The sequence below is a fragment of the Neisseria sp. CP9 genome (genome assembly GCF_047758525.1).
In the GTDB taxonomy this organism is placed as follows: Bacteria; Pseudomonadota; Gammaproteobacteria; order Burkholderiales; family Neisseriaceae; genus Neisseria.
Map to the genome: position 1 here is coordinate 863,822 of NZ_CP180502.1, position 57,671 is coordinate 921,492.

Genomic DNA, 57,671 nt, shown 5'->3' on the forward strand with positions numbered 1-57,671 from the left:
CGGCCGCTGTTTCAGACGACCTTTAATCGTTTTTGTTGGGTTCAGCCCCAACCTACTTTACTAAAATAATTATCATCCGCCGCATCTATCCTCACATGGAATACCATCACCATCACCATCCATTTTGGTATCCGAACAATTCTGTAAAAACCATTCGGCTTCTTCACATGAGGTCATCTGAGAACAATATTGTCTGCCATCGCAACGGTACTTGCCACTATTGGATTTTTTAGTTTTTATCGCAAATGGATCTTTAAAGTTTATCGGTAAATTGACTTGTTTGGAGGCTAATTTTGCTGCTGCAAATTGATATATCTGATAACCAATTAATCCGAGAAGTATCAATCCTACCAATCTCGCCAATACAGAACTAAACCATCCTATTACGGAAGATGATGTCTCCGAGAGAGAAAAAGATTTTTTCTTTGCTGCAGGACGATAGTTATGATGTCGCTCAAAATCTCTTACCTCTCGATTTAAGTAACGAATCCGTTTGGCAGCAACTTTTCCTTTTTCATTGGAAGCTAATTCAAAAGCAACCACCTCATTAATTTCAGGGCGAGGGCTTCTTTGGAAAAAGTCTGAAATATGGCAAAAAATTTCTTTTTTACTGCCTTCTATCCGTATAAAACCATAACCTTTTTCATCATTCCATTTAACAATTATCCCCCTCATTACCACTTCCCTTTTATTTTTGTTTTGAAATCACAATTTAAATTTTTGGAACGACTAATTTAAGTAAGTTTGATTACAAATCCAACTTTTCAGACGACCTTTATTCGTTTTTGTTGGGTCTCGCTTACTTTGCTTAATCCGTCGTCATTCCCGCCTACGCGGGTAGGTCGGATTCTTGAATCCGACATTTTGCCTCTTTATCCACTCTGTCGGATACAAGTATCCGACCTACGTTTAAATCGTCGTTTCAGACGACCTACTCCAACTCCGCCAGTTTCTTCTCAATCGCCTCTTCAGTCATAAAGCTGCACATGCTGTGGTTGTTTACCAGCATAACAGGGGCGTCGCCGCATGCGCCCATGCATTCGCCTTCGACAAGGGTGAATTTGCCGTCGGGCGTGGTTTCGCCATAGCCGATACCGAGTTTTTTCTTCAGATATTCGCCGGTATCCATGCCGCCGCGCAGGGCGCAGGGAAGGTTGGTGCAGACGGTCAGTTTGTATTTGCCGACCGGCTCAAGGTCGTACATATTGTAGAAAGTGGCGACTTCGTATGCCTGCGCCGGCGTGATGCCGATGTAGTCGGCAACAAAGGCGATGGTCTCGGGGGCGAGCCAGCCTTTTTCGGTTTGAGCGATACGCAACGCGCCCATGATGGCGGAACGGCGTTGGTCGGCGGGATATTTCGCCAACTCAATGTCGATTTGTTTTAAGGATTCTGCGGATAACATTATCGGTCAACCTCCCCGAATACGATGTCCTGCGTACCGATAATGGCGACGACGTCGGCGAGCATGTGGCCTTTTGCCATTTCGTCCATGCCTTGCAGGTGGGCGAAGCCCGGTGCGCGGATTTTCAGGCGGTAGGGTTTGTTTGCGCCGTCTGAAATGATATAAACGCCGAACTCGCCTTTCGGGTGTTCGACAGCGGTGTAGGTCTCGCCCTCGGGAACGTGCATACCCTCGGTAAAGAGTTTGAAATGGTGAATCAGGTCTTCCATGCCTGTTTTCATTTCGGTGCGTTTGGGCGGGGCGAATTTGTGGTTTGTGGTGATGACCGGGCCGGGATTGACGCGCAGCCAGTCGGCGCATTGTTTGATGATGCGGACGGATTGACGCATTTCTTCCATACGGCAGAGGTAGCGGTCGTAGCAGTCGCCATTGACGCCGACGGGGATGTCGAAATCCATTTGGTCGTACACTTCATACGGCTGTTTCTTACGCACATCCCACTCCACGCCCGAACCGCGCAGCATCACGCCGGTAAAGCCTTTTTGCATGGCACGTTCGGGGGAGACGACGCCGATGCCGACGGTACGCTGTTTCCAGATGCGGTTGTCGGTCAGAAGGGTTTCGAGTGTGTCGATGTTTTTCGGGAAGCGTTCGCAGAAGGCGTCGATGAAGTCGAGCATGGTGCCTTCGCGGGATTCGTTGAGCTGCTTCAATACTTTGGCGTTGCGGAATTTGCTGCTCTCGTATTTGGGCATGAAGTCGGGCAGGTCGCGGTAAACGCCGCCGGGACGGAAATAGGCGGCGTGCATACGCGCGCCGGAAACGGCTTCGTACAAGTCCATCAGCTCTTCGCGATCGCGGAAGGCGTAGAGGATGGCGGTCATCGCGCCGATGTCGAAGGCGTGCGAACCGATGCCCATCAGGTGATTGAGGATGCGCGTTACTTCGGCGAACATGACGCGGATGTATTGGGCGCGGATAGGCACATCAATTCCGGCGAGTTTTTCTACCGCCAAGCAGTATGCCTGCTCGTTGACCATCATGGAAACGTAATCCAGCCTGTCCATATAAGGCAGGGCTTGCAGGTAGGTTTTGGTTTCCGCCAGTTTCTCTGTACCTCGGTGCAAGAGGCCGATATGCGGGTCGGCACGGACGATTTGTTCGCCGTCCAACTCCAAAATCATGCGCAATACGCCGTGCGCCGCAGGGTGTTGCGGACCGAAGTTGATGGTGTAGTTTCTTAATTTATTGGCCACCGTAGTTCTCCTCACGGACGATACGCGGCGTGATTTCGCGCGGCTCGATGGTAACGGGTTGGTAAATCACGCGTTTTTGCTCTTCGTCGTAACGCATTTCCACATAGCCGGAAATCGGGAAGTCTTTGCGGAACGGATGTCCGACGAAGCCGTAATCGGTCAGGATGCGGCGCAGGTCGGGATGGTTGTTGAACATGATGCCGTACAAATCGAAGGCTTCGCGCTCGTACCAATCCGCGCTGTTGTGAACGGGAACCACGGATTCGACCACGGGGAAATCGTCGTCTGAAACCCAGACGCGCACGCGGATGCGCTGATTGTTTTTAACGGAAAGAAGCTGGCTGACAACGGCGAAGCGTTTGCCCTGCCATGCTTCGTTTTTATAAGTGCTGTAATCGACGCCGCACAAATCGACCAAAAGCTCGAAATGCAGTTCTTCATGGTCGCGCAACGTGGTCATCACTGAAACATAGTGTTCGGGCAGACACTCGACGGTAATCTCGCCCAAAGCGGAAATGACTTTGCTTGCCTGATTGCCCAAAACGCGGCTGACGGTTTCGTATAAGTTTTGAATGCTTGCCATATCGTTTCCTCCCCTACTCGTCCCGCGCGATGGTGGAAGTGCGCTTGATTTTTTGTTGGAGCTGCATCAGGCCGTAAATCAGAGCTTCCGCAGTCGGCGGGCAACCCGGCACATAAACGTCTACCGGCACGACACGGTCGGCACCGCGCACAACGGAATAAGAATAATGATAATAGCCGCCGCCGTTGGCACACGAACCCATAGACAAGACCCAACGCGGCTCGGCGAGCTGGTCGTACACGCGGCGCAGGGCGGGCGCCATTTTATTGGTGAGCGTACCCGCCACAATCATCAGGTCTGCCTGACGGGGAGACGGACGGAAAATAATGCCGAAACGGTCAAGATCGTAACGCGCCATACCCGCGTGCATCATTTCCACGGCGCAGCAGGCCAAACCGAAAGTAACCGGCCACAACGAACCGGTACGCATATAGTTCAGCACCGTATCCGCGCTGGTCGTGATGAAACCTTTTTTCAAAACGCCTTCTATTCCCATTCCAGCGCACCTTTTTTCCATTCGTAAACAAAGCCTACCGTCAGAACGACGATAAACACCAGCATAGACCAGAATCCGTATGCGCCCAAATCTTTGAACACCACCGCCCACGGCAGCATAAACGCAACCTCCAAATCGAAGAGGATGAACAGGATGGCGACGAGATAATAACGCACGTCAAACTTCATCCTGGCGTTTTCAAAGGCTTCGAAACCGCATTCGTAAGCCGCGTCTTTTTCGGCGTAGTGGTTTTTCGGACCTAAAATCGTGCCGAGCAGGATAAACAGCACGCCGGCAGCGAGGCCGACGAGGATGAATACGAGGACGGGAAAGTAACTGGCCAACATGGTTTATGCCTAACTGGTTGACAGACAAATCTTAATATCCTGCTATTTTATCGAATTTCAAAATCCATTTAAAGGTAAATGTCGGTCAACTGTTAAAAAAATCCTAATAAATTCAATAAGTTTATGATAACGATTCTTATTTGTGTTTTATAATATACCAACCTCATTTCCTCTACTCGCGCAATACATCATAAAAAACCTGACACAAAACGTATTGGTCATTACCTTCCTCAATGCAACAATACCTTCAAATAGACCAAATTCGCTTTTCAGACGACCTTTTGTCCGTCTTTATCAACAAGAATCTGCTAAAATCGCCCGTTTCCCACTTCAACCTGACAGCAGCAATACATGAATATCTTTTACGAAGAGTCCGGCCAATTCAAAGTCGCCGCCATCGTCCAAAAAAACGACGCCACCTACCAAGTCGATACCCAACACGGCAAACGCACCAAAGTGAAGGCGAACAACGTCTTTGCCGAGTTCGACGGCGATATGGCGGCGTTTTTGGAAAACGCGCAGGCACAGGCGGCGGACATCGACACCGATTTATTGTGGGAAGTATGCGGCGAAGAAGAATTTTCCGCCGAAGCCATCGCCGAAGAATATTACGGCCATGCGCCGACCAAAACCGAGCTGGCGGCGACCTTGATTGCGCTTTACGCCGCACCGATGTATTTCTACAAAAAAGCCAAAGGCGTGTTCAAAGCCGCGCCCGAAGAAACTTTGAAACAGGCACTTGCCGCCATCGAACGCAAAAAACAGCAAGACGCACAAATCGACGCTTGGGCGGAAGCCTTGAAACGCGGCGAGATGCCGTCTGAAATTGCGGCGGATTTGAAAACCATCCTGCACGCACCCGACAAGCAGTCGCTGACCTACAAAGCCTTTACCAAAGCCGCCGACGCGCTGAAGACCTCCGCCTACGAATTGGCGAAAAAAACAGGCGGCATTACGTCCATTCCCCAATATCTGCAAGACGGCTTTGAAATCAAATACTTCCCCAAAGGAACAGGTTTCCCCGACCTCCCCCTGCCTGAAATGCCCGACTTACCCAAAGCCGACGTTACCGCCTTTTCCATTGACGACGAATCGACCACCGAAGTGGACGACGCTTTAAGCCTGACCGACTTGGGCAACGGCAAGAAGCGCGTCGGCATCCACATCGCCGCGCCGTCGCTTGCCATTAAACCAGGCGACAAAATGGAAAAAAACATCATGGAACGCTTGAGTACGGTCTATTTTCCCGGCGGCAAAATCACCATGCTGCCTGAAAACTGGATTGCCGCGTTCAGCCTTGATGCGGGTGCATACCGCCCTGCCGTCAGCATTTATTTCGATGTGGACAGCGAGTTCAACGTCGGCGAGCCGACCTGCAAAATCGAAGCCGTCAACATCGCCGAAAACCTGCGCATTCAAACCATCGAGCCGCATTTCAACGCCGAAACAGGCTTGGACGAAGCCGGCGAAATGATGTTCGCCCATCATCAAGACCTGATTTGGTTCTACCAATTCGCCGTCGCGCTGCAAAAAGCACGCGGCAAATACGAACCCGACCGCGCGCCGCAATACGATTACAGCATCGAATTGGATGAGGAAGGCAAAGTATCCGTCGTCCTCCGCGAACGCGGTTCGCCCATCGATATGCTGGTCAGCGAAATGATGATTTTGGCTAACAGCACTTGGGCGCAGATGCTCCATGACAACGACCTGCCCGGCCTCTTCCGCGTCCAACCCGCCGGAAAAGTGCGCATGAGCACCAAATCCGAGCCGCACATCGGCATGGGTGTGCAGCATTACGGCTGGTTCACCTCGCCGCTGCGTCGTGCCGCCGACTACATCAACCAAAAACAACTCCTCAGCTTGATAGACGACTCCGCCGAGCCGCTCTTCCAGCAAAGCGATGCCGAACTCTTCGCCGCACTGCGCGATTTCGACACCGCCTACGCCGCCTACGCCGATTTCCAACGGCAGATGGAAGCCTACTGGAGCCTCGTGTACCTGCAACAGCAAGGCACAAGCGAGCTGACCGCGACCATCCTCAAAGAAGACCTCGTCCGCATCGAAGGCCTGCCGCTGGTAACCCGCGCCACCGGCATCCCGTTCGACGCGCTGCCCAAAAGGCAAGTCCTGCTCAAAATCACCGAGCTTGATCCCGAAAAGCAGTTTATCGCGTTGAATTATGTGAAAGCTGTCGCTCCTGCGGTTGCGTAAGTTTGCCGCTATGAAAAAAGGTCGTCTGAAAACCTTGGATATAGGTTTTCAGACGACCTTTTTGAACGTTTTAACAGCCGCTAATGTGTTTCCACCCGCTTAAAATCTCTTGGTCGAAAACCCAACGCGGCCAGCGAAACAAAATATAAACCGCCGCCTATCGCAACCAAGATGCACAACTGACCGGCTTTACGCAAAGCACCGGTGTGTACCCATTCAAAAGGCAGGTAGGTCTGCGCAGCCCACAATCCCCCGCCCATTACAATAAGCGACAGCACTATTTTAATCAGGAAAATTACCCATCCTTTGCTGGGTTGGTAAATGCCGTGTTTGCGCAACAGGTAATACAACAATCCTGCATTGATACACCCGCCCAAACTGACGGCGAGCGAAAGCCCGGCGTGCTTCAAAGGACCGATAAAGGCAAGGTTCATCAACTGTGTGCAGACGAGCGTAAAGATGGCGATTTTGACCGGCGTTTTGATGTTTTGCCGCGCATAGAAACCGGGTGCCAACACTTTGACCATTATGAATCCGAGTATACCGACAGAATTGGCAATCAACGCTTGCTGCGTCATCTGCGCGTCAAACAGTGAAAACTTACTGGACATAAACAGCGTCGCCAACAACGGGAACGACAATACCGCCAACCCGACTGTCGCCGGCAGCGCCAGCAACATACACAGACGCAAACCCCAGTCGAGCAAGCCGGAAAACTGCTCCGAATCCTGATTAGTGGCGTGTTTAGACAAAGTCGGCAGCAAAATCGTACCAAGCGCAGCGCCCAAAACACCGCTGGGCAGCTCCATCAGGCGGTCGGCGAAATAGATCCACGTGATGCTGCCCGATTGCAGATAGGATGCGAAAATCGTGTTGATCACCAAAGAAATCTGCGCCACGCTCACACTCAAAATCGCAGGCGCCATCTGTTTCATCACGCGGTTGACCACGGCATCTTTGAAATTCAACTTAGGTAACTTCAAAAAGCCCAATTTCGCCAACCAAGGGAGCTGAAAGCCAAGCTGCAAAATACCGCCGACAAAGACCGCCCACGCCAACGCGGTCACAGGCGGATCAAAATACGGCACGAAAAACAGTGCGAATACGATAAAAGAGATGTTTAAAAACGTCGGCGTAAACGCAGGAATGCTGAACTTATGATAGGAATTAAGGATTGAGCCGACAAAGGAAGACAGAGAAATAAACAAGATATACGGGAACGTTATCTTCAGCAAATCGATGGAAAGCAAAATCTTTTTCGGCTCTTTAAAGCCGGGCGCGGAAGCCTGAATCACCCAAGGCGCGGCTAGAATGCCCAGCGCGGTAACGATGACCAAGACAAATGACAACATCCCTGCCACATGGCGGATAAACGCCTCCGTCGCTTCTTTCGAACGCGTTTCCTTATATTCCGCCAAAATCGGCACAAAAGCCTGGGCAAACGCCCCTTCCGCAAAGATACGGCGCAGCAGGTTGGGCAGTTTAAATGCCACAAAAAAAGCGTCGGTCGCCATGCTCGCACCAAACGTGCGGGCAATTACCGCATCACGCAAAAAACCAAGTATGCGCGACAGCATTGTTAAGCTACCGACCCTTGCCAAAGCCCCTAACAAGTTCATCCGTTTTATTCCTTCAAAAGTCCAGACGTCGTCTGAAAGACGCGTATTGTACGACAGAATATGCAAATCTAGGCAAATCAGTCTCCAGACGGGCAAATGTAGAGTAGATGCAAAAACTTTGCTTCATTGCCTGATTCTTATGTTGCCCAACCATCCAAAAGGTCGTCTGAAAACCCAGTTTCAGGTTTTCAGACGACCTTTTACCTTATCAAATCACTTCAATACATTACCCGATGGGAATCAGCAGTGAACCAGCGTGCCTTCGTCTTCGCCGGTAATGACGCGTTTGAGCGAGCCTTGTTTGGCGATGCCGAAGACGACGATGTTGAGTTTGCGTTCGCGGCAGAGGGCGAAGGCGGTCGCGTCCATGACTTTGAGGTTTTTGTTCAAAGCTTCGTCAAAGGTGATGGTTTCGTAGCGCGTCGCGGACGGGTCTTTTTTCGGGTCTGCGGTATAAACGCCGTCCACGTTGGTGGCTTTGAGCATGACGTCGCAGTTCATTTCGGCTCCGCGCAGGGCGGCGGCGGTGTCGGTGGTGAAGAACGGGTTGCCGGTACCGGCGGCGAAGATGACGACTTTGCCTTCTTCAAGGTATTGGATGGCTTTGGGGCGGGCGTAGGTTTCGGCGATTTGCTGCATGGAAAGCGCGGATTGTACGCGCGCTTTGATGCCGAGGGTTTCAAATGCGTCTTTGAGTGCCAACGCGTTCATCACGGTCGCCATCATGCCCATGTAGTCGGCGGTGGCGCGGTCCATGCTGCCTGCTTGGGCGGATACGCCGCGGAAGATGTTGCCGCCGCCGACAACGATGCCGACTTGTACGCCCATTTTGACGACTTCGGCGATTTCACCGACGGTTTGGACGATGGTGTCGTGGTTGATGCCGAAAGGATCGGAACCCATCAGGGATTCGCCAGAGAGTTTCAGTAATACGCGTTTGTATTTGATTTGCTGTGTCATGGGATACCTTGCTTTCTTTGGGTGGATAGCGCTGATTATTCAGAACGAACCGACCATTCATTCCAAATGTTCAGTTCATCCTGTGGCGCTGCTTCAATTCGGGGAAAGGGCGTCTGATTTTTCAGACGACCTTTCCGGATGTTTGGCTGACAGGGTAACGCATTTTCCGTGGGTGTATGGGTTTGGATAAATTATTATGTGTTGATTATGATGAAATATTCTATTTCCAACAGTATTCTAAACAGTGTAGCTCTCAAAAAAAAGCACCCTGATTCGTTTGGAATCCAGGTGCTTTCTTTTTCATCTCTGCCTTACACTTTAGCAGCAGCGGCAACTTCGGCTGCGTAGTCGACAACGGCTTTTTCGATACCGTCGCCTACTTTGTAACGTACGAAGCTGATAACTTCGGTACCGTTTTCTTTAGCGAATTGGGCAACGGTTTGGTCAGGGTTCATCACGAATGCTTGACCGTTCAGAGTGATTTCAGCCAAGAATTTGCGGATACGGCCTTCAACCATTTTAGCTGCGATGTCGGCAGGTTTGCCGGAAGCGATGGCTTGCTCGGTGTAGATGTGGCGTTCTTTTTCGATGGTTTCGGCATCTACTTCGGCTTCGGTTACGCATTGCGGCTTAGCGGCAACGATGTGCATACCGATTTTACGCGCTACGTCTTCAGAACCTTTGAACTCAACCAATACGCCTTCGGTAGCCAATGCACCGTGGATGTAGGCAACCAGTTGGTTGGCGGTGTCGATCACTTGGAAGCGGCGGACAGACATGTTCTCGCCCAATTTGGCGATGATGGCTTTGCGTTCTGCTTCAACCAGTTCGCTCAGTTCTTCAACGGTAGCCGGTTTTTTCTCGGCAGCGGTTTTCGCAACGAAGTTGGCGAATTCTACGAAGCCTGCGTCTTTGGCAACGAAGTCGGTTTCGCAGTTTACTTCAACCAATGCACCGACATTGCCGTTGATGGCGTAAGCCAATACGCCTTCGGCAGCGGTACGGCCAGCCAGTTTGCCGGCTTTCGCGCCGGATTTGATGCGCAGGATTTCTTCGGCTTTTTCGAAGTTGCCTTCGGCTTCAACCAAGGCTTTTTTGCATTCCATCATGCCCAGGCCGGTAGCGGCGCGCAGGTCGGCAACCATTTTTGCAGTAATTTCTGCCATTTTGAATCTCCTAGATTTTGGGGAAACACGGGGTATCCGTGTTTGGGAATGGGGTCGTCTGAAAAGGCTTTTCAGAACGGGATTTGAGAAAAGGGGCATAACGCCCCTCTTCGGTTTGCCGGATTACTCGGCGGCAGCTTCTTGGGCAGCAGCTACGGTTTCTTGCAGCGCTTGGTTTTTGCCTTCCAAAACTGCGTCGGCGATGCCGCGGCAGTAGAGGCGGATGGCTTTGGCGGAGTCATCGTTACCGGGGATAACATATTTCACGCCGTCAGGGCTGTTGTTGGTATCGACTACGGCGATAACGGGGATGCCCAGTTTTTCAGCCTCGACCAGAGTACCTTTTTGGTAGCCGGTGTCGATAACGAAAATCGCGTCAGGCAGGCCTTTCATGTTTTTGATACCGCCCAAAGAACGTTCCAGTTTTTCAACGTCGCGTTGCATTTCCAGAATTTCTTTTTTGTTGAAACCGCCTTCGGCAGCGTTTTCCAAAGCAGCGGTTTTTTCTTCCAGGCGTTTGATGGATTGCTTAACGGTTTTGTAGTTGGTCAGCATGCCGCCCAACCAACGGTGATCGACGAAAGGCATACCGGCGCGGGTGGCTTCTTCGCGGATGATTTCGCGCGCCTGGCGTTTGGTGCCGACGAACAGCACGGTGCCTTTGTTGGCAACCAGACGGCGTACGGCTTCCTGCGCTTCCAAGAACATCGGCAGGGTTTTTTCCAGGTTGACGATGTGGATTTTATTGCGCGCACCGAAAATGTATTGTGCCATTTTCGGGTTCCAGAAACGGGTTTGGTGGCCGAAGTGAACGCCGGCTTCAATCATCTGACGCATAGTAATTTGAGACATTTTATTTCCTTGAAAGGGTTAAGAGCACACATTCAATCGCATAGAACTTGATAGGCTGCGCCTATTGTCAAGCACCCTTCGGCGAAAGTGGGCATAAGTTTTAAAAAATAGTGTGTTTCCGAAATGGAAAACTGACGGATTATAGCGGATAAGGGGTCGTCTGAAAAGGGATTTTATGCACTGCCGTCCTGTTTGCCGCCTTCTTGTCCGGCTGTGCGGCGGCTTTGTTCGAATGCTTCCTTTTCCTGCTGCTTCATCAGGCGGTTGCGGCGGCGGATGGTAACGGTGAAAACGGTAAACGCGACGGGCAGAACCGCCCAAAAAACCAAATAAATCAAAGCGCGCGCGATGCTGGGCTGGGCGGCGGAATACATGACGGCGACGAAGAGGTAGCCGATAAGGACGATATGCCACATGGCGGAATCCTGTTTTGATGTTAACGGAGCGTTTATAATCGCCGTATTCTACAACAACACTCAAAAGGTCGTCTGAAATGAGGAATGAGGAAAAACACGCCCTGCGCCGAGAATTGCGCCGCGCCCGCGCGCAGATGGGGCATCAAGGGCGGTTGGCGGCGGGGCAAACGGTTAACCGCCTGCTCAAGCGTTATATCAAGAAGGGGCGGAAGATCGGCGTGTATTGGCCGATGGGCAGCGAGCTGCGGCTGGACGGCTTTGTCCGAGCGGCGCAAAAACGCGGCGCCAAACTCTATCTACCTTATATCGAACCGCGTTCGCGGCGGATGTGGTTCACGCCCTATCCTGCCGACGGAGTGAAACAAGAACGCAAACGAGGCAGGGCGAAGCTGCATGTACCGCAGTTTACGGGACGCAAAATCCGTGTACACGGTTTATCGATATTGCTTGTCCCGATTGTCGGCATGGACCGCGAAGGCTACCGCTTAGGGCAGGCTGGCGGCTATTACGATGCGACGCTCGCGGCGATGAAATACCGTTTACAGGCAAAAACCATAGGCGTAGGCTTCGCTTGTCAACTGGTTGACACGCTGCCGCGCGAACCGCACGACCTGCCGCTGGACGGGTTTGTATCGGAGTCGGGCGTGCTGGTGTTCAAACCTCATTAATCAATAGCTTTCAGACGACCTCAAAGATGCCGTCCGTTAAGACACTATGAAAGGTCGTCTGAAAACTCAAATCTTCAAATACAAAGGAAACCTCATGGCTGATTTTTCATCTGTTCCCGTTTTGTCCTTCGACCGCGTCCGTCTCGAGCCTTTGACGGCGGCACACGAAGCCGGTTTGCGCGAAGCAGTTTGCGACGGCGAAGTCTGGAAGCTGAACGTAACCAGCGCGCCCGAACCCGACCAAGTGGCGGACTACATCCGCACCGCCACACAAACCCGCCTCGCCTTTGCCGTCATCGACGAAGACACGGGCAAAATCGTCGGCTCGACTTCGCTTTACCACATCGACCCCGCCATCCCCCGCCTCTACATCGGTTTCACATGGTATGCCCTGTCAGCACGGCGCACGCGCATCAATACCGCCTGCAAAATCATGTTGCTCGACTACGTCTTTGACACTTTAAACTGCCGCTGCGCCTGCTGGCAGACCGACAACCTCAACACTGCCTCCCAACGCGCCATCGAACGACTGGGCGCACACCAAGACGGCATCTTGCGCTGCCACAAACTGCGGAAAGACGGCAGCGTGCGCGATACGGTGGAATACAGCCTATTGCGCGAAGAATGGCCGCAGGCAAGGGCAAAACTGCTCAAAAAAGCGGCAGCTTATGACGCGTCCTGAAAAAACGTTTTCTTCTTCATTTTTTCATCAAAACACGTCCATCTTGCTGACAATCTGAAGTCTTTAAGAAGTGAATGAAATCAGGCACAACCCCGCCAAACACCTGATAAATAAAGGTCGTCTGAATGTTTCAGACGACCTTTTCAAACTGCGTTTATGTAAATCCAAACAGAAAATCTTTGCAATTCTCAGAAAAATCCACTAAATTCTCAATAACATATTATGAACGGTTTAACATCGGTTCAAAACGTAAAACCCGCGCGCAATCTTCCACGCCAAAAACACCGCGCCAGCAGGTTTTACCGCCGAAACAGGCGTTCGTAATACAACGGATAATCATAAAGGCAGGATATGCCTGTTTCTAGGAGTACAACCATGGCTGAAGCAACAGATGTTGTCTTGGTGGGTGGAGGCATTATGAGCGCGACTTTGGGCGTTTTGCTCAAAGAACTCGAACCGTCTTGGGAAATCACCCTTATCGAACGCTTGGAAGACGTAGCGTTGGAATCGTCAAACGCTTGGAACAACGCCGGCACAGGGCATTCCGCGTTATGCGAACTCAATTACGCCCCGCTCGGCGCAGACGGCACCATCGACCCGACCCGCGCCCTCAATATTGCCGAACAATTCCACATCAGCCGCCAGTTCTGGTCATCGCTTGTCGAAGAAGGCAAAATCACCGACAACTCCTTCATCCATACCGTCCCGCATATGTCGCTGGTCATGAACACCGACCATTGCGACTACCTGCAAAAACGTTTCGACGCCTTCAAATCCCAAAAACTCTTCGAACGGATGGAATTCTCCACCGACCGCGCCAAAATCGCCGAATGGGCGCCGCTGGTCATCAACGGCCGTAAAGAAGGACAACCCGTCGCCGCCAACTACTCCGCCGAAGGTACGGACGTCGATTTCGGCAGCCTGACCCGCCAAATGGTGCAATACCTGCGCGAAAAAGGCGTCAAAACCGAGTTCAACCGCCACGTCGACGACATCAAACGCGAATCCGACGGCGCATGGGTGCTCAAAACCAGCGACACCCGCAACCCTGACGGACAACTCACCCTCCGCACCCGCTTTCTCTTCCTCGGCGCAGGCGGCGGCGCACTGACCCTGCTGCAAAAATCCGGCATCCCCGAAGGCAAAGGCTACGGCGGCTTCCCCGTTTCAGGACTGTTCTTCCGCAACAGCAACCCCGAAACCGCCGCGCAGCACAACGCCAAAGTGTACGGACAAGCCTCCGTCGGCGCGCCTCCCATGTCCGTCCCGCATCTCGACACCCGCAACGTGGACGGCAAACGCCACCTCATGTTCGGCCCTTACGCAGGCTTCCGCTCCAACTTCCTCAAACAAGGTTCGCTCATGGATTTGCCCATGTCCATCCACTTGGACAACCTCTACCCCATGCTGCGCGCCGGTTGGGCGAATATGCCCCTGACCAAATACCTGCTGGGCGAATTGCGCAAAACCAAAGAAGAACGCTTCGCCTCCCTGCTGGAATACTACCCCGAAGCAAACCCTGACGACTGGGAACTCATTACCGCAGGTCAACGCGTTCAAATCATCAAAAAAGACTCCGAAAAAGGCGGCATCCTCCAATTCGGTACCGAAATTGTCGCCCACGCCGACGGCTCGCTCGCCGCACTCTTGGGCGCATCCCCCGGCGCATCAACCGCCGTACCCTTGATGATCAAGCTCATCCACCAATGCTTCCCAAGCCGCATTTCCTCATGGGAAGGTCGTCTGAAAGAACTTGTTCCCGGCTTCGGCATCAAGCTCAACGACAACCCGCAGCTTGCCGAAGAAATCATCAGCCACAACGCCAAAGTATTGGGTATCCATTACGCTTGAGGCAGATAAATTGCAAGGTGGGCGTTCCAGCCCTCCTTTTTTCAAACCATTAAAGCATTAAAATATAGTGGATTAAATTTAAATCAGGACAAGGCGACGAAGCCGCAGACAGTACAGATAGTACGGAACCGATTCACTTGGTGCTTCAGCACCTTAGAGAATCGTTCTCTTTGAGCTAAGGCAAGGCAACGCCGTACTGGTTTAAAGTTAATCCACTATAAAACATCAGGTCGTCTGAACATTCAGACGACCTGAATCCATTGGAGACAAGCAAACATGTTTACCGTACAGCGCATTTACGCATACCGGCCCGACCCCGAACAAACCGCAGTCTTTATCGACCGCCTCTATCCGCGCGGCATCCGCAAAGAGGTCTTCACTACGGCGCTTTGGCTCAAAGACATCACCCCCAGTGCAAACCTGCGCCGCTGGTATCATGAAAATCCGGCTGAACATTTTGACGGTTTCGTCAGCCGTTACCATGAGGAGCTGCACGGCGATACCGAACAAACCGCCATTAGGCAGCTCTTGGAGTTGGAACGGCAACACGGCAGCGTTTTACTGCTGACTGCCGTCAAAGACCCGCATCATTCCCATGTTTCTGCCTTAGAGCAGTTTTTGGGGACGTCGTTTGAATATCGCGATTAACAAAAACAGCAAAACCTGCGTCATTTGGGGTTGATGCAAAAAGGTCGTCTGAAATCCAGTCTAGGTTTCAGACGACCTTTGTTTTTTTATAGTGGATTAACTTTAAACCAGTACGGCGTTGCCTCGCCTTGCCGTACTATCTGTACTGTCTGCGGCTTCGTCGCCTTGTCCTGATTTAAATTTAATCCACTATAAATTAAGAAGGATAAGGGTGTGCCACCAATTTCCCGTCGATATATTCGCCGATATAGACTTTCGAAGCATCAAGATGGAGACGGTCAAGTTCCTGTTGCAGCCACTCGTCGTCGCGTTTGATGATTTCCAAGATGTCGTGGTCGATTTGCCCGTCGGTAATCAGGGGGTAGCGCAGGCTTTCGTCGCCGTATTGGATGACGGTGAGCTGACCGTTTTGTTCCATGACGGCGCGTTTGACGGCGGCGATTTCATAGATGCCGGCGGCACGGAGCTTAAACATCAGGTCATGTGCGCTGATGCCGTTTTTCATACATTCTTCGGTTTGGATTTCGCCGTTGACGATGACCCAGACGGATTTGCCGTCAATCACGGATTTGACCCAGTGGTTGTGGTTTTTGATGAATTTCAGACTCAAGACCAACAGCGTCCACAAAATCAGCACGAGGAAAAACTGTAAAAGCCCGACGCTGTCGCTGTAAATCACGCCGCCGATGATGCCGCCGAGAACATAGTTTTGCACTTGATCCATGGCGGAGGTGGGGGCGAGGTTGCCTTTACCTAAAAGATTGATTTGCAAAACCAAACCTAAAATTCCCATAAGGAGTTTGAGGGCAAGGAGGGAGTATGCTTCCATGAGTGTGTCCTGTTATTCTTTGTCGATAAGTTCGATGTTGTTGTTGACCAGATTGATGGGGGTCAGGGTGTAGGCGGAGAAGTCTTGATTGAAATGGACTTCGTAGTATTGGTTTTTGATGCCGACGATCATGCCGTTGTATAGGTGCGTGCTGTTGACGCTGATGTCGCGCTTTTCCACTTTTTGGTTTTCAATCAGGGTATTGAGAAAACCGACCATGCGCGAGTTGTCCGCGGCGAAGTTTTGGCGTTCGCTGTATGAGAGGTATTGGATGCCGCTGATGAGGATGAGCAGCAGCAGGGCAATAATGCTCAGGTCGCGGTATTTGGTGTCCATGCGGTGGCGCAGGTATTGCGATACGGCGAGCAGCAGGACGACGAGCGCGGCGAAAATGAGGACGTATTTCAAGTAGTCGTTGAAATACATATGGTTTTCAAGATAAAAGTGTGTGAAGAATTTCATGATTTCAAATGATTTGAGGAAATAGTGGGGTCGTCTGAAAACGGTTTTTCAGACGACCTATTATGGTTTGGATGCAGGTTTTATCCGGAGCCGCATCAGTTGATAAACCCGTCGTCTTTCATTTTCTTTTCGGAAAAATACTGACTGCACACCAGCAAGGCAGCGAGGATGATGACAAACAACCCCGCCATGGTCAGGGTAATTTTGAAGAATAATTCTGCCTCGATAAAAGAAAACCAAAGTTGCAGAATCAGCAGCAACACCCAGCCGACAAACAGCCCGAGACAGGCATAAACGCCGAGTTTAAACACGTTCCCGCTCCAAAATGACGACGTAGGCTTCACGTCTGAAAAATAAGAGCATACGGCGTTGATCTTTTTCCATGGTTACGACACGCCAACCTTCGGGAGTTTGGCTGTTGAGGAACGCGCTGAATTTGACGGGATTGACTTTGGCTGCGCCGAAAAACAGGCTGGACAGCAGGTTTTCCTGATAAATGACGACTTTGTATTCTTTCATGGGATTCCTTTTATAAGGGATCATCTTTTCAGACGACCCCTCAAGTTGCTAATGATGCAGGGCAACAAACCTTATTTCTTATTGCCCAACTGCGGCAATACCGAACCTTCGCCCAGCGACAGCAAACCGCTGTGAGAGTAGATACCCAGTTTGGCGCGGGTGTCGGTGATGTCGAGGTTGCGCATGGTGAGCTGGCCGATGCGGTCGAGCGGGGTGAACGCGGCGTCTTCGACTTTTTCCATGCTCAGGCGTTCGGGTTGGTAGGTCAGGTTGGGCGATTCGGTGTTCAGAATCGAGTAGTCGTTGCCGCGGCGCAATTCAAGGGTTACTTCGCCGGTAATGGCTTTGGCAACCCAGCGTTGGGCGGTTTCGCGCAACATGAGGGCTTGGCTGTCGAACCAGCGGCCTTGGTAGAGCAGGCGGCCGAGGCGCAGGCCGTTGATGCGGTATTGTTCGATGGTGTCTTCGTTGTGGATGCCGGTTACCAAGCGTTCGTAGGCGATGTGGAACAATGCCATGCCCGGGGCTTCGTAGATGCCGCGCGATTTGGCTTCGATGATGCGGTTTTCGATTTGGTCGCTCATGCCCAAGCCGTGGCGGCCGCCGATGCGGTTGGCCTCGAGGAAGAGTTCGACGGGATCGGCGTATTCTTTGCCGTTCAATGCAACGGGCACGCCTTCTTCAAAGCGCACGCTGACTTCTTCGGGTTTGACTTCGACGTTTTCGTCCCAGAAGGCAACGCCCATGATGGGTTTGACGATTTTGATGCCGCTGTTGAGGAATTCCAAGTCTTTGGCTTCATGCGTTGCGCCGAGCATATTGGAATCGGTGGAGTAGGCTTTCTCCACCGACATTTTGTAGTTGAAGCCGTTGGCAATCAGAAATTCGCTCATTTCGTGGCGGCCGCCGAGTTCGTCGATAAATTGCTGGTCGAGCCAAGGTTTGTAGATTTTCAGCGCTGGGTTGGTCAAGAGGCCGTAGCGGTAGAAACGCTCGATGTCGTTGCCTTTGTAGGTGCTGCCATCGCCCCAAATGTTGACGTCGTCTTCCTTCATGGCGGAAACGAGCATGGTGCCGGTAACGGCGCGGCCCAGAGGCGTGGTGTTGAAATAGGCGATGCCGCCGGTGGAAACGTGGAACGCGCCGCATTGGATGGCGGCGATGCCCTCATGTGCCAACTGCGCGCGGCAGTCGATTAAGCGGGCGTTTTCCGCACCGTATTCCATCGCTTTTTTGGGAATGGCGTTGTAGTCGTCTTCGTCGGGCTGGCCGAGGTTGGCAGTGTAGGCGTAGGGCAGCGCGCCTTTGAGTTTCATCCACAACAGCGCGGCAGAGGTATCAAGACCACCGGAGAAGGCGATGCCGACTTTTTGACCGACGGGGAGGTGTTGCAGGATAGTATTGTTTTGGCTCATGACAATTCTTCGGACTTAAAAGGGGTTATTAAAAATACCTTAACGGTTGAAACCCCGCCCTTCAGGGCGGTAGAATCAGAGACTGTTTGGGAGAAATGCAACCTCTTCCAAATCAGGGCGATACATAGGGCTGCGCTTTGTGTGTAGTCCTGTGTGTTGAAACATTATCTTATAAATAGAACACATTGTCAGCCGTCAAGGTCGTCTGAAAATGAGCCTTGCCCGTTTCGTTGAAAATCTTTTCAGACAACCTTTACGCCATCCGCAACCCGACTCCCTCCCCTGCGGGGGAGGGTTGGGGAGAGGGTACAGACAGCAGCACTTAAGCAAACGCCGCCTAAAAAACGCAAGCTCAGCCCTCTCCCTAACCCTCTCCCACGGGAGAGGGAATAAATTACAGCGCCATCAACATTTTCAGACGGCATCGGTAAAGAAAACCTATCCATGAACGCTTTCAACCTCATCATCATCGGCGACGAAATTCTGCACGGCAGCCGCCAAGACAAGCATTTCGCCTTTTTCAAATCCCTGCTGGAATCGCGCGGGCTGAAGCTCAATCAGGTGCAATACCTGCCCGACGAACCTGATTTGCTGATCAAACAACTGCGCCGCAGCTTTTCAGACGGCCTGCCGACCTTCGTTACCGGCGGCATCGGCTCCACGCCCGACGACCACACCCGCCAAGCTGCCGCCGCCGCTTTGGATTTGCCCGTCGTCCGCCATCCCGAAGCCGCCAAGTTCATCGAAGCCGTTACCCTTAAACGCGGCGAACCGCTTGACGCCCCCGAACACGCCCAACGCCTGAAAATGGCGGACTTTCCCGTAGGTGCAGAGCTTGTGCCCAACCCGTTCAACAACATCGCCGGATTTTCCATCCGCGAACATTATTTCTTCCCCGGCTTCCCCGTGATGGCGCACCCGATGGCGGAATGGGTTTTGGATACTTATTACGCCGACCGTTTCAACCAAACCGAACGCGGCAGCCGCAGCGTGTATGTGTTCGGACAGCCCGAATCGCGTGTCGCGCCGATTATGGAATACGTCGAACACACCTACCCGGGCGTGCTCTCTTACAGCCTGCCCAGCGTCGGCTGGCAGAATGCGGACGGAACGGCGGTCAAACCGCATATCGAATTCGGCATCAAGGCGGAAGGCGAAGCGTGCCGCGATTTGGACAAAGCCTGGGACGAAGTATTGCAGCGTTTGAAAGATGTGGGCGCGGAGTTGAAAGATACGCCTGCCTAAGCCGTTTTGTTCTTATTTTGACAAAAAGGTCGTCTGAAAAACCTAAAACGGCTTTTCAGACGACCTCGATATCCTGATATCAACTTGCAGACTTTCCTATATTACCGTTCCTCTTGCGCGGCTTGACACTCTTTTTTAAGGCACTTTTTATCCCCTCGGAAATAATTTTTGATAGAAGTACGCTTTTTTGACCGTTATCATTTGGATTAAAAATCTTATTTACTTTTGCAATCGACTCGATTATATTACCGTTTAATGCAATTTATTACATTAACTAACATATATATTGTATAAATATACATTATTCGTCTATCAAAAATTCCGATTCGATTGATAACAATCTTTATCACTTTAGATGCAATATATGACGGAATTTGACTTTATCAGACAATATTTGCAAAAACAGAAAAGCAGCGGTTTGATTTTGGGCATTGGCGACGACGCCGCGATTATCCGTCCAAGTCACGGATTTGATTTATGTTTTAGCGCGGACATGCTGTTAAAAGACAGACATTTTTTTTCTGACACCGCTCCGGAAGATTTGGCATGGAAAATGCTAGCTGTCAATATATCCGATATGGCCGCGATGGGCGCAACCCCGAAATGGGTGTTATTGAGTGCCGGATTGCCCGAATTGGACGAAAATTGGCTGAAACGTTTTTGTGACAGCTTTTTCAGTTTGGCACAGCGCTTCGGCATCACCCTGATCGGCGGCGATACGACCAAAGGCGATTTGGTCTTCAACGTCACCATTATCGGCGAGCTTCCGCAAGGACAAGCCCTACGGCGCGATGCCGCCAAAGACGGCGACGATATTTGGGTATCGGGACAAATCGGATCAGCAGCAGCCGCTTTAAACTGCCGCCTGAACACACACACACTACCACCCGATTTGTTCGACCGCTGCCATGACAGGCTGCTCCGTCCGGAGCCTAGAGTGGGATTGGGACAGGCGCTTTTGCCCATTGCCCATGCCGCTCAAGATATTTCGGATGGTCTGGCACAAGACCTCGGTCACATTTTGACCGCGTCATCGGTCGGAGCGGAAATTTCGGCAAATGCGCTGCCGGTTTTAGAAGAATTGAAAAACGTCTTACCGCACGAAAGCTGGCTCTCCTGCGCACTGGCAGGCGGCGATGATTACGAACTGGTTTTCACCGCCCCCGAATGCCGGCGCAGCGAGATTCAGACAATAGCCGGACAATGTGGCGTAGCAGTAACGCCCATCGGGAAAATAAATAATACAGGTCGTCTGAAAATAATAGATTCCAATGGCGGCGAATTAAAACTGACTTCATTAGGATTTGATCACTTTGGCTGAATTTAAACCTACTTTCGACTGGTTGAAGCAGCGCCCGTTATGCCTGTTGGCATTCGGATTCGGCAGCGGCCTCGCGCCCGTCGCGCCCGGCACATTCGGAACGATGGCGGCGCTGCCGATAGCATTTCTCTTGGTTTTAATCGGTATCGACGGCTGGATTCTGGCTTTTTTGTGTGTCGCCCTGTTTATGTGGGGCATCCGCATTTGCAACCACACCGAAAAGGCACTCGGCATCCAAGACTACGGCGGTATCGTTTGGGACGAAATGGTAGCGATGCTTCTGATTCTGGCTTTTGCGCCGTTTAAATGGAATTGGTGGCTGGCGGCATTTATTCTGTTCCGCCTGTTTGATTCCATCAAACCTTGGCCGATCAAATGGTTTGACCGGCATGTGCACGGCGGATTCGGCATCATGCTGGACGACATCATCGCCGCCATCATGACCTTGATAGTTTTAGGCATTGCCGCCTGGATTATCTGATTTTTTCAACACACTTATTCGAAGCCATAAGACTTCAAACGCATCGAAAAAAATCGGTGCAAACAAAAAACACTATTACGGGACAACAAAAATGAACGAAATCGAAATCAATGTTCAACCACGCTACGTTGCGGGTCAAAGCGATGTTTATCGCGACCGCTATGCCTTCAACTATTTGATTACCATCTGCAACCGCAGCAACGATGTCATCACGCTGCGCCAGCGTTTCTGGGAAATCACCGACGGACACGGAGCGACCGAGCCGGTAGGTCATTCCGGTCTGATTGAAGAACAGCCGGTCCTCTATCCGGGCGAGGCGTATGAGTACAACAGCGGCTCTCAACTCTGCACCCCTTGGGGCAGCATCGAAGGCGCATACGAGTTTGAAGACAGCATCGGCGAACGCTTTATCGTCGGCGTGCCGAAGCTGGAATTCAAAGCAGGCTTCACCCTGCAATAAACACCGAGCAAAAACAATACAGATCGGGAAAACCAAAGGTCGTCTGAAAGATTAAGGGGCTTTCAGACGACCTTTTTTATAGTGGATTAACTTTAAACCAGTACGGCGTTGCCTCGCCTTGTCCTGATTTAAATTTAATCCACTATATTGATTACCAAAGCAATGCCGCGTCGCATCTTATTGAAAACGCCCCCGCTTCACCTGCATCTGCCCTTTGCCCAACTGCGCCGCCAAGCCGTGATTGCGCAAAGCGTGAGTGAGCGCGATGGCGAGTCCGTCGGCGGCGTCCGATTGCGGCGTACCCGACAGCGACAGCATCTGCACCACCATATGCTGCACCTGCTCTTTCGCCGCCTTGCCCTTCCCGACCACCGCCTGCTTGACCTGCAAAGCCGTATATTCAAACACAGGCAAGTTTTCCATCACCAACACCGCCAATGCCGCCCCGCGCGCCTGTCCCAGCATCAGCGTAGCCGCCGGATTCACATTGACAAACACCTGCTCCACCGCCGCCTGATGCGGGCGGTATTGCTGCACAATCTCCTTGATATGCCGCGCGATCACGGCGATACGCTCCGCCAACGGCGCATTCGGCGGCGTTTTGATACAGCCTGAAGCCACATAAAAATGTTCCCTGCCGCATACGTCGATGATGCCGAAACCGGTCACCCGACTGCCGGGGTCTATCCCCAAAATGCGGACGCTTTTTTGCACAGTCATCTCAGTTTCTTATTCCCATATCGTCAATCAACCTCCCGTCTTCTCCAGCATAAAAGGTCGTCTGAAAACCGATTTTCAGGCTTTCAGACGACCTTTGCCTTCTTTTTACGCCTTCTTTTTACGCCTTATTTTTAAACATATTTTTAATAATGCCCATCACGCTGCGGGAAATGGCGTTGGTTACTTGGCGGTTGATTTGGCTGCCGATGGCATCGGCGACGTTGTAGCCCAAGCCTTGTCCTGACTTTTTGCGTCCGCCGCTCAAGCCGCCGAGCAGTCCGCCGAGTATGCCGGGATCGGCATTGGCGGCTTCTTTTTCAGCGGCCTTTTGCGCTTTTTCCTGCTCTTTTGCCGCCGCTGCCGCTTCTTTCTCCGCCGCAGCCTGGCTGTCGGCTTCGGCTAAGGCTTCAAAGGCGGAATAATTGTCCACCATGTCTTTATAGGTCGGATACAAATCATCGTTTTGGAACAAGCGGTTGCGCTCTTCGGCGGTAAGCGGGGTCAAGGAAGATTGCGGCGGCAGGACGAGCGCGCGCTCTACCGGTTCGGGCATACCTTTTTCGTCGAGGAAGGAAACGAGTGCTTCACCGACGCCCAGTTCGGCAATCGCTTCGGCAACTTTGATATTCGGATTGCTGCGGAAGGTTTCGGCAGCGGCTTTAACCGCTTTTTGGTCGCGCGGCGTGAAGGCACGCAAGGCGTGTTGCACGCGGTTGCCGAGCTGTCCGAGGATGGTGTCGGGCAAATCGAGCGGGTTTTGGGTCACAAAATACACGCCCACGCCTTTGGAACGGATCAGGCGCACGACTTGTTCGACCTGCTCCACCAGCGCATTGGCGGCGTTGTCAAACATCAAATGCGCTTCGTCGAAGAACATCACGAATTTCGGTTTTTCCAAATCGCCGACTTCGGGCAGGGTTTCAAACAACTCCGCCAACATCCACAGCAAAAACGCGCTGTACATACGCGGCGAGCGCATCAGTTTTTCCGAATTGAGGATATTGATGACGCCTTTGCCGTTGTCGGTCTGCATCCAATCTTGCAGGTTGAGCGACGGCTCGCCGAAGAATTTTTCCGCACCTTCGTTCTCCAGCGTCAAAAGCTGACGCTGAATCGCGCCGATACTGGCGGCGGAGACGTTGCCGTATTGCGTGCGGTATTCCGAAGCGTGGTCGGAAACGTGTTTCAGCATACTGCGCAAGTCTTTCAAATCCAGAATGTGCCAGCCTTTATCGTCGGCGACTTTGAACACGAGGTTCAGCAGGCCTTCCTGCGTATCGTTCAAATTCATCAAACGCGCCAGCAACAGCGGGCCCATTTCCGAAACGGTTACACGCACCGGAATGCCGGTTTCGCCGTAAACATCCCAAAAGCGCACGGGGAAGCTTTGCAGCCATTGCTCGCCCAAACCAAACTCGGCAATGCGTTCGCCCACCTTGCCGCTGGCGGCACCCGCTTGCACGATGCCCGACAAATCGCCTTTGACGTCAACCAAAAATACGGGAACGCCCTCGCTGCTGAAGGCTTCCGCCATACGGCGCAGGGTCACGGTTTTACCCGTACCGGTCGCACCGGCGATCAAGCCGTGGCGGTTCGCCATTTTGCCTTGGATTTCAAGTGTCTTATCGCCCGCGCGCGCGATGGGGAATATCGTCATGAAGGTTTCCTTTGATTGGATGGTTTATATCGGTATAGAAACGGCGCGTCCAAGTGTTCGGCGCAAACCGTCTGTCAAACTGCCGCCATTCTACCGTTTTGCAGGGGATGGCTTCAACCCGCAGCAAACCGACGCCCCCCAAACCACCGCGGGCGAAGCCCACGCTACACAACGCTACTTCGCCCGCCCATTGCCATACATCAAAAGGTCGTCTGAAAAAAGCCGTTTCCCGAGTTTCAGACGACCCCGCCGCCGCGAAAAGCGTATACTTTCCCTATCGCAACCAAGGAGCCGAATCATGAAAATCCTGCCCGTCCTGACCGCCGCGCTGCTCTTGTGTTCCTGCGCCGCCGACCGTGAAACCGAAGCCCTGAAAAACAGCCTGTCCGAAGCGCAAACCGCCGTGCGCCTTTCCGCCGAAAACACCAAACGGCTGGAAGACACCTATTCCGACATCTACTTCCACCTCGACAGCCTGACCGTCGAAAGCTTCAAAAAACGCGTCGCCAACGGAGACACCGTTTACGCCTACATCGGCCGCCCGAGCTGCGGCGACTGCAACGCCTTCGAACCCATGTTCAAACGCTACATCGCCAGCCGCAACCTGAACGGCAAAATCTACTTCGTCAACGTCCACCGCCTGCACCAAGACAAAGAAGCATGGACCGCGTTCCGCCAACAATACAAACTCGGCGGCACACCCGTCCTAGCGAAATACAGCAAAGGCAAACAAGTCAACAAACTCGATTTGGAAGAAAACGGCGGCAAAATCAGCGCCGAAGACTTGGAGAAATGGCTGGACGCAAACAGCTTGCGATAAGCTGCCCGTTTGGGATTGCACCGTTTGAGGGTTAAAGACTTTGCGGAGCGATGAAGAGAGGTCGTCTGAAAATGGGATTTTGGTTTCAGACGACCTTTTTTCCATAGTGGCAATCTTGTTCATTCCCCCTTCCGGCGGGGGAAGGTTAGGATGGGGGTGGCTTTGCGGCTTTAGGCAAGATTAAATTTGCGCAGCCCGTAGAGCCACCCTCTCCCCAACCCTCTCCCGCCGGACGGGAGAGGGGCAGGCTGCATGTCGTGGCATAGATTTCTGTCTGACTGTCGTCATTCCCGCGCAGGCGGGAATCTACTTTTAAATCTCGGCAACTGTTTTTCAAACATCAGTTTCTTAGAATTTTCGATGGATTCCCGCCTACGCGGGAATGACGACGGTGGGATGTTTGGCGTGATTTGTTTATAAGAAAAGGTCGTCTGAAACTATGCTTTCGGTTTCAGACGACCTTTAAGGGATAAGTTACGATTGAAGTCAAGTTTTACTTTCCTAAGGGGGAGGCATTATTTGTGTCCCACTTTTATCAAAAATCAGCATCCCAGTTTCATCACAAAATTTTTGCATTGCTTTCGTTTGCTCATTCTCTTTCAGTTCATCCCATTTAGAATCATTTTCGCCTTTCCAATCAGGATAAACGCTCTTAACAAAATCCAATATTGTTATGCTAGCAGAGAATAACTTCTCGTTATACTTTAATTGTTCCCATTTTAAATCGCATTCTTTTAAATTTGCGAATGACAAATTAGCATTTTGTAAGTCGGCTTCTACCAAACAAGCATTTTGAAAATTAGCTTTCCTTAAATCTGCACCTTTTAACTTAGCCCCTGTCAAGTTAGCTTTGTGTAAGTTAGCATCAAACAAATTGGCTGTTTCTAAATCTGCCTTTTCTAAGATAGCATTTTGAAAATTAGCTTTGTGTAAGTTAGCATCAAACAAGTTGGCTGTTTCTAAATCTGCCTTTTCTAAGATAGCATTTTGAAAATTAGCTTTCCTTAAATCTGCACCTTTTAACTTAGCCCCTGTCAAGTTAGCTTTGTGTAAGTTAGCATCAAACAAGTCAGCTGTTTCTAAATCTGCCTTTTCTAAGATAGCATTTTGAAAATTAGCAATCCCTAAATTTGCACCTTTTAACTTAGCCCCTGTCAAATTAGCTTTGTGTAAGTTAGCATCAAACAAGTTGGCTGTTTCTAAATCTGCCTTTTCTAAGATAGCATTTTGAAAATTAGCTTTCCTTAAATCTACACCTTTTAACTTAGCCCCTGTCAAGTCAGCCTTGTGTAAGTTAGCACCAAACAAGTCAGCTGTTTCTAAATCTGCCTTTTCTAAGATAGCATTTTGAAAATTAGCTTTCCTTAAATCTGCACCTTTTAACTTAGCCTCTGTCAAGTTAGCTTTTTGAAACTCAGCACCAATCAAGGTAGCTGTTTCTAAATCTGCCTTTTCTAAGATAGCATTTTGAAAATTAGCAATCCCTAAATTTGCACCTTTTAACTTAGCCTCTGTCAAGTTAGCTTTGTGGAACTCAGCACCAATCAAGGTAGCTGTTTCTAAATCTGCCTTTTCTAAGATAGCATTTTGGAAATTAGCACCTTGTAACTTTAATCCCGACAAATCCTTGGCAATTTCATCTACTCCGCTCAACTGGAAATCCATCCCAGCGAAACAAATATTAGGCAGCATTTCAGGAAAATCCCGCAGATTGAGTTTCTTATACTCTCGATTCAAACTTAATAAAACTTGCGTTAAAGCCACGCCCATGGGACTCTTTGCTTTTTGTGTCAGTTCATCAAAAATCTTCTTTCTCTCTTCATCAGATAAATGATCCCCATCCAGCTTCTTCAAACTATCCTGCTGCATTGCCTGCCAAGCGGATTTCAATAGGTTGAATGCGGGACGACGGAAACTTTCCCCGTAATCGCCTCGGAAAAACGGCAGCAGGTTGTAAATGGCGGAAATCTGCAAAGCGACGGCACCTTCGCGTTTACTGAAAGTATCAAAATCAGCGGTATCCGGTTTTTTGGAATATTCTTCAGATTGTTCCGTCGTTTGTTCTGTAATTTCTGCCCCGTCTTTTGAGCTGCTTTTCTGTGTGGTTTTACTGACGGTTTTTATTTCCGGCAAATGTGCGCCACTAACCCATTCGGAAAGTTTTTGAAATTCTTTCAGATTAATGTCTTTGCGTTGATTCTCGATTTGCTGTCTATTGTTTTCGTCGCGAAAATGCCAAACAACCAAAGCGACGGGGACAGAAATCAACACAATAAGGAAATTCCAATAACCTGCGGATTCTTGAACTTTATCCGTGAGAGAAATCCACTTAGGAAAATATTGAATTAGAAAATACATTAACTCAATTGAAATGACTCCTGCAATTAACATTACAGTCATATTTGAAGCACTATTGAGCCTTTTCCTGAGACCATTTGGCTTTTTTTTGGAGTTATTTGGTTTATTTTTGTGTTGTCCCATAACTTTTTATTACCTGTTACACGTTAATTAGTTATCAATTATTCTAGCAAACAATGTAATCTGAAACGATTTTGATATGAAGTATTTTTTATATCCCTCAATATTATATATTCAAATAAAAACAGAGCATTGTATCTGGCTTCATTACCAAAAAAGGTCGTCTGAAAACCTTGGAATCGGGTTTTCAGACGACCTTTTGTCTTGGTTTCGGATTTTATTTCTTCAATTCCGCCAAAATCTCGTCAACGGTTTTCTTCGCGTCGCCGAAGCACATTACGCTGTTTTCGTTGAAGAACAGCGGGTTTTGTACGCCTGCATAGCCGGTGTTCATCGAGCGTTTGAAGACGACGACTTCTTTTGCCTTCCATACTTCTAATACGGGCATACCGGCAATCGGGCTGTTCGGGTCGGTTTGGGCGGCGGGGTTGACGGTGTCGTTCGCTCCGATAACCAGCACTACATCGGTTTCAGGGAAATCGTCGTTGATTTCGTCCATTTCCAAAACGATGTCGTAGGGGACTTTGGCTTCGGCGAGCAGTACGTTCATGTGACCGGGCAGGCGGCCGGCGACGGGGTGGATGCCGAAGCGTACTTCGATGCCGTTTTTACGCAAAAGCTCGGTGATTTCGGCAACGGGGTATTGCGCCTGCGCCACTGCCATGCCGTAGCCCGGTGTGATGATGACGCTGCCGGCGTTGCGCAGCATTTCGGCAACTTCGGCGGGTTTGGCTTCGCGGTATTCGCCGATTTCTTGGCTGCCTGAGGCTGTGGCGGAACCGTCGGTACCGAAACCGCCTGCGATGACGGAGATGAAGGAGCGGTTCATGGCTTTACACATGATGTAGGACAGAATCGCGCCGCTGGAGCCGACCAGCGCGCCGGTGACGATGAGCAGATCGTTGGAGAGCATGAAGCCTGCGGCTGCGGCCGCCCAGCCGGAGTAGGAGTTCAGCATGGACACGACCACGGGCATATCTGCGCCGCCGATGGAGGCGACCAAGTGCCAGCCGAATGCGAGGGCGATCAGGGTCATCAGTATCAGGATGAAGCCGCTGCCGTCAACGGATACGAACACCAGCATCAGGATAAAGGATAAAACCAATGCGGCGAGGTTGAGCTTGTGTTTGGCAGGCAGTTGCAACGGCGCGCTGCTGATTTTGCCGTTGAGCTTGCCGAACGCGACCAACGAGCCGGTGAAGGTTACGGCTCCGATAAAGATGCCCAAATACACTTCGACCAGATGGATGGTGTGCATATCGTGCGAAACGTTGCCCGGCTCGATATAGCTGTTGAAGCCGACCAATACGGCTGCCAAGCCGACGAAGCTGTGCAGAAGTGCAATCAGTTCGGGCATTTCGGTCATTTCTACTTTTTTGGCTTTGTAGATGCCGACGGCGCCGCCGATCAGCATGGCGATGATGATCCAGCCGAGTCCGTGGGTGTTTTCGGAAAACACGGTAACGAACAAGGCGACCGCCATCCCGGCGACGCCGGAATAACAGCCCTGCTTGGCGGTTTCCTGCTTGGACAGCCCCGCCAGCGAGAAGATGAACAGTATCGCGGCTACGATGTACGCCGCTGTAACGAGTCCTGAAGACATGGTGATTCTCCAATTATTTGTGAAAGTAACTGTTTATTTGTGAAAGTAACTGTGTTTTTTAATCGGGTCGTCTGAAAACTGAATTTCGGGTTTTCAGACGACCCTGATGCTTAGTATTTTTCAAAGACGACTATGACAAACTCCCTCCGCACCAGATTGCCGCTTTTGCTGACCGCCCAATCGCGGCTTCGCTGTTCCCGAATGCAGCGCAACGGCAGGTTTTCCGACAGGGCGCGGATGTCGGCGGCATCGTAGAGCGCGAAGCTGTACGCGGCAAACGGCAGTCTTGCCATAAAGTCTTTTTCGCAGAAATTCAGGCATAGCCGCCCGCCGGATTTCAGCACGCGGCTCAGTTCTGAAAGTACGCTTGGTGCGTCGTCCCAAAAATAGACGGTATTGACGGAAACGATTTTGTCGAAGCTTTCATCGGCAAAAGGCAGTGCACCGCCGTCGTACAGCCGGTAATCCGCCAGCCCTGCTTCGAGAAACGGAGCATTGAATGCCTGCGCCTGTGCGTGCATCAACGGGGAAATTTCCAAGCCTGTGTAATGCAGGTTTTCTGCCTGCGACAAAATGTAGCCGAGCAGCCCGCCGTTGCCGCAACCCGTTTCTAGGATGCGGTCTCCGTTTTGCAGTTGCACCGCTTCAAACGAACCGAGAATCTGTGTCAGGTTGCGCAGGTTCATCATCTGCCCGAACGCTTTTCCTGCTTCGTCATGCGGGCAGCGCAGTTGGGCGGCGGTTTGTTCGGGGGACAGGTTCATAGGGTTCTCCGACTATCGGGGCGGTTGATTCAACGTCGTCTGAAAATCCGGAATGAGGGTTTTCAGACGACCTCTGTACGGGTTGCCTATTCGCTGCCGAATTGTGCTAAAAATTCTTTTTCGGTCAGCTTGGGCGTGTCGTTTGCCAGTTCGTAATACGGGGCTTTGGCGTCGATGTAAATCTGTTCTTCCAATTTGAAATCGGCGTTGTCGGCAAACAGTCCGGCGAAGACGAAATAGCTGTCGTTCGGCAGGAAATGGTAGAACAGGTGTGTACCGCAGTTTTTGCAGAACGCGCGTTCCGCCCATTCGGACGAATGATAGCGGGCGATGTTCGCTTCACCGTCGATTTTCGGCGGCTTGGCGGCAATCAGCGAAAACGTCGCGCCGCTGCCCCAAGTGCGGCACATGCCGCAATGGCAGGCGTGGACGTGTTTGTCGTGTTCCACTTCTAAAGATACGTCGCCGCACAGGCATTTTGCTTTCATGGTCGAACTCCTTATATTTGAAAGCTGACTTCTAGGTCGTCTGAAACGGTGTTGCCAAAACTTACGTCGCTCGTTTTAGCGAAACTCGCTGAGCTCGTTTTCAGACGACCCCGCTGTCAGACAGCGGCTACAAACAGCCCGATGGTGCAGACAAATCCGCCCGTCCACATTGCCGAACGCAGGCTCGGTTTATCTTTCAGATAGCTGAAAATATAAGCGATGCGGAAGGCGATGAACGATACTGCCAAAAGGTTGATGGTCGCTTGTGCGGCGTTGCCTGTGGCGTGTGCCACCAAAACAGCGGCGGCAAACGGGGCGAATACTTCAAAACCGTTTTGCTGTGCGGCATTGGCGCGCGCCGACAAGCCTTGCGTACGGGCGAGGAAATCGCGCGGATTTCGGTTGTCCGACGGCTGAAAACCGCCTTGCGCTTTGGCGATGAAGGAACAAAACAGCGGCAGCAGCGATGCGATCAGGATGCACCAATAGGCTAAAGTCATGCTTTACCCTTTCCTAAACATATTCAACATCCGGCGCGTTACGAAGAAGCCGCCGAAGATGTTGATGCTGGCAATCAGGACGGCAATGAAGGCAAGCAGGGTAACGAAACCGTTACCTTGGCTGATTTGCAGCAGCGCGCCGACGACGATGATGCCGGAAATGGCGTTGGTCACGGACATCAGCGGGGTATGCAGCGAGTGGCTGACGTTCCACACAACGTAGTAGCCGATGACGCAGGCGAGGACGAACACGATAAAGTGGTTCAAGAATGCGGCGGGTGCAACCGCGCCGACCCACAGTACCAATACGGCGGCGATGACGGCGGGTGCGAGTTTTTTCCACAGGGGAACGGGTTTCGGCTCAGGCTTGGCGGCAGGCGCGGCTTTTTCAGACGACGTTTGCTGCGGCTGGGCGGAAACTTGAATCGGCGGAGGCGGGAAGGTGATTTCGCCGTCGCGGGTAACGGTCATGTTGCGGATGATCACGTCTTCGAAGTCCAGCATGATTTCGCCGTCTTTGTTCGGGCTTAACAGCTTGGTCAGATTCACCAAGTTGGTGGCGTAAAGCTGGGAAGACTGTCCGGCAAGGCGGTTTGCCATGTCGGTGTAGCCGATGATTTTCACGCCGTTGTCGGTTACGAACAATTCGCCCGGCTTGGTGAGTTCGCAGTTACCGCCCGTCGCCGCCGCCAAATCGACGATGACGGAGCCGGATTTCATGCTTTCGACCATTTCTTTGGTAATCAGCTTGGGCGCGGGTTTGCCCGGAATGGCGGCGGTGGTGATGATAATGTCCACTTCTTTCGCCTGCTCGGCAAAGAGTTTCATCTCGGCGGCGATAAATTCGTCGCTCATCACTTTGGCGTAGCCGTCGCCGCTGCCGCCCGATTCTTGCGGGAAGTCGAGTTTCAGGAACTTACCGCCCATTGATTCGATTTGTTCCGCCACTTCCAAGCGGGTATCGAACGCGCGCACCACTGCTCCGAGCGAGTTTGCTGTACCGATCGCCGCCAAACCCGCCACACCAGCACCAATCACTAAAACCTGCGCGGGCGGCACTTTGCCCGCGGCGGTGATTTGACCGGTGAAGAAACGGCCGAAAGCGTTGGCGGCTTCAATTACGGCGCGGTAGCCGCTGATGTTTGCCATCGAAGACAAAGCGTCCAAAGCCTGCGCGCGGGAAATGCGGGGAACCATGTCCATCGCCAGCGCGTTGACTTTCTTGGCACGCAAGGCTTCGACCAAAGCTTCGTTTTGGCGCGGCCACAAGAAGCTGACGATGGTCTGCCCTTCTTTGAGCAGCGGCAGCTCGCCTTCGGACGGCGCGTTGACTTTGTAAAGCAAAGGGCATGCCCAAACCGTCGCTTTGTCGGCAACGGTCGCGCCTGCTGCTTGGTAAGCCGCATCATCCAAACTTGCCGCCAAACCTGCGCCGCTTTCGACAACGGTTTCAAAGCCCAGTTTGCTCAACAGGGCAACGGTGGCAGGCGTACAGGCGACGCGGGTTTCGCCGGATAATGACTCGCGTGGGATACCGATTTTCATCTCTGAATCCTTTTTTAGGTTGTCTGTATATAAATGTTAATATATTTCATATAGTCCCCTTATAGCGAATTTTCAGTGGACTGGCAATAGGTAAGCCGACAATTCGGCATTTCATCCCTGTATTGCCTTACAAATACTGCCGTCTGCGTTTAAAATCATTTTCCGATTACAGGCTCTGACCGCCGTAACATTCTCCGCTGTTTCACTATATAATCCGCATTTTTTGAGCCACCGCCATGCCGCACGCCCTCGTCCTCCAATTTCCCTCCGCCGAAGCCCTGCCTTCCGCCCTCCTCTCCCGCCTGCCCGAGCCTGATTACGCCGATGAAAAGCGTATGCGTTTTATCGTTGAAGAAGGGTTTTCTTTAAGCGGGGCAGACGCAGCATTACTGAGCAGCAATCAAATCGACCACGCCGTGTTGCCCGATATGGCGTTCGGCGAACTCGGGCTGATTGTCAGCGATATGGATTCGACGCTGATTACCATTGAATGCGTCGATGAAATTGCGGCGGGCGTCGGCTTGAAAGACCGCGTGGCGGAAATTACCGAACGCTCGATGCGCGGCGAATTGGATTTCGAGCAGTCTTTGCGCAGCCGCGTCGCCCTGTTGGCAGGATTGGACGAACGGGTTTTGGCGGAGGTTTATGAAAACGTTTTGCGGCTCTCGTCCGGCGCGGAATTTTTATTGGACGAATGCAAGGCACACGGCGTGAAATTCATGCTGGTGTCGGGCGGGTTCACGTTTTTCACCGAAAGGCTGCAACAACGCCTCGGCTTCGAATACCAACACGCCAATGTTTTGGAAATTGAAAACGGCAAGCTGACGGGTCGTCTGAAAGGCAGAATTATCGACGCGCAGGCAAAAGCGGATTTATTGCGTGAATACCGCAGCCGCCTCGGATTGCAGCCGCATCAGGTGTTGGCGATGGGTGACGGTGCGAACGATATTCCGATGCTCAAAGAAGCCGGCATAGGCGTGGCTTACCGCGCCAAACCGAAAGCGCAGGCGGTCGCCGATGCCTGCATCAATTTCGGCGGACTGGAGCGCGTCAGGGGGGGGTTTAAATAAACCGCCTGTATCGGTGGTCAGGAGTTTCCCAGTAAAACAAAGGTCGTCTGAAAAATTTTCAGACGACCTTTTTGCTGTTTGAAATATCGTAATGACTGCGAACGGAACACCAAAGGGAACGCAGTAACAACATACCAAAACGGGTTTGCAACCCGCTCCCGAACACAGCCCTCTTTATCCCCGTAACAGCCTTATCCCTTCTTCCTACCAAACGGAACAATAGGCAATTAATCAACACGGTTATTATAGTCAACTAAAAACAAAATAGTACAATACTCAACTTTTAAGGTCTAACCATGGCATACTCTGCGGACTTAAGAAACAAAGCTTTAAACTATTACGAACAATGCAAAAACATCAGCCAAACCGCAGCAACGTTTAACTTGTCAAGAAACACGCTTTACCTGTGGATTCGCCTTAAAAAACAAACAGGCAGCCTAAAACATCAAGTTACCGGTCTAAATGCCGTCAAATTGGATAGGCAAAAACTGGCTCAATATGTTGGGCAACACCCGGATGCCTATCTGCATGAAATCGCCAAACATTTTGATTGTACGCCAGCCGCCGTTTGCTATGCACTCAAACAGATGGGGATGACGCGCAAAAAAAGACCACCACTTACAAAGAACAAGATCCGGCCAAAGTAACGCATTATTTAACACAGCTGGCCGAATTTTCTGACTACCAACGTGTTTATTTGGATGAAACAGGATTTGACCGCTACCTGTTCCGTCCCTATGCCCGCAGCCCGAAAGGGCAAATAGTGAAAGCGCAGATAAGTGGAAAAAGATACCGACGCTTATCTCTGGTGTCCGCACAAGTCGGCAACCGGCTGATTGCTCCGATGGTTTATCAAAATACGATGACCGGGGTCTTTTTTGAAGCGTGGTTTCAGCAATGCCTACTGCCCGCATTGACTCAAAAATCGGTGATTATTTTAGATAATGCACGATTTCACCGTATGGGTGTCTTACGGGAAATGGCGGAAAAATGGGGACATAAGGTATTGCCTCTTGCACCTTATTCACCTGAGCTCAACCCGATTGAGAAGGTGTGGGCGAATATTAAGCGGTATCTGCGAACCGTATTGTCTGATTACGCCCGATTTGACGATGCGTTACTGTCCTATTTTGATTTTAATTGACTATACTGTTCTTAAAATAATTTGGCTATGCACTGAAAATATTGACTTAAATTAAACAAAATCGTTTTCTTGTTCACAAACTACCTGACATTCTTTATACTACTAAAGTAGTATTTAACTACAACCTATGAACTAAACCAATAAAAGGAGCCCTAAGGATGAAGCATCAGTTACTCCTTCTGCCGCTTGCCGTAGCTGTATCCCAAGCTTGGGCAGATACAAACCCCGTTCCCGAAGAGACTGTTACCCTTTCCCCTGTCACCGTCACCGGCACACAACAACAAAAAGCCAATAGCGTTACTTTCAACCCCAAAGCTGCTTTGCAACCCCTCCCTGCCGGAGACGGGGCAGACCTTTTACAGTCTGTCCCCAACATGAGCATCATCCGCAAAGGCGGTAGCTCGGGCGATCCATTGTTCCGCGGTTTGGGCGGTTCGCGCCTGTCGATTAACGCCGACGACCAGTTTATTTACGGCGGTTGCGCTATGCGTATGGATCCGCCGACTGCATACATTCATCCAAACTCTTTTGACAAAGTCGTCGTTACCAAAGGTCCTCAAACCGTAACCCAAGGCATGGGTTTGGTCAGCGGCTCGGTACAATTCATCCGTAAAGACCCTGATTTCAGCGAAAAACCCTACAACATCAACGCCTCCCTGACTGCGGGCAGCAACGACCGCCGCGACGGCTCGCTTGAAGCCGAGTTCGGCGGCAAATACGCCTACGTCCGCAGCAATATTTCCCATAACGAAGCCGACGACTACAAAGACGGCTCAGGCAAAAGCGTCCACTCCCATTTCAAACGCGACAGCCAAATGCTGCAACTGGGTATCACCCCGACCGAAAACACCACCATCGCCGGCACATACGAACGCAGCAGAGCCAAGGTTGCCTACGCCGACCGCATGATGGACGGCAGCAAATTCGACCGCGACGCATGGAACGTCCGCTTTACCCAACGCAACCTCACCCCTTGGTTCAGCGAACTCGAATTGCGCTACGGTGAAAGCGAAATTGACCACGTTATGGACACATACAGCCTGCGCACCATCCGCAATCCCGCAGGCAAACAGATTAAAAACGCCAACAACCCCAAACGCAACACCGACACAGGTCGTCTGAAAGCCACCTTCGATTGGGATAATCTCAACCTGCAAACCGGCGTAGATTATATGGACGATGTACACGTCGCCCGTATGGAACGCGGCGGCGACGGTTACAGCCACAAGCCTTTTATGCCCAACCAAAGTTTCAAACAATGGGGCGTTTTCACCGAAGCCGCTTGGCAGCAAACTGACAAACAACGTTGGGTAGCAGGCTTGCGCCACGACCGTGTCAAAGCGGATTATGATTCCGCAGACGTAACCGATCCCGCCTTGAAACATCAGAAATTCAACTTGAATTCCGGTTTCTTACGTTGGGAACGTGATACGGATAACGGCTTGAAATACTACGCCGGATTCGGTATCGCAGAACGCTCGCCCGACTACTGGGAACGTCTGCGCGCCAAAAAGAAAATCATCCATCCCGAACAAAACCGCCAAATCGATGCGGGCATCATCTGGAAACGTCCTAACCTCCATGCCTCCGTGTCCGTATTCGGCAGCGATGTCAAAAACTTCATCATACTCGAACGCCAAGGCACGGATTTAGGCGTACGCAACGTTAAAGCCTCGCGTTTCGGCGGCGAAGCCGAAGTTAAATGGACGTTTGCACCCAACTGGGAAATCGGCAGCAGCCTCGCCTACACCCACGGTAAAAACCGTACCGACGGCAAACCTTTGGCACAAACTCCGCCGCTCGAGTGGAACAACACCCTCGCATTCGACAACGGCAAATTCAGCGCAGGCGCGTTATGGCGCGTCGTGGCGAAGCAAAACCGTTACAGCAAAGGTCAAGGCAATATCGTCGGTCAGGACATCGGCGCCTCTTCCGGCTTCGGCGTACTCTCGCTCAATGCCGGCTGGAAATTCAGCAAATACGCCACCTTGCAGGCCGGCATAGACAACGTGTTCAACAAAACCTATGCCGAATTCGTCAGCAAAGGCGGCGACCCTTCAGCAGGCACGCAAACCTTGCGCGTCAACGAACCCGGCCGTACCGCTTGGTTGAGGCTGCAAGCGAAATTCTGATGTTGAGTTGAAAAAATGAAAGGTCGTCTGAAAACCCGATTGTGGGCTTTCAGACGACCTTTTTGATGATGGTTTTAAAGTATAGTGGATTAACAAAAATCAGGACAAGGCGACGAAGCCGCAGACAGTACAGATAGTACGGAACCGATTCACTTGGTGCTTCAGCACCTTAGAGAATCGTTCTCTTTGAGCTAAGGCGAGGCAACTACGTTTCAAACATAGAGAACCGATTATGGCTTACACCGAGACGAAAGACTCAATCCAAGCCACTATATTTTTCACCGCCTCCATCCGGCAAAGTTATAAAGGAACGAATCGGAAACCCTGTTCGTCAACTTCCAATATGGAGGCGTAATCATTTTTCCAATCTCCCAATACAATGCGGGTGAAGCCGTCTTCCTGATGGATATGTTCACGATGGGTGTGTCCGTGAATCAATAGTTGGGCATGATGCTGACGCACAATATCTGCGGTGAATTGCGGCTGAACGTCCATGATTTCCGCTGCTTTATATTGTTTGCCCTGCTTGCTGGTTCGGCGTATTTTACGGGCAATTTTCAGACGCAGGGCAAGCGGCAGGCTTAGGAACAAGTGTTGCAGCCATTTTTGGTGAACAATCTTTCTGAACTTCTGATAACGCGTATCATCGATACACAAAGTATCTCCGTGGCAAATCAAGGCAGAGCTACCGTATAAATCGACTACTGCATATTCGGGCAGCAACTTCATACCGGATTGCGCTGCAAATTGCTTCCCGATCAAAAAATCCCGATTGCCGTGTACAAAGAAACATTCCACCCCGCGCTGCACGACGGATTGAATCGCTTGCGCGACGGTTTGGGTCAATTCGGATTGCTCGTCGTCGCCTATCCAAAAATCAAACAAATCCCCCAAAATATAAACCGAACGCGCCTGCGGTGCTTTTTCACGCATAAAGCGCAAGAACAATTCGGTTAATTCGGGATGGGATTCGCTCAGGTGCAAATCGGAAATAAAATAAATCGGCATGGCGGGCAACAGGTGTGAAATCCTTGCCATTATAGGTTTTCAGACGACCTTTGTATATCGGCCGCCAACGTATGCGGCATGGTCCTACCCGTTGCCGGAACTTCGCTCAATTTCTCTTTTTATCCAATACTCAGGCAGGCTATGATTTGAAACCTGCCCCATTCAGCCGCATTGGACGATTTTTTGATAACTGTCTTCCTGATGCACATCGCTGACGGGAACGACGTAAAACAACTCGTTGCTGCGGACAAAACGGTTAACCAAATCCCTATCGATATCAAATACATGATGACGCAAGCCGTTCAAGCCGCGGAATATCATGGTTTTCCAGTCCGCATACCCGTTGGCGTTGGGGCGGATATCGTTCATCGCGTCCAGCGCCAGCAGCTTGCGGTTCTGCTCTTCTTTGTTCAAAGGCAGGGAATACACGGAATGGAAATGGAACGGCTGACCGAACATCGGCGGCAGGCTCAACATCGAGCCGGACTTGCCGATTGGGAAATCGTCGCTCAAAAAATGCAGTGTGTGCAAAAACAGCGAACCTTTCCGATAATCCAGTTGTTTCAAAGCTTCAACCGCAGCGATTGTCGTATATTGATGGTCTTTGTGTGCATCGATATTGGGCGACGGGCTGACGATGATGTCGGGTTGGAAGGTTTCGATAATATACGCCAGATTATTGACCAAACCGCGCCAATTCGAACCGCCGTTCAAGCCTTTGGACAAAGACGAGGTATTGGCACGGCGGAACAGATTGACATCCGCCGTATCCAGTTTGGTCGACTTCACATCGGCATCGGGATTCTGCTTCATGACTTGCAATGTGCTGTCAAAATAGCCGAGCTGCAAAATGTTTTCAGACGACACCCCCGCCAAAAGCGGCACGGTCAGGCTGTTCCATACGCGCATCCTGCCCTTTTGCAGATACTGCGCCTGCATTTGCTCGGGATTGCGCGCATACATATTGTTGTAATGGAAGCTGCCGCCCTCCCCTGCGGTAATCGTAACCACCAACGTATCGGCAGCATGTTTTTCATATAATCCGTAAGCCGCCAATTCCGCATCATCCGCATGGGGGGCGAGGACCAGAATTTTTTTACCGCTCAAACACTCGCGCGGATAAACCGACAATTCAACTTCCTGATCAGGCAGGGACACGCGGTTGCCGCTTAATGTAATTTTTCTGCTGCCGTCGTCGAAGGTATCGGTCAAATTGAGGTAGCGTGCGCCGTTGCCGCCATGTTCGACATACGCCCGCCACTCCCCGCGGTTGGTTTTGACGCCGATCCAAGGCATCACCAATCTGCCCAGCCAACCTGATTTCACGTTGATTCTGGCGATGACCGTATCATTCGCGCCGATGGTATCGGGCAAGATCAGTTCGCCCTCACGCAAACTGACTGTCGCCGACTTGGGCAATTGACCATATTCGTAATCGCGGCTGACATCGTAAGCAAACCGTTTTCTGCGAATTGATGCCACGATAAAGGCAGCAATTACAAGCAGGCAAAGTATCATGCAAAATAATACTAACAATAACATTTTGTTCCCCTGTGATAATTTCCCTTATCTTATTATCTAAAAATGCGCACGTCCTAACTTTCTAACAAACGGTCATTTTCAAAACCAAACGTCATCTTGAATAGTAATTTACAATTTGAAATCATACAGTTTTCAATTGCACGCTCCTTCCGTTCGTAAGCAAACGCCCCTATCCAAGTTTCCAATTCTGCACCGTCCTTCCCGATAAGATAAGAGGATGACACAACAAGCTGTCGCCACAATGCAAAGGTCGTCTGAAACCATCTATGCCTTCACGTCCATCCTGTTTCTCGCCATATTTGAAACAAAAAAGCACGCACCAATCTTTCAGACGACCTTCTCTATTTTTGGATTTCAATAGAGTGCAAAAAATAAACCGACCGCTGTATCTCGCGGTCGGTTTGTTTTTTCATTATAAAACGTCGTCTGAAACTGTTTTCAGACGACGTTTTGTCTTACCACATCAATATTGAAGGCTCCGGCGTCACCTGATAGCCCTCCTTGCGCAACTTCTCAATCAAGCCTTGTTCAGACATCAAGTGCAGGATACCCACTGCAAACACCGTTTTCTTTTTAGCAGATATCTCTTTGATTTTCGGCAGCCAAATTTGATTGCGCTTAATCAGCAAATCGCTGCGTACCCAAGATAAAACGGGAATAGTATCAGGATACTTTTGAGCAAATTCCTGCTCTAATTCAGTTTGCACCAAAGGTAAATCCTCGAACTTTCCTTTCTCATAGGAATTGAAAAGACGTTTGGTTTCCCGCTCGACATACTCTTCATTCGTTCTCAATGTCAACATTTTAATCATCAACTTTTCCGGCTGACTGGCAAAAATTCGAGAGAAATCCATCACATCCTCTAAAGCAAGGCGTGTTTTACCGGACTCTTGTGCCGCTTTCGACAGCAAAATATCCACACCTGTCTGGTTGCTGTATTCAGGCGGATAAATACTTAAAGCAAACAGCAACACCGCCCAAGGATGCATGTGGTCGATGTACGGTGCCATCTGAGCCAACTCCGGACTTTTCATAAAGTCCTGTTGCAACAGTTCAAAATCCTTATCGCCCAATTTGGATTTCAAAGAATCTTGACTATAAATTTTTTGCATAAACTCTTGATATTTCGCCATCTCTTCATCATTGAGCTGGGGCAGCATATCGGCCTCGGTAACCAACTGTTCGACAGATGCCAGCAAATTCTTTGCATCTTTAGACAAGGTGGCATTGGGCTTACCGATATGGATAGTGCCGACCAAATAAGAATCCGGCTGCCCCGATTTGCTGATTTTCCAAACATTACTGGTTAATTTAGGGGTATCCCAATTCAATTCAGGACGAATAACAACAGAAGCCGCTTTTTGTTGCTTTGCTGACGGTTTCTCCGAAACCTCCTGTTTACATGCAGACAATGGCACAATCGCCAAACATACAGCCAACAGAGACAATAATTTATTCATCTTTTTCCTCTTCATCATCATGAAATGTGGCAACAGTATAGTGTATAGGGGGTTAACTTTAAAATAGACCGATATGTTAAATAAAATACCCGATTTTATTACCAGATTTTAAAACTATTTTGCCCCTTAACTATCGAACTGCCCTAATAAACAAAATGGCTTCTTTGCACATCCCGAGCGACACCGGCTATTGAGCCGACAATAAGGAAAAGGTCGTCTAAAACCGCCCGACTGATGATACAATTTCGCCTGAATATCCACTTCGGAACACGGTCATGAGTCTCTACGCCATCGCCCACATCATCCACCTCTATTGCGCCATCGCCTTTGTAGGTGGCGTATTTTTCGAAATGCTGGTTTTGTCCGTCATGCACACCGGCCGTGTCTCACGCGAATCGCGCCGCGAAGTCGAACGCGCCATGTCCTACCGCGCCGTCCGCGTTATGCCGCCCGTCGTCATTACGCTTTTCATCAGCGGCATCGTCATGGTATTCAACCGCTACCTGCCCTTTTTGAGCCAACCCTTCGCCACCTCATTCGGTACGCTCCTCACCCTCAAAATCCTGTTGGCAGTCAGCGTCCTCGTCCATTTCGCCATCGCCGTCGTCAAAATGGCACGGCGCACCCTGACCGTCGGCTGGTCCAAATACATCCACGCCGTCGTGTTTTCCCATATGCTGTTCATCGTATTTTTTGCCAAAGCCATGTTCTATCTGTCTTGGTAAGCTGTTTTCAGACGACCTATTTACCATCAGAGGTCGTCTGAAAGACAAAGAACGAACACAAAATAACACGCTGACAAATAGCGGCATTTGAAAGCAAAAAATCCGCATAACCCGCAAAACCAATATGCCCGAGTCAGCTGTCCTATCCCCTCTTCCTCATCAGCTGGGGCAGATTATTCAAAATTAAAAAGGTAAAGAGGTTCATATATAGTGGATTAACAAAAATCAGGACAAGGCGACGAAGCCGCAGACAGTACAAATAGTACGGCAAGGCGAGGCAACGCCGTACTGGTTTAAATTTAATCCACTATAAAACCGATCTATTTCTTGCTTCCTAAGCCTGAGGAAATTTGTTTCTTTGAGCAAGAATACGAAAAAAATGTTGCATCACTAAAATCCATTCATAAGAAATGGTCGTCTGAATTTTTTCAGACGACCTTTTCTATGGATAAGCAGCAAACCGACTCTGCTATTTTGTTGGGCTTACCTGCCTTTTATTAAAAGGCGTCATCATCATGCACGATGACCTTATTGACATAAACCGGCTGCACCGGCGTTTCTTCATGCAAGGTAGGCGACTCTGTCTGTGGCACAGATGTTTCGGTAGTCATTGGTATTGCTGGCAGCATATTGTGCGCAGAATGAGTTTCTTCGCGCTGTATGTCTACTTGCGGCACCAAAGGCTCATGCTCTAACGATGGAGACTCCTGTTTACCGGCTTCAGGCTTCACTTCGGATACGGAAGTGGCTTTTACCGGCTGACTTTCCGATGACAAAGCCACAGGAGCCACAGGCTCAGATACGGACGAATGCTCCTCTACATCAACCGCTTTTGTCAAAGCTTCCTCGACTACCGGAGCTTGCGTAGTTGACGTAGTTTCTGTTGTTACCCGTGTTTCTACTGTTACAGACGCGTCCGTTTGGGCTGGTGTTTCTACGGTTTCAGAAATTTCTGTCTTGGTTGGTAGCGTTTCTACCGTTTCAAGTGGTTCAAATCGAGTTGGTGCTTCTACCGTTTCATGCGTTTCCGCTTTGGCTGACACTTCTACCGTTTCAGTTATTTCTGCTTTGGCTGGCACTTCTACCGTTTCAGATACCTCTGCTTTCGCCGACGTATCAATTTCCTTGTTTTCTAAGGTCTTTTTCTCGATTGGCGCAGTTGTATTTGATACTTCCGGTGTCGCCGAGCCAGCATTTGTGCGATCAGATTTCTCGGTATCTGTCTGTTTGGCATCCTCAGTTTTCACACTTTCTTTAACAAGGTCGTCTGAATTTGACTTGTCTTCAGACTTTTTACCGTCTTCCGATTGATTAGTCTGTGTAACTTCAGGATAAGGAATCGGCTCTTCTGACTCGCCTGCCGTTTCTTCCGGTTTGTCCTGTTCTGCCTTAGTTTGTTGGGATTCCGTAGCTTTTAATTTCGCATTGTCTTGTTTAGACTCAGGCTTCCCTCCTGTCGAACCTGATTTCTGCTGATTAAGCGGATACTCTCGAATAACGACTTCAGCAGGCGGGGTTTCGGTATGCGGCACATGGCAGCTCTCGCCCATTTTGATGAAATCAATGCCTGAAATCAAAAAATTGGTGTTTTCCAGATTGCCTCTTAATCCGACATAGATTGGTGTGTTTTCAGGCGTATTTTTTCTGACGCTGATGATTTCCGCTGCGGCTTCATAGCCGTTTCCGCTACCGGGAAGCAAAGTGTAATTGTTTTTCAAATCACAACTTCGAATCCGGACATAATTGTTTTGAGTGACCAACATGCCTTCCAGCTCTTTGGCAAAGGCGGTTTGAGCGGTTGCTGAAAGCAACACGCCGCAAGTAAGGAAAATGTGTTTAACCATATTTTATTTCTTAATTTTCAAAGTAATCTATTCACACCAAAGAAAGCTTATGTCCGGCTGCGTTTAACGGAAACCGTCCCCTCAGGCATAAAATAAGTGTCTATCACTACCGCACCCACGTTTTCTATTTCGCATTCCAGCTGATAACACAAGACCATGATATTGTCTTTGGATTCAGTGAGGTGGATATCCAAATTCCTTAATCTTGGCTCGTATTTCAACAAGGTTTTTCTCATAAAATACCGCAAGTCATGCGCGCTGGACGGCAGGTTTTTATAAACCATGCTAAGATCGGGAATCCCATAATCCGGCAGATGTTTCAAGGAACCACTTCTGCTGTTAAGAATGCGTTGGATATTGTCCAAAACACTGCGAACCAACTGGAAGCTGCCCGGCAGGTCATCTATCGGCAAACCGTCGGAATAAAATCCGGTCAGTTTCTCATAGAGTGCGGCATCCATTATTTGACTTTCTTGACCGTCTCTTGAAGCAGGACTTTGTTATCCACCAATTCGATAACGACCGGTTTGTTATTGGTCAGCTGCTTTTTGGTAATCAACATTTTCCAAGTCTGCTCTTCCCCTACTTTGTTGTAGAAGGCAACAACGCCGACATATTTGGTGTCTTTATTCAGGGTTTCATCAAAGCTGATGGTCTCCCCCGGTCGGATGGTATATTGCTTGTAACCTTCCGCCAGATCGTTGCTTAAGATGGTTTTGTCTTGATTGAGCAAATCACGATATGAGGCAACTTCATAATTTTGCTTGTCTTTCAATTGATACACTCGGACGACTGTCGACAACGACTGCCCGCGCTCGTTTTGATTCAAACCGTTTCGTGCAATCAGGTCGATTTTCAAAATCTTGAGTTTGGTATAAAAAACACTTTTCGTTGCTTCAACCGTTCCATCTTTCATGCCTTGCCAAATCCCGCATCCTGAAAGCATGGCGCATAAAAGGGCTAATGAGCAGACTGACGTAATTCTGGTTTTTTTATTCATGATTTTCCGTTTTCTTGAAGTTAGTTTGAGTAAGTATAGTTCGCTATTTTTATTTGTTTGTCTTGGTGCATCGCACCTAAACCGGTATTAATCCCCAATATTTGTTTTTTTTCCAAACGGCTTTTGGGTATCCATTGTTTTTTAATATTCAGGTAAACACTCGCATCAAAACGACGACCCAAATAGAGTTTTAATAATTCGAGCAATTTTTGGTGCAATTGCTGCTTTGGCAACAGAAGCTGCGCGTTGTCAAATGTATCAGGCGTAATTTCAATACGCACCAAATGACTGTAATCTTTTATCCGCCCGCCCAAAGATGCACTTCCTCCGTCTAACCGCAAACCGGCTTTCCCCAGTTTGCGGTCCTTTTCCAAAATGACCCACTGCGGCTGGAACTCTTTTACGTTCACATCGGCAAAGGGGAGTAGATATCTGACTATGCTGACAATCCCTTCTTTGGTTCGGGTTCGCTGGTAAAAAATACTGAACAATCCCAAAATCCTGCTATCGAGCAAGGGATGCATGAATTTCCCGTTTACCATGCCTTGCCCGATTAGGTGCAGAAGTGAACGCGATAGGTCATCTTGCCCCTCCCGCTGAAACAGAAACGGATAACGGTATTTTTTCCATGCTTGGAAAAACAGGGTTGTGATTCGGTGGTTAAAGATATCTAAAAATGCCGCTAGGCTTTCACTGCCGTCTTTATGCGTCGCAATATCGTTCAGGAAGTAATCCGGCAAAACTGCATCGACGCCGTATAAACCTAAAAATGTCGTCCTGACGGTCGGCAAATCGGCTTCTGCGTCATATTCAACCGATGCGATTTCCCCCGAAGGGAAAGATAAAGATTTTACCCTTCTAAATCTTACGGTTGACTCGACAGCCTTTTCTTCATTTCCTTCGGCAAGGGTTTCCAGAACCCGGCAAAATTGGAAGAAATTCATCGTTGCCGCATTGCGTACAATAAACTCCCCCAATTTCTCTTGGAAGATTTCAGACGACCCGCTTTCACGCTGCGCTTTATTTCTAGGAATCTCCCATAAAGGAAGCGTCTGCCTGCCGTTATTTTCTTTAGCGCTTTTGTGCGCCGTTTCTAAAACCGTGTGATAGTTGTTTTGCTGTCTTTCCATGTATATGTTTTCCCGGATGGCAGAGAAACAATGCTGAACCGGGTAAACAGGTTCAAATCAGCATACATTGCAAAAAATTCGTTCAATAATTCTCCGAACAAATAAATTTCCGCCTCACCGCTAAATGCGGTCGAATCAAATGTTACGGTAATATGAATTCCGCGGTGGACTGCGCCACGCTCGATTCTCTGTACTGTTTCATGTTTGACATCAACAATACCATTCAGTCTGCGCTTGTTCAGCTCGTCTTCAGTCCAGTCGTAAATGGACAATGCCCCTTTCAAACTGTCGACATTCAATAGTGATAAATAGTTGGGTGACAAATGGGACAATATGCGCCATTGGAATCTATCCTCTGTCGGCGGATAGCAAGACAATGTCGGTGTGGTAAGGTTTCTGACCATTTTGACATTTGGTTCGGCGATATCGTCGTCTTGAATCTGGGTCTCCCTCAGACTTTTACGCGGCAAAGCGCCATTTGTCCCGACCACCTTCAATGAAAGCGTCTCAGTAGGCAATATATCTTTTCTATCCCACAACAATCCGCCAAGCATGATAAATGTTTCATGTCTTCCTGACACGCCTTGCTTGACTTTGGTATGGAAATACCTTTCCGGCGCATCATATTTCATCAATCCGCCACGATGCTGGAATGAGGAAAAAGGAATATAGGGATAACGCTTACCTGTTTCATGATTAACCGCCTCTACCTCTTCGACGGAATAAACCTCAACAGCCATACCTTCATGTAACAGCGGCTTCACCTGATATTCGAACGCCTTATGATCCACTCGGATAGGCTCTGCTTCCATATCAAACAGATTGATGGCAGGCACGCAGTTCAATTTCAAGCAGTCAGGAGGGAATCGAAGCTCTGAAGGGTATTGCTTGGAAAGAACCACATTCACGCTAAACTCATTAATCCGTTCCGACCACGCTCCGGCATCGATGCCCACTAAATCAATAAAGAAAAACTTCTGTTTGAAACAAAAATATTCCAGCAATAGTTGGTAGCCACTAAAGCTGTTATTGACTTTCTCCCACAATCTTTCATCTTCAGCAAATCCGACTGCCTTAAACTGTATATTGCCGGCAGATGGCAATTCGGCATGATGAAGGCTGATTCGCGCTGTCTGATTCAACAAAGCATGACGCAATGCGAAGGCAATCGGTTCATCGGCGGAAATATAAATTCTGATTTTGGAAAAATCTAAATTTTCTTTCTGTATTTGTCGGTGGATACCAAAAGTTAATTTGATGACGCTTTGACCATTCGCATCATAATCCAACAATGTATGCAATATGCTCAAAGGCTGGAGCGCAACATCAGCAGTGGTTCGATACAAACATCTGGTCAATCTATCGTTGATATTGATAGGTTCGGACTGAACGGACAATCCTTTTTTGACGACCTGTCCTCCTTGCAACTTTTTATTGTCCGGAATTAATTCCAAAACAGTCAGAGAAGGAATCATCCTCAGATAATGCGGCCACAGCATATGGACCAACCCCTCCGTCAATTCCGGAAAGTCATCATCTAATTTTTGTCTGATTCTCCCTGTCAAAAAAGCAAAGCCTTCAAACAGTCTTTCTACATAAGGATCGCGCGTACCTACCCTGTCTAAATTCAGCATTGCGGCACGATCAGGGTGGGCTTTTGAAAACTCTAATCCCGCCTCTTTGAGATACCGCATCTCTTCTTCATAATAGCGTAATGTGGGATCTGACATAATATATGCTTAATAAATTAATTCTAATGCACGGACAACATCTGCCTGCATCAACTCTGTCCGTAAAAATTCGAGCTGTCTGACTGCCTCAATATCTTTATTATCAAGGTTTTCACTTAATAGTTGATACCAAAGGGCATACACTTCAAACGTAAAATGTTTGTCCCACTCTTTAACTGTCAACACTTGCATCTGCTTCGAAGCTTGTTCCAACAATTTCACAGCCCAGTCCGCCTTTTGGGCGCTTACAGCCAACCGGGCCATCATCAACCATTTCTTAACCTGCCCCGAACCTGTCTGCCACTCCGGTAATGTTTCCAACCAAGCAAATGCGGCGTCTAAACCGTGTTCTTGTATTTTCAACAGCGCCTGTTGCCAGTAACTTTCTTGGTTTTCCTCCTGAGATGCCGGTTCTAACGCTGCCTTTTGAATGGCTTGGCTACTCATCTGCTTGCGCGTGGACGACATGACCTTTTGTTCCAGCCACTTAAGCGTATCGGCCGATACAAATGGGAATCCGTTATCAAAACTTAAACCGGTCAGACCTTCGCATCGGGTCAATAAGGATTTCAACTCAAATAGCGAAGAATCAACTTGGGACAGGTATAAACCACCCAACGCCTGCTGACCTTGCCATGCGTAATATTGCAAATCCAGCCAATAGTGATTAGCACCTTCTAAAAAAGCCGCTTCCACTTTATCAAGCAAATCGCGCCATTGCTGCTCCTGAACCAAACGATTCAGGTTTGCCAATAAATCTGCCCTCGGAGCCTTCAACCGCGTCTGACCGTTTTGATGCGGAGGAATACCGTTCAATCCGCCCCAACGGACGGCTCGAATCATCTTGTTTGCAGACCAATAACCATCATCCTGTTCTCTCAAGTAGGCAGCATTAATCCTGACTTGATCCAGTAAGGCTTTAGAAGAGTTAACCTTGGTAACGGTCAAACTTTCAGACGACCCTCGACTCTCTTGATGAATTTGCGGCATTGCCACTTGCTCAACAGGCGCAACAGCTTCCTGATTTTGATTTGCACTTGTCGGTGAGGATGAAAAACGAACAGATGACTCTTCAAAATATTGCAACAATGGAAATAAGCTGGGACGTACTGCCTCTTCCCATCCATCAAAGTAATGTTGCAACGACATCAAAGCCGATAATGTCCGCTTAAGCTCTGTAGAATCGGATAATCCCACGTTCTTAAGCGTATCCAGCACTCTTTCACCGGACAACCAATTTAATGCATTACGTTTTTGTACCGGCTTTTTCGGCCACAGCGACTGATCGAATTTTTGCAGCAACCCGCACAAAATCTCCAAGCCGTCTGAAAACCCTGCCAAACCTCTGTCTCTCAGCGAGGCAAAAATGTAATAGGTTGCCACCCTCAGATCTTTAGATTCACGCTTCAGCAGGCGTTCTGAAGCATCCAAAATCAATCGGTAATCCATACCCGAAAGTTTGGCCAGCTCAATTTTGATGGATTCAAAATCATCTGCATAGGCGACATCCTCGCCGCAAGGATGGTCGTCTGAAACAGGCTCCAACCATTCTTGCCAGCGATGGATATTGTTATCGGTGATAGATGTGCCTTCATCACCGAGTATCGGCTTTACCCATTGGGGTAATGTCATCATTATTTAACCTCAAAAATCTTATTCGGCAGATGGATATTTTTCAGATCCAACAGTCCCAACGGTCCCTTACCGGAATTGGTTCGCATATAGAAGCGCATCAATTTGTCTTTTTCCAATGGGAACTCGACCAGATAGGTACTTCCATCAATCGGTGTAACCCTAGATTTTTCAAGCATACGGATGAAACCGAAACGTCCGCTGATTTCCTGAGTTTTACGCATACCTTCTGCCTCGGTTTCCCAAGAAATACGCAAACCGGCATTGCTGACATCGCCCGGCCATTTAAATGGCTTCCACTCTGTCTGTTGGTTGAAATAATTCAATGATTGACCATCAACAACCAAGTCGAATTGAACAATTCCCTGAGTAGATGTCGGCTTAAGCTCAAAGCTGTAACCACCTTCTCCGTTAACGAAGAAATCCTCAGAAATCGCACTCAATTTATTCAACTGTTGCAACAGTCCAGAATTGACTTTCAATTCGCTTCCCGGCGCTACGATCCATTGATTGCCTTGTTTGGTCAAAACGCCTGCCAATTGAGTCGTTACAAACTGATTCAATGCACCTTTGTTGATATCCAAGTATTTTGCCAATACGGGAATCGAAACTTCTGTTTCTGATTTGGTAAACGGATATCTGCCACCCAACTCGGACTGCATAGGATTAACAAAATTGCTTGCCCACAGATTATTGATATCTTTTTGAGCTACACCTGCAATCGAATCCCATACGGAATTAAATGGCAAGACAAAAACGTTGCGCGCAAACGGCAGCAATCTGTCGCCCACACCAGCCTCAATCAAACGTGCATACTGCATACCTTCAAGAAATTCATTGTCTCCGCCATTCAAAACACCTTGTACGGCCGATCTGGCTACGCCACCGGTATCGGAAGAAGACGCCATTTGAATCAAGCGTTGTTTAATGGTCGTCACTCGCTCAAGGTAACGTTGCAGGCTCAAATCGCTCTTCGGATTGATTTGCGCGTCAATCAATTGCAGCAGGTTTTCAAATTCTGCTTCTAACGGTCCTGCCAGATAATCATCGACTTTACCTTCCAGGGCGTTGATGTTTTCAGCCTGTGAATTTAATACCGTATCGGCAACCCTACGCGAGCGGGAAGACAGCTGTCTTGCCGCCGCACGTTTTGCAGCATCGGCAACCGCCGGATTTACGTCAATTTTTTTGCTGTCCAATTGGCTGCTTTCTTTTACAGCATGGAACAATGCCACCAATGGGGAACGCTGAGGATCCGCATAAACGTGGAACTGATTGACCGCATCCAAATTGGTCGTTCTTGGCTGCCATGTAATACTGTTCATCATGTCATACCAAGCCGCCGCATATTCTTTGAAGTAGCGTTCTTTCAGACTGTTGATGGCAGCTTCCGTTACCGGTGCCTGATGCAGGTTTCCACCCAACACCCAGTCAGTATTCTTGCTGTCTTTAACAGCTTGATCCAAAGCAGGCTTGACGTGTTTTTCCCAGCCTTCGACCGTATATACGCGAGGCAAAGGTTTGCCGACATTCCAAATGCCTTTCAAATCCTTATTCAGCAGCTCTGCCAATGTAATGGTTTTCAGCTTGGCATCCGTACCTTGTACGATGCGTTTGTATAACTGTTCACTGCCTTGGTCGCGATTGATCCAATCCACCAGAATCTGACGGCTTCGTGATACCAATTCAGGTTGCTCGGTTTCAAGCCAACCGGAATGAGTAGCCATGCGCGGTACGAAAAATTGAGCTAAAATTTGTGCATCTTTGCTAGAAACATTCTGTGCTGACAACATTTCCACCAACTTTTTCGTCAGGAATTCAGCATCTTTTTTGTCTTTGGTTTTCTCCACATGAGACGTCAGCATCAAATATGCTTTCAGGTCTTGATAAGAACTGTCTTGCAGCGCGAAGTCGTCCGGAATCTGCCCTTCGAGCATAGTCAAACCATCCAACTTATTCGCGAAGAATACGGTAGCCGGGCGGCTGACGACATCTTTAACCAAAATACCATATTTACGATACGCGGCAGCCAACAACTCTTTTCTATGTTCATAGCCTAAGAACTTGGCTGTATATTGCAAGAAATCCCTGCCGGATTCCATTTCGGTAATACTCTGTTGCAGTTTGACTAATGCTGCAACTTTTTCCGAGCGTGATTTTGCCTTCTGAATGCTTTCCAAATCCGCATTCAGACGACCTATATCTTGATAACTGCTGTGTGCACCTACTGCAAACACACTACCGACCAACAAAGCTACGGCACTCATTGCCAGATAGGTTTTTTCCGTTTTAGACAAATGCAGTTTTTTACCTGAACCCAAAACAGACAGATCATTAAACGCACGGTAAATCAAATCTCCTGATTGTTCAGGATTATTGGTTTGAATAAACGAAACGCCGGCAACTGTATCCAGTTTTCCCAAACTCCGTTTTTCAGCAGCAATATGATCCGCCAAAGTTTGACTGTGGGTAGGCAACGTAGCAGACAGTTTCGCAATAGGTGTTTGGCGCAAATCTTCTTCAATCAGCTGCGTACCCAATGCTGCCAACTGGTTGGCAAACTGATCCAATTCTTTCGCCAACTCCGTTGCTGATACAGTCGAACCATATTTCAAAGCATGACTGATGGCTGATGGCATTTCATCGGTTTCATTGGTCAGATAAACCTGATTAATCGGCAGCTTCCATCCGAGCTTTTTCATTAACTCGGTCAATTGCGCAGCATTTTCGTGAATTGAGGATTTTGCCTGAAGCGAAACAATGCCTTCGGCAGGACGTTTACCCACGCCCCTCAGATATTGCCAACCGCCTGCAGGCTCCATGGCTTGTGCATCAATCCAAATAGCCGATGCGGTTTCCACCCACAACTGACGGCGGATATCCGGCAAAGAGGCTTCCAGCAAAGCAGTATCTTGAGTGACCACAAAAATCCAAGGCTTACGGTGTTTTTTATATTGCTTGGTCAGCAAGTGGATATGTCTCAACTGCTCCCAGCGTTCTGACACACCAATCAAATGGGTAGATTCCGCACTGTCACCGCTTAAATCTTCGGGATTCAGATGCTTCAAATTGGAATGTCTGTCGGACACACCTGACCAAAGCATTCGTGTCAACAGAGGGATAAAGAATATCAACGAGGTCACTACTGTGATACATGCCCAAACAACCGCTTTGGCTGCAGATGTATCGATTCCGAATTTATGACCTAAAAAGTAGAGTAAGACTGCACTGACAATGCTTAGAATAATAACCACTATGCCAGTAAAAATTGGCTTCATAATAACTTCCGAAAAATAAACTTAAAATCTAAAAACTTAATCTGTATTCTGAAGATCAGAACTTTTAAATTATTGAGATGAAAGGCTGTTTACCAAACCTGCCCCGAATCAGGTATGCGCCCCTAAAAACCTGCGACACTAAAAGGATTATTCAATTTTGTATCTTATTTCCGACAATCCGGCACCTTAGCTCCTTGCAGATTCCATTCCCCTTAGTCGCTTCCGACAGTCGGCATACTGCTGATCAAAGCGCAGCCGCATGCAGTTTTACAACCGTCCACAGCAACATCACGCCCCTTAAACGACATATATTGACTGCCTTCGATAATCGGATTGGTTCCATGCCCAGGTATGGGGCAAGAAACCAAATCACCTACCAGAGCGGCAGGCTTTCCTTCAATGACCATATCCGAAGACGCTTGAACCACAACGCCTCCATGAGTAGTTGAATCTCCCAGCCTGATAATACCTTTCATAGTTTTTACCTTTTTAAAAAATTTACTTATCATATCAAAAAATAAATAAATTAGTAACTACCGTTAAATATCAAATTCATACCGCTTATCAAAAGGGCTATAAAACAGGCAAATTTACGATGGTTTGAGTGCTAATCGATTTTTTAAAATAATGAATAAAGTCATTGCCATTCAAATATTTATGACAACTTAAGTTCATACCGAATCAAGACAGGACAACGACCGACCGGTTTTAAAATTAATCCACTATAAACAAAACAATTTTCAGACGACCTCTTAAGGCAACCTGACTTGCTCATTTCAAAAATTAATTAACCGTCCACAATGGGACGGTTTTTTTGTTTGAGAACAGGAGTTGAGGAGAAAAGCACTTTAAGGACGGACTTCTTCAAGCTTTTTACGCTTCAAGATGCCGTTTATTGAGAAACCCGCAGCCGTATCAGATGCTTGGTTTACGTTATGGCGCGACGACGGGCGGCGGATAGCCGTGTGCGTCAATTTCAGACGAGGCGAGCCACGGGGTATGGACGAGGTTGACAGGTAAGTGCGCCAACTCAGGGATATGGCGGCGGACGAATGTGCCGTCGGGGTCGAGCCGTCGGGCGGTTTGGATAATATCGATGGAACGCCTACGGGCGTTGCGGGCGGCGGTTTGCCAGTTGCCTTCATTGAGCGCAGGGTCAAAATCGGTTTGCTGCGCGGCGAACCAAGCGATGCCGTGTTCGGACGGTTGATGCAGGATGCCGCACAAAAATTCTGCCGTCAGGGAGCGCAGGGCGGGATGCAGCCAACCGCTCGATTTCAGGCTGCGCATGGCGGCATCGATGAGCGGGAAACCTGTTTTCCCTTGCTGCCAGCGTTCCGTCAGGTCGTCTGAAAACGGAGCAGATTCGGCATCGGATTCAGGCTCGATGCGGGCGCGGTGGTAAGCAAGCTGCTGATAGAAATCGCGCCGAATCAAGTTGTCCAACCAAGCATCTGCGCCCTGCCCTGCGGCTTCGGTCGCCAACATGCGCGGCGAAATGCAGCCTGTGCTCAAATACGCGCTCAAGCGGCCGGTGCCTTTTCTGGCGGGGAAATCCTTCATAATCGGATAAAACCCGATATTTTCTTCAAACTTCCGCCATTGTTTGTCCGCTTCATCTTCGCCGCCGCGCTGCGCAGAAACCATATCCTGTTGCCCGTTCCACGCTGGAAGCGGCGGCATTTCGGCTGAGGTCGTCTGAAAAATTTCGGTTTGATGACAAACTGTATCCTGCCCGCCGAACCGCTGACGAAACAAAGCCAGCCATGCTTCCTTATAATGCGGGAAGTCGGTATAAGGCGCGCCGTGGCTGCCCATGATGTCTGCTTTGGCAAATACGGCACGGTCGTTAACGCGCTCGAACGCAACGCCTTGTTCATCCAAAATCCGCCAAATGCGGTTATCTTGCTCGATTTCAGACGACGTATAGGCTTCGTCGGCAATTACGGTCTGAACATTCAACCGCGACGCCAAAACAGGCAATTCTTCCACACGGTTCACTGCATACAAAGCCACGCCGCGTGTCGCCAACGCACCATGCAAAGCCGCCGCCGCCTGATAATGAAACCAATCCTGACGCGGATTGGAGATTTCAGACGACCCCTGCGCCACCCACACGCCCACCACAGGCAATCCCCGTTTCATGGCGGCGAACAACGCGGCGTTGTCGTGTATGCGCAGGTTTCGGCGGAACCAGACCAATGTATGTGCTTGCATGGCGATGTCGTCTGAAAGGGATAAGGCATTTGATTTTAGCAGAAATTTTACAGTCCTAAGAAGGAGACAAAAAGGAGTACGGTCGTCTGAAAAGCTAGGGCGCACCATTCGCAAAAGCTGTTTGCTGTTTCAAACTGTGCGATACTCCCTATTCCGAACCTGCCCTAAAACTCAGCCCCTCCCTCACTCAAATATAGTGGATTAAATTTAAATCAGGACAAGGCGACGAAGCCGCAGACAGTACAAATAGTACGGCAAGGCGAGGCAACTCCGTACTGGTTTAAATTTAATCCACTATAATCGGCAAACCGCAGGCCCATTGTTCTACCCCATCCTATCGCTCAAAAAATGCCAAACATCGCATACGATTTCAGACGACCCCTCATCGCCCCATCCCCCGACATTGCCGTTCGTCATACCGTATCCTATCCCTTCCTTATTTCCGTTATATTCCGTCACTTTGTAAACCCGAAGGTCGTCTGAAAATATGTTGGGCAAACTGGATACTTGGCTGATAGAACACCCGAAACGGCATGATTTGTACGGTTGGCGGCGTTTTGCGGTCGAATTCTGGTTTTTCGGACTGAAAGAAGCGCGCGCCTGTTTGTTGCAGGTCTGTTTTTCATTGCCATGTTCCTGATTCCGAAAACAGGCTGGCTGGGGGTTTCACGCTATGACCTGCTGCTGATTTTTGCAGTCTCCGTGCAGGTTGCGATGCTGTATTTCAAGCTGGAAACGTGGGACGAAGTGAAATCGATTACGCTGTTTCACTTGGTGGGCTTTGCTTTGGAGTGGTTCAAAACATCGGGCGACATCCAGTCTTGGAGCTATCCGGACGAGGCATATACCAAAATCGGCGGCGTGCCGCTGTTTGCAGGCTTTATGTATGCGGCGGTCGGCAGCTACATCATTCAGGCTTGGCGGCTCTTTAATATCAGAATCAAAAGCCATCCGCCGTATTGGTTGAGTACATTGTGCGCGCTGGCAATTTACGTCAATTTTTTCACTCATCACTATCTCGGCGACTACCGCTGGTATCTCGCCGCATTCGCACTCGGGCTGTATGCGCGGACAACGGTTTTATACACGCCCTATGATACTACCCGAAAAATGCCGCTGCTGCTGGCGTTCGTCCTCATCGGTTTTTTCATTTGGCTGGCGGAAAACTTAGGGACTTTGTTCGGCGTTTGGCGTTATCCCAACCAAATCGGCGCATGGGCATCGGTGCATATCAGCAAATGGAGTTCGTGGGCCTTGCTGGTGATGATGACGTTTACCATCGTGGCGAATTTAAAACACGTCAAACACACCATCAGCGTTTCTAAAGACTAAGGAATGCCGTCAGACGAATACCGATTTCCACACGGTCAATCGTCAGAGCGTGCCGTATTACCCCCTTCCCCTTTTCAGACGACCCCCATCCCATTAAACTAAACCTCCATATTTAAAGTCCACCCAACGGAGAAATCATGAATCAAAAAATCAAAGCCGGCATCGTCGGCGCAACAGGCTACACCGGCGTAGAACTACTCCGCCTGCTCAGCACGCACCCCAATGTCGAAGTAACCGCCATTACCAGCAGGAGCGAAGCAGGCATCACCATTGCCGATTATTTTCCCAGTTTGCGCGGCATTTACGACTTAACCTTCCAAACGCCGGACCAAGCCCGACTGGATCAATGTGACGTCGTGTTTTTTGCCACGCCCAACGGCGTCGCCATGAAGGAAGCACCCGCACTCCTGAACCAAAACGTCCGTATCGTCGACCTATCCGCCGACTTCCGCATCCAAGACATCCCGACATGGGAACAATGGTACGGTATGCGCCACGCCAGTCCCGATATTATCCCGCAAGCCGTATACGGATTAAGCGAAATGAACCGCGACGCCATTGCCAACGCACGCATCGTCGCCAACCCCGGCTGCTATCCCACCTGCGTTTCACTGCCCTTATTGCCTTTGTTGCAACAAGGTCGTCTGAAAGCACACATGCCATTGATTGCCGACTGCAAATCCGGCGTCTCCGGCGCAGGGCGCAAAGGCAACATCGGCTCACTCTTCTGCGAAGCGGGCGACAATTTCAAAGCATACGGTATCGGCGGACACCGCCACCTTCCCGAAATCAAACAAACCATCCAATCATTGCAGGCAAACATCGCCGATGGTTTTGTCTTCACTCCACACCTCACGCCTATGATACGCGGTATGCACGCCACTCTTTACCTGCATCTTGAGGACGGCTGCCATCCTGAAGAAATCCTTCGCGAATATTATCGGGACAGTCCTTTTGTTGACATCCTTCCTGCCGGTTCCACACCCGAAACACGCAGCGTCCGCGGAGCCAATGTGTGCCGCATCAGCATACAGCAAGCACCGCAATCCGACGTTTGGATTGCCTTATCCGTCATCGACAATTTAGTGAAAGGCGCAGCAGGACAAGCCATTCAAAATATGAACATCATGTTTGGTTTTGACGAACAACTCGGTCTGCAAAACGCCCCGCTACTCCCCTGATACATACACCAACCTTCTCAAACAAGACGGATGTTTATCCATATAAAAGGGGTCGTCTGAAAACAACTTACACCGTTTTCAGACGATCCCTCATCAACAACCATGATGGCAAATGTCTATAAAAGCCAAAGACCTAAAGAGTGTATAGCCATTGAATTTTGACCGCATAACACAGGCTTGCTCTGACTTATCCACGATACAAACTCAAAAACCTCTCTGCGAAGCAGCCTGCCTCCAGCTTTAAAGCCTCACAGCCACTCACTCATACACAATACCGGCAACCAATTCTTCTTCATTCAAATTGCCGTACTGCTGCTCCCAATCATGCGAAGCCTCAACCGTATCACACTCGCGCGCAAATACTTGCTGCTGCCCGTTCATATTTTCCAAAACCAAATTATTCAACTGCTCGCACTCTTGTGCCGAAACGCTGATATCAGATTGATGCGCTTGCGAATAGCTGAAAGGAAACGCCAAAAAACCCAATACAAAAGCAGTCAGAACCAACCAAGCATTTTTACGATAACGAGTCATTTTCACGGCCTCCAACAAAATCTAAAACACATTCAAATAAAACATAATTCAGTCTAAAAAATCAGATTAATCAGAATAAAACATCAAAACTGAGACACAAATTAAAAATAAAAATATTTTCGAACCGAAATTATTCGATTAATCTAACAATGAGCACATAATACTCAGAAAAAACAAAAACAGCAATACTTTTTCTTAGTATAACTAATATTTTTCTTACAATTTGATAAAAACTAAGGTAA

Annotated in this window: 52 protein-coding genes and 2 pseudogenes; 17 read left to right on the forward strand and 37 right to left on the reverse strand. The window is 49.5% G+C overall.

Going from position 1 to position 57,671, the window contains the following annotated elements:
• Positions 1 to 72: 72 nt before the first annotated feature.
• From ACMYUL_RS04050 to ACMYUL_RS04075, 6 genes are all read right to left on the reverse strand, one after another.
• A complete protein-coding gene (locus tag ACMYUL_RS04050; protein WP_415772195.1) occupies positions 73 to 675 on the reverse strand; it encodes an excalibur calcium-binding domain-containing protein in 603 nt (200 codons plus the stop codon).
• A gap of 256 nt (positions 676 to 931) precedes the next feature.
• The gene (gene nuoE / locus ACMYUL_RS04055) at positions 932 to 1,405 is read right to left on the reverse strand and encodes an NADH-quinone oxidoreductase subunit NuoE (RefSeq protein ID WP_003741945.1); all 474 of its coding nucleotides are present in this window, start codon (positions 1,403 to 1,405) and stop codon (positions 932 to 934) included.
• Positions 1,405 to 2,661 (reverse strand): NADH dehydrogenase (quinone) subunit D, encoded by a 1,257-nt coding sequence (gene nuoD, locus ACMYUL_RS04060; protein WP_009310869.1) that lies wholly within the window; start codon positions 2,659 to 2,661, stop codon positions 1,405 to 1,407. Before nuoD ends, nuoE begins: the two co-directional genes overlap by 1 nt.
• Positions 2,651 to 3,244 carry an NADH-quinone oxidoreductase subunit C gene (locus ACMYUL_RS04065; protein WP_070512719.1) on the reverse strand — a complete coding sequence of 198 codons (594 nt, stop codon included), beginning with the start codon at positions 3,242 to 3,244 and terminating at the stop codon, positions 2,651 to 2,653. The genes nuoD and ACMYUL_RS04065 overlap by 11 nt, the downstream gene beginning before the upstream one ends.
• A gap of 13 nt (positions 3,245 to 3,257) precedes the next feature.
• Entirely contained in the window at positions 3,258 to 3,740 is a 483-nt protein-coding gene (locus ACMYUL_RS04070; RefSeq protein WP_003677002.1) for a NuoB/complex I 20 kDa subunit family protein, read from the reverse strand.
• On the reverse strand, positions 3,731 to 4,087 hold the full coding sequence (locus tag ACMYUL_RS04075) for an NADH-quinone oxidoreductase subunit A (RefSeq protein ID WP_070860395.1): 357 nt from the start codon (positions 4,085 to 4,087) through the stop codon (positions 3,731 to 3,733). Before ACMYUL_RS04075 ends, ACMYUL_RS04070 begins: the two co-directional genes overlap by 10 nt.
• A 351-nt stretch (positions 4,088 to 4,438) precedes the next feature.
• Here ACMYUL_RS04075 and ACMYUL_RS04080 point away from each other — a divergent pair, with 351 nt between their 5' ends.
• A complete protein-coding gene (locus ACMYUL_RS04080; protein WP_415772199.1) occupies positions 4,439 to 6,301 on the forward strand; it encodes a ribonuclease catalytic domain-containing protein in 1,863 nt (620 codons plus the stop codon).
• An 80-nt stretch (positions 6,302 to 6,381) separates the two neighbouring features.
• On the opposite strand, the gene murJ is transcribed toward ACMYUL_RS04080, so the two are convergent.
• The 5 genes from murJ to ACMYUL_RS04105 all read right to left on the reverse strand — a co-directional run bounded on the left by murJ (position 6,382) and on the right by ACMYUL_RS04105 (position 11,314).
• On the reverse strand, positions 6,382 to 7,920 hold the full coding sequence (murJ, locus tag ACMYUL_RS04085; protein WP_415772201.1) for a murein biosynthesis integral membrane protein MurJ: 1,539 nt from the start codon (positions 7,918 to 7,920) through the stop codon (positions 6,382 to 6,384).
• A gap of 240 nt (positions 7,921 to 8,160) precedes the next feature.
• Positions 8,161 to 8,880: a UMP kinase gene (gene pyrH / locus ACMYUL_RS04090; protein ID WP_003712995.1), complete on the reverse strand. Its 720-nt coding sequence runs from the start codon at positions 8,878 to 8,880 to the stop codon at positions 8,161 to 8,163.
• Between the two features lie 311 nt (positions 8,881 to 9,191).
• Positions 9,192 to 10,046 (reverse strand): translation elongation factor Ts, encoded by an 855-nt coding sequence (gene tsf, locus ACMYUL_RS04095; RefSeq protein WP_003765122.1) that lies wholly within the window; start codon positions 10,044 to 10,046, stop codon positions 9,192 to 9,194.
• Positions 10,047 to 10,169: 123 nt separating this feature from the next.
• A complete protein-coding gene (gene rpsB / locus ACMYUL_RS04100; protein ID WP_415772203.1) occupies positions 10,170 to 10,898 on the reverse strand; it encodes a 30S ribosomal protein S2 in 729 nt (242 codons plus the stop codon).
• Positions 10,899 to 11,071: 173 nt separating this feature from the next.
• Positions 11,072 to 11,314, reverse strand: coding sequence for a hypothetical protein (locus ACMYUL_RS04105; protein ID WP_070860032.1), 243 nt, complete (start codon positions 11,312 to 11,314; stop codon positions 11,072 to 11,074).
• 77 nt (positions 11,315 to 11,391) lie between these two features.
• On the opposite strand from ACMYUL_RS04105, the gene ACMYUL_RS04110 reads away from it, so the two are divergent.
• The 4 genes from ACMYUL_RS04110 to ACMYUL_RS04125 all read left to right on the forward strand — a co-directional run bounded on the left by ACMYUL_RS04110 (position 11,392) and on the right by ACMYUL_RS04125 (position 15,163).
• On the forward strand, positions 11,392 to 11,982 hold the full coding sequence (locus tag ACMYUL_RS04110) for a 5-formyltetrahydrofolate cyclo-ligase (RefSeq protein WP_415772205.1): 591 nt from the start codon (positions 11,392 to 11,394) through the stop codon (positions 11,980 to 11,982).
• Positions 11,983 to 12,076: 94 nt separating this feature from the next.
• On the forward strand, positions 12,077 to 12,664 hold the full coding sequence (locus tag ACMYUL_RS04115) for a GNAT family N-acetyltransferase (RefSeq protein WP_415772207.1): 588 nt from the start codon (positions 12,077 to 12,079) through the stop codon (positions 12,662 to 12,664).
• A gap of 375 nt (positions 12,665 to 13,039) precedes the next feature.
• Positions 13,040 to 14,515 carry a malate:quinone oxidoreductase gene (locus ACMYUL_RS04120; protein WP_415772209.1) on the forward strand — a complete coding sequence of 492 codons (1,476 nt, stop codon included), beginning with the start codon at positions 13,040 to 13,042 and terminating at the stop codon, positions 14,513 to 14,515.
• Between the two features lie 276 nt (positions 14,516 to 14,791).
• Positions 14,792 to 15,163 carry a DUF488 domain-containing protein gene (locus tag ACMYUL_RS04125; RefSeq protein ID WP_070602257.1) on the forward strand — a complete coding sequence of 124 codons (372 nt, stop codon included), beginning with the start codon at positions 14,792 to 14,794 and terminating at the stop codon, positions 15,161 to 15,163.
• A gap of 196 nt (positions 15,164 to 15,359) precedes the next feature.
• On the opposite strand, the gene ACMYUL_RS04130 is transcribed toward ACMYUL_RS04125, so the two are convergent.
• The 5 genes from ACMYUL_RS04130 to argG form a co-directional block, all read right to left on the reverse strand.
• On the reverse strand, positions 15,360 to 15,992 hold the full coding sequence (locus ACMYUL_RS04130) for a DUF421 domain-containing protein (protein WP_070514172.1): 633 nt from the start codon (positions 15,990 to 15,992) through the stop codon (positions 15,360 to 15,362).
• Between the two features lie 12 nt (positions 15,993 to 16,004).
• Positions 16,005 to 16,454: a DUF3290 family protein gene (locus tag ACMYUL_RS04135; protein ID WP_003677016.1), complete on the reverse strand. Its 450-nt coding sequence runs from the start codon at positions 16,452 to 16,454 to the stop codon at positions 16,005 to 16,007.
• 95 nt (positions 16,455 to 16,549) lie between these two features.
• Positions 16,550 to 16,765 carry a hypothetical protein gene (locus ACMYUL_RS04140; RefSeq protein ID WP_003677014.1) on the reverse strand — a complete coding sequence of 72 codons (216 nt, stop codon included), beginning with the start codon at positions 16,763 to 16,765 and terminating at the stop codon, positions 16,550 to 16,552.
• A complete protein-coding gene (locus tag ACMYUL_RS04145; RefSeq protein ID WP_003765071.1) occupies positions 16,758 to 16,973 on the reverse strand; it encodes a DUF4177 domain-containing protein in 216 nt (71 codons plus the stop codon). The genes ACMYUL_RS04140 and ACMYUL_RS04145 overlap by 8 nt, the downstream gene beginning before the upstream one ends.
• A gap of 71 nt (positions 16,974 to 17,044) precedes the next feature.
• On the reverse strand, positions 17,045 to 18,388 hold the full coding sequence (gene argG, locus ACMYUL_RS04150) for an argininosuccinate synthase (RefSeq protein WP_415772213.1): 1,344 nt from the start codon (positions 18,386 to 18,388) through the stop codon (positions 17,045 to 17,047).
• A gap of 444 nt (positions 18,389 to 18,832) precedes the next feature.
• On the opposite strand from argG, the gene ACMYUL_RS04155 reads away from it, so the two are divergent.
• The 4 genes from ACMYUL_RS04155 (at position 18,833) to apaG (ending at position 21,895) form a co-directional block, all read left to right on the forward strand.
• Entirely contained in the window at positions 18,833 to 19,633 is an 801-nt protein-coding gene (locus tag ACMYUL_RS04155) for a competence/damage-inducible protein A (protein ID WP_009310857.1), read from the forward strand.
• Positions 19,634 to 19,997: 364 nt separating this feature from the next.
• On the forward strand, positions 19,998 to 20,954 hold the full coding sequence (gene thiL / locus ACMYUL_RS04160) for a thiamine-phosphate kinase (protein WP_036491892.1): 957 nt from the start codon (positions 19,998 to 20,000) through the stop codon (positions 20,952 to 20,954).
• On the forward strand, positions 20,947 to 21,435 hold the full coding sequence (locus ACMYUL_RS04165) for a phosphatidylglycerophosphatase A (protein WP_003759387.1): 489 nt from the start codon (positions 20,947 to 20,949) through the stop codon (positions 21,433 to 21,435). The genes thiL and ACMYUL_RS04165 overlap by 8 nt, the downstream gene beginning before the upstream one ends.
• Before the next feature lie 91 nt (positions 21,436 to 21,526).
• A complete protein-coding gene (apaG, locus tag ACMYUL_RS04170; protein ID WP_415772216.1) occupies positions 21,527 to 21,895 on the forward strand; it encodes a Co2+/Mg2+ efflux protein ApaG in 369 nt (122 codons plus the stop codon).
• 177 nt (positions 21,896 to 22,072) lie between these two features.
• Here the strand turns inward: apaG and ruvC are convergent, their stop codons facing one another.
• Together ruvC and ACMYUL_RS04180 are read right to left on the reverse strand one after the other, a co-directional pair.
• Positions 22,073 to 22,609 (reverse strand): crossover junction endodeoxyribonuclease RuvC, encoded by a 537-nt coding sequence (gene ruvC, locus ACMYUL_RS04175; protein ID WP_415772868.1) that lies wholly within the window; start codon positions 22,607 to 22,609, stop codon positions 22,073 to 22,075.
• Between the two features lie 124 nt (positions 22,610 to 22,733).
• The gene (locus tag ACMYUL_RS04180) at positions 22,734 to 24,272 is read right to left on the reverse strand and encodes a helicase HerA-like domain-containing protein (protein ID WP_415772218.1); all 1,539 of its coding nucleotides are present in this window, start codon (positions 24,270 to 24,272) and stop codon (positions 22,734 to 22,736) included.
• A gap of 298 nt (positions 24,273 to 24,570) precedes the next feature.
• Here ACMYUL_RS04180 and ACMYUL_RS04185 point away from each other — a divergent pair, with 298 nt between their 5' ends.
• Complete coding sequence (locus ACMYUL_RS04185) at positions 24,571 to 25,092, forward strand: thioredoxin family protein (protein ID WP_070774967.1); 522 nt, start codon at positions 24,571 to 24,573, stop codon at positions 25,090 to 25,092.
• A 501-nt stretch (positions 25,093 to 25,593) separates the two neighbouring features.
• Here the strand turns inward: ACMYUL_RS04185 and ACMYUL_RS04190 are convergent.
• From ACMYUL_RS04190 to ACMYUL_RS04215, 6 genes are all read right to left on the reverse strand, one after another.
• Complete coding sequence (locus ACMYUL_RS04190) at positions 25,594 to 27,573, reverse strand: pentapeptide repeat-containing protein (protein ID WP_415772220.1); 1,980 nt, start codon at positions 27,571 to 27,573, stop codon at positions 25,594 to 25,596.
• A 214-nt stretch (positions 27,574 to 27,787) separates the two neighbouring features.
• Positions 27,788 to 29,173, reverse strand: coding sequence for a Re/Si-specific NAD(P)(+) transhydrogenase subunit beta (gene pntB / locus ACMYUL_RS04195; RefSeq protein ID WP_415772222.1), 1,386 nt, complete (start codon positions 29,171 to 29,173; stop codon positions 27,788 to 27,790).
• A gap of 110 nt (positions 29,174 to 29,283) precedes the next feature.
• Positions 29,284 to 29,937, reverse strand: a complete 654-nt coding sequence (locus ACMYUL_RS04200; RefSeq protein ID WP_415772224.1) for a class I SAM-dependent methyltransferase — start codon at positions 29,935 to 29,937, stop codon at positions 29,284 to 29,286.
• Positions 29,938 to 30,023: 86 nt separating this feature from the next.
• Positions 30,024 to 30,425, reverse strand: a complete 402-nt coding sequence (locus ACMYUL_RS04205) for a GFA family protein (RefSeq protein ID WP_415772226.1) — start codon at positions 30,423 to 30,425, stop codon at positions 30,024 to 30,026.
• A 116-nt stretch (positions 30,426 to 30,541) separates the two neighbouring features.
• The gene (locus tag ACMYUL_RS04210) at positions 30,542 to 30,925 is read right to left on the reverse strand and encodes an MAPEG family protein (protein WP_003744140.1); all 384 of its coding nucleotides are present in this window, start codon (positions 30,923 to 30,925) and stop codon (positions 30,542 to 30,544) included.
• Positions 30,926 to 30,928: 3 nt separating this feature from the next.
• Positions 30,929 to 32,470 carry a Re/Si-specific NAD(P)(+) transhydrogenase subunit alpha gene (locus ACMYUL_RS04215; RefSeq protein ID WP_415772228.1) on the reverse strand — a complete coding sequence of 514 codons (1,542 nt, stop codon included), beginning with the start codon at positions 32,468 to 32,470 and terminating at the stop codon, positions 30,929 to 30,931.
• 236 nt (positions 32,471 to 32,706) lie between these two features.
• On the opposite strand from ACMYUL_RS04215, the gene serB reads away from it, so the two are divergent.
• The 3 genes from serB (at position 32,707) to ACMYUL_RS04230 (ending at position 36,816) form a co-directional block, all read left to right on the forward strand.
• The gene (gene serB / locus ACMYUL_RS04220; RefSeq protein WP_415772230.1) at positions 32,707 to 33,540 is read left to right on the forward strand and encodes a phosphoserine phosphatase SerB; all 834 of its coding nucleotides are present in this window, start codon (positions 32,707 to 32,709) and stop codon (positions 33,538 to 33,540) included.
• 296 nt (positions 33,541 to 33,836) lie between these two features.
• A protein-coding gene (locus ACMYUL_RS04225; protein ID WP_099048405.1) for an IS630 family transposase occupies positions 33,837 to 34,684 on the forward strand; the annotation gives its coding sequence in 2 pieces (ribosomal slippage) (positions 33,837 to 34,152 and positions 34,152 to 34,684; 849 coding nt in all).
• A 158-nt stretch (positions 34,685 to 34,842) separates the two neighbouring features.
• Positions 34,843 to 36,816, forward strand: coding sequence for a TonB-dependent copper receptor (locus ACMYUL_RS04230; protein ID WP_415772233.1), 1,974 nt, complete (start codon positions 34,843 to 34,845; stop codon positions 36,814 to 36,816).
• 300 nt (positions 36,817 to 37,116) lie between these two features.
• Here ACMYUL_RS04230 and lpxH read toward each other — a convergent pair whose 3' ends face one another.
• The 3 genes from lpxH to ACMYUL_RS04245 all read right to left on the reverse strand — a co-directional run bounded on the left by lpxH (position 37,117) and on the right by ACMYUL_RS04245 (position 40,826).
• Positions 37,117 to 37,824, reverse strand: coding sequence for a UDP-2,3-diacylglucosamine diphosphatase (lpxH, locus tag ACMYUL_RS04235; RefSeq protein WP_415772871.1), 708 nt, complete (start codon positions 37,822 to 37,824; stop codon positions 37,117 to 37,119).
• 162 nt (positions 37,825 to 37,986) lie between these two features.
• Positions 37,987 to 39,366 carry a PIG-L deacetylase family protein gene (locus tag ACMYUL_RS04240; RefSeq protein ID WP_415772235.1) on the reverse strand — a complete coding sequence of 460 codons (1,380 nt, stop codon included), beginning with the start codon at positions 39,364 to 39,366 and terminating at the stop codon, positions 37,987 to 37,989.
• Between the two features lie 455 nt (positions 39,367 to 39,821).
• Positions 39,822 to 40,826 (reverse strand): TraB/GumN family protein, encoded by a 1,005-nt coding sequence (locus ACMYUL_RS04245; protein ID WP_415772237.1) that lies wholly within the window; start codon positions 40,824 to 40,826, stop codon positions 39,822 to 39,824.
• 275 nt (positions 40,827 to 41,101) lie between these two features.
• Here ACMYUL_RS04245 and ACMYUL_RS04250 point away from each other — a divergent pair, with 275 nt between their 5' ends.
• Complete coding sequence (locus tag ACMYUL_RS04250; protein WP_003758410.1) at positions 41,102 to 41,551, forward strand: CopD family copper resistance protein; 450 nt, start codon at positions 41,102 to 41,104, stop codon at positions 41,549 to 41,551.
• Positions 41,552 to 42,048: 497 nt separating this feature from the next.
• Here ACMYUL_RS04250 and ACMYUL_RS04255 read toward each other — a convergent pair whose 3' ends face one another.
• The 9 genes from ACMYUL_RS04255 to ACMYUL_RS04295 all read right to left on the reverse strand — a co-directional run bounded on the left by ACMYUL_RS04255 (position 42,049) and on the right by ACMYUL_RS04295 (position 54,382).
• Positions 42,049 to 43,395, reverse strand: a complete 1,347-nt coding sequence (locus ACMYUL_RS04255) for a hypothetical protein (RefSeq protein ID WP_342031779.1) — start codon at positions 43,393 to 43,395, stop codon at positions 42,049 to 42,051.
• 47 nt (positions 43,396 to 43,442) lie between these two features.
• Positions 43,443 to 43,856 (reverse strand): type VI secretion system baseplate subunit TssE, encoded by a 414-nt coding sequence (gene tssE, locus ACMYUL_RS04260; protein ID WP_003758401.1) that lies wholly within the window; start codon positions 43,854 to 43,856, stop codon positions 43,443 to 43,445.
• Entirely contained in the window at positions 43,856 to 44,395 is a 540-nt protein-coding gene (tssJ, locus tag ACMYUL_RS04265) for a type VI secretion system lipoprotein TssJ (protein WP_070497194.1), read from the reverse strand. Before tssJ ends, tssE begins: the two co-directional genes overlap by 1 nt.
• Positions 44,396 to 44,415: 20 nt before the next feature.
• Positions 44,416 to 45,525 carry a type VI secretion system baseplate subunit TssG gene (tssG, locus tag ACMYUL_RS04270; RefSeq protein ID WP_070497192.1) on the reverse strand — a complete coding sequence of 370 codons (1,110 nt, stop codon included), beginning with the start codon at positions 45,523 to 45,525 and terminating at the stop codon, positions 44,416 to 44,418.
• Positions 45,489 to 47,255, reverse strand: a complete 1,767-nt coding sequence (tssF, locus tag ACMYUL_RS04275; protein ID WP_003758395.1) for a type VI secretion system baseplate subunit TssF — start codon at positions 47,253 to 47,255, stop codon at positions 45,489 to 45,491. The genes tssG and tssF overlap by 37 nt, the downstream gene beginning before the upstream one ends.
• Before the next feature lie 9 nt (positions 47,256 to 47,264).
• Entirely contained in the window at positions 47,265 to 48,890 is a 1,626-nt protein-coding gene (gene tssA, locus ACMYUL_RS04280; RefSeq protein WP_070514564.1) for a type VI secretion system protein TssA, read from the reverse strand.
• Positions 48,890 to 52,165, reverse strand: coding sequence for an ImcF-related family protein (locus ACMYUL_RS04285; RefSeq protein WP_415772241.1), 3,276 nt, complete (start codon positions 52,163 to 52,165; stop codon positions 48,890 to 48,892). Before ACMYUL_RS04285 ends, tssA begins: the two co-directional genes overlap by 1 nt.
• A 212-nt stretch (positions 52,166 to 52,377) precedes the next feature.
• Positions 52,378 to 52,641, reverse strand: coding sequence for a PAAR domain-containing protein (locus ACMYUL_RS04290; protein WP_049231213.1), 264 nt, complete (start codon positions 52,639 to 52,641; stop codon positions 52,378 to 52,380).
• Between the two features lie 457 nt (positions 52,642 to 53,098).
• Complete coding sequence (locus ACMYUL_RS04295) at positions 53,099 to 54,382, reverse strand: FAD-binding domain-containing protein (RefSeq protein ID WP_415772244.1); 1,284 nt, start codon at positions 54,380 to 54,382, stop codon at positions 53,099 to 53,101.
• A 189-nt stretch (positions 54,383 to 54,571) separates the two neighbouring features.
• Between ACMYUL_RS04295 and ACMYUL_RS04300 the strand changes: the two are divergent.
• The 3 genes and pseudogenes from ACMYUL_RS04300 to argC all read left to right on the forward strand — a co-directional run.
• A pseudogene (locus tag ACMYUL_RS04300) lies at positions 54,572 to 54,679 on the forward strand (IS5/IS1182 family transposase); the annotation flags it as partial.
• Between the two features lie 190 nt (positions 54,680 to 54,869).
• Positions 54,870 to 55,714: pseudogene (locus ACMYUL_RS04305) on the forward strand (DUF817 domain-containing protein).
• Positions 55,715 to 55,851: 137 nt separating this feature from the next.
• On the forward strand, positions 55,852 to 56,895 hold the full coding sequence (gene argC / locus ACMYUL_RS04310; protein ID WP_415772246.1) for an N-acetyl-gamma-glutamyl-phosphate reductase: 1,044 nt from the start codon (positions 55,852 to 55,854) through the stop codon (positions 56,893 to 56,895).
• A gap of 258 nt (positions 56,896 to 57,153) precedes the next feature.
• On the opposite strand, the gene ACMYUL_RS04315 is transcribed toward argC, so the two are convergent.
• Positions 57,154 to 57,429, reverse strand: coding sequence for a hypothetical protein (locus tag ACMYUL_RS04315; RefSeq protein WP_003758370.1), 276 nt, complete (start codon positions 57,427 to 57,429; stop codon positions 57,154 to 57,156).
• Positions 57,430 to 57,671 lie beyond the last annotated feature (242 nt).

Coding starts and splice junctions, on each gene's coding strand:
- ACMYUL_RS04205 (WP_415772226.1), bottom strand. CDS start 30,425: ATGAAAGCAAAATGCCTGTGCGGCGACGTATCTTTAGAAGTGGAACAC.
- ACMYUL_RS04070 (WP_003677002.1), bottom strand. CDS start 3,740: ATGGGAATAGAAGGCGTTTTGAAAAAAGGTTTCATCACGACCAGCGCG.
- ACMYUL_RS04110 (WP_415772205.1), top strand. CDS start 11,392: ATGAGGAATGAGGAAAAACACGCCCTGCGCCGAGAATTGCGCCGCGCC.
- tssE (WP_003758401.1), bottom strand. CDS start 43,856: ATGGATGCCGCACTCTATGAGAAACTGACCGGATTTTATTCCGACGGT.
- rpsB (WP_415772203.1), bottom strand. CDS start 10,898: ATGTCTCAAATTACTATGCGTCAGATGATTGAAGCCGGCGTTCACTTC.
- ACMYUL_RS04130 (WP_070514172.1), bottom strand. CDS start 15,992: ATGGAAGCATACTCCCTCCTTGCCCTCAAACTCCTTATGGGAATTTTA.
- tssF (WP_003758395.1), bottom strand. CDS start 47,255: ATGTCAGATCCCACATTACGCTATTATGAAGAAGAGATGCGGTATCTC.
- ACMYUL_RS04240 (WP_415772235.1), bottom strand. CDS start 39,366: ATGTTATTGTTAGTATTATTTTGCATGATACTTTGCCTGCTTGTAATT.
- ACMYUL_RS04290 (WP_049231213.1), bottom strand. CDS start 52,641: ATGAAAGGTATTATCAGGCTGGGAGATTCAACTACTCATGGAGGCGTT.
- ACMYUL_RS04135 (WP_003677016.1), bottom strand. CDS start 16,454: ATGAAATTCTTCACACACTTTTATCTTGAAAACCATATGTATTTCAAC.
- ACMYUL_RS04120 (WP_415772209.1), top strand. CDS start 13,040: ATGGCTGAAGCAACAGATGTTGTCTTGGTGGGTGGAGGCATTATGAGC.
- ACMYUL_RS04105 (WP_070860032.1), bottom strand. CDS start 11,314: ATGTGGCATATCGTCCTTATCGGCTACCTCTTCGTCGCCGTCATGTAT.
- ACMYUL_RS04245 (WP_415772237.1), bottom strand. CDS start 40,826: ATGAATAAATTATTGTCTCTGTTGGCTGTATGTTTGGCGATTGTGCCA.
- tssG (WP_070497192.1), bottom strand. CDS start 45,525: ATGGAAAGACAGCAAAACAACTATCACACGGTTTTAGAAACGGCGCAC.
- ACMYUL_RS04230 (WP_415772233.1), top strand. CDS start 34,843: ATGAAGCATCAGTTACTCCTTCTGCCGCTTGCCGTAGCTGTATCCCAA.
- ACMYUL_RS04145 (WP_003765071.1), bottom strand. CDS start 16,973: ATGAAAGAATACAAAGTCGTCATTTATCAGGAAAACCTGCTGTCCAGC.
- nuoE (WP_003741945.1), bottom strand. CDS start 1,405: ATGTTATCCGCAGAATCCTTAAAACAAATCGACATTGAGTTGGCGAAA.
- ACMYUL_RS04190 (WP_415772220.1), bottom strand. CDS start 27,573: ATGGGACAACACAAAAATAAACCAAATAACTCCAAAAAAAAGCCAAAT.
- ACMYUL_RS04075 (WP_070860395.1), bottom strand. CDS start 4,087: ATGTTGGCCAGTTACTTTCCCGTCCTCGTATTCATCCTCGTCGGCCTC.
- ACMYUL_RS04155 (WP_009310857.1), top strand. CDS start 18,833: ATGAACGCTTTCAACCTCATCATCATCGGCGACGAAATTCTGCACGGC.
- argC (WP_415772246.1), top strand. CDS start 55,852: ATGAATCAAAAAATCAAAGCCGGCATCGTCGGCGCAACAGGCTACACC.
- tssJ (WP_070497194.1), bottom strand. CDS start 44,395: ATGAATAAAAAAACCAGAATTACGTCAGTCTGCTCATTAGCCCTTTTA.
- ACMYUL_RS04255 (WP_342031779.1), bottom strand. CDS start 43,395: ATGGTTAAACACATTTTCCTTACTTGCGGCGTGTTGCTTTCAGCAACC.
- ACMYUL_RS04210 (WP_003744140.1), bottom strand. CDS start 30,925: ATGACTTTAGCCTATTGGTGCATCCTGATCGCATCGCTGCTGCCGCTG.
- murJ (WP_415772201.1), bottom strand. CDS start 7,920: ATGAACTTGTTAGGGGCTTTGGCAAGGGTCGGTAGCTTAACAATGCTG.
- ACMYUL_RS04295 (WP_415772244.1), bottom strand. CDS start 54,382: ATGCAAGCACATACATTGGTCTGGTTCCGCCGAAACCTGCGCATACAC.
- lpxH (WP_415772871.1), bottom strand. CDS start 37,824: ATGCCGATTTATTTTATTTCCGATTTGCACCTGAGCGAATCCCATCCC.
- pyrH (WP_003712995.1), bottom strand. CDS start 8,880: ATGACACAGCAAATCAAATACAAACGCGTATTACTGAAACTCTCTGGC.
- ACMYUL_RS04250 (WP_003758410.1), top strand. CDS start 41,102: ATGAGTCTCTACGCCATCGCCCACATCATCCACCTCTATTGCGCCATC.
- thiL (WP_036491892.1), top strand. CDS start 19,998: ATGACGGAATTTGACTTTATCAGACAATATTTGCAAAAACAGAAAAGC.
- argG (WP_415772213.1), bottom strand. CDS start 18,388: ATGAGCCAAAACAATACTATCCTGCAACACCTCCCCGTCGGTCAAAAA.
- tsf (WP_003765122.1), bottom strand. CDS start 10,046: ATGGCAGAAATTACTGCAAAAATGGTTGCCGACCTGCGCGCCGCTACC.
- apaG (WP_415772216.1), top strand. CDS start 21,527: ATGAACGAAATCGAAATCAATGTTCAACCACGCTACGTTGCGGGTCAA.
- ACMYUL_RS04315 (WP_003758370.1), bottom strand. CDS start 57,429: ATGACTCGTTATCGTAAAAATGCTTGGTTGGTTCTGACTGCTTTTGTA.
- ACMYUL_RS04180 (WP_415772218.1), bottom strand. CDS start 24,272: ATGACGATATTCCCCATCGCGCGCGCGGGCGATAAGACACTTGAAATC.
- ACMYUL_RS04125 (WP_070602257.1), top strand. CDS start 14,792: ATGTTTACCGTACAGCGCATTTACGCATACCGGCCCGACCCCGAACAA.
- tssA (WP_070514564.1), bottom strand. CDS start 48,890: ATGATGACATTACCCCAATGGGTAAAGCCGATACTCGGTGATGAAGGC.
- ACMYUL_RS04215 (WP_415772228.1), bottom strand. CDS start 32,470: ATGAAAATCGGTATCCCACGCGAGTCATTATCCGGCGAAACCCGCGTC.
- ACMYUL_RS04115 (WP_415772207.1), top strand. CDS start 12,077: ATGGCTGATTTTTCATCTGTTCCCGTTTTGTCCTTCGACCGCGTCCGT.
- pntB (WP_415772222.1), bottom strand. CDS start 29,173: ATGTCTTCAGGACTCGTTACAGCGGCGTACATCGTAGCCGCGATACTG.
- ACMYUL_RS04285 (WP_415772241.1), bottom strand. CDS start 52,165: ATGAAGCCAATTTTTACTGGCATAGTGGTTATTATTCTAAGCATTGTC.
- ACMYUL_RS04185 (WP_070774967.1), top strand. CDS start 24,571: ATGAAAATCCTGCCCGTCCTGACCGCCGCGCTGCTCTTGTGTTCCTGC.
- ACMYUL_RS04200 (WP_415772224.1), bottom strand. CDS start 29,937: ATGAACCTGTCCCCCGAACAAACCGCCGCCCAACTGCGCTGCCCGCAT.
- ACMYUL_RS04065 (WP_070512719.1), bottom strand. CDS start 3,244: ATGGCAAGCATTCAAAACTTATACGAAACCGTCAGCCGCGTTTTGGGC.
- ACMYUL_RS04050 (WP_415772195.1), bottom strand. CDS start 675: ATGAGGGGGATAATTGTTAAATGGAATGATGAAAAAGGTTATGGTTTT.
- ACMYUL_RS04080 (WP_415772199.1), top strand. CDS start 4,439: ATGAATATCTTTTACGAAGAGTCCGGCCAATTCAAAGTCGCCGCCATC.
- serB (WP_415772230.1), top strand. CDS start 32,707: ATGCCGCACGCCCTCGTCCTCCAATTTCCCTCCGCCGAAGCCCTGCCT.